48 protein-coding genes, 2 tRNA genes and 2 pseudogenes (2 of these 52 only partly in view) are annotated in these 57,671 nt (G+C 38.1%); 23 read left to right on the top strand and 29 right to left on the bottom strand.

Going from position 1 to position 57,671, the window contains the following annotated elements:
* From AC6H0A_RS01315 to nrdB, 7 genes are all read left to right on the top strand, one after another.
* A protein-coding gene (locus AC6H0A_RS01315) for a penicillin-binding protein activator (RefSeq protein WP_179230740.1) crosses the window boundary here: on the top strand, window positions 1-683 show its end. 1,045 nt of this gene lie to the left of the window's left edge; the window shows 683 of its 1,728 coding nt (coding positions 1,046-1,728); its start codon lies off the left edge, out of view; the stop codon is at window positions 681-683.
* Window positions 683-1,042, top strand: coding sequence for a YraN family protein (locus AC6H0A_RS01310; RefSeq protein WP_005640481.1), 360 nt, complete (start codon window positions 683-685; stop codon window positions 1,040-1,042). Before AC6H0A_RS01315 ends, AC6H0A_RS01310 begins: the two co-directional genes overlap by 1 nt.
* A 12-nt stretch (window positions 1,043-1,054) precedes the next feature.
* Window positions 1,055-1,639, top strand: coding sequence for a D-sedoheptulose-7-phosphate isomerase (locus AC6H0A_RS01305; protein ID WP_044232318.1), 585 nt, complete (start codon window positions 1,055-1,057; stop codon window positions 1,637-1,639).
* 56 nt (window positions 1,640-1,695) lie between these two features.
* Window positions 1,696-2,277, top strand: a complete 582-nt coding sequence (dolP, locus tag AC6H0A_RS01300) for a division/outer membrane stress-associated lipid-binding lipoprotein (RefSeq protein WP_005640477.1) — start codon at window positions 1,696-1,698, stop codon at window positions 2,275-2,277.
* A 245-nt stretch (window positions 2,278-2,522) separates the two neighbouring features.
* The gene (gene nrdA, locus AC6H0A_RS01295) at window positions 2,523-4,793 is read left to right on the top strand and encodes a class 1a ribonucleoside-diphosphate reductase subunit alpha (protein WP_005640475.1); all 2,271 of its coding nucleotides are present in this window, start codon (window positions 2,523-2,525) and stop codon (window positions 4,791-4,793) included.
* 25 nt (window positions 4,794-4,818) lie between these two features.
* Complete coding sequence (locus tag AC6H0A_RS01290; protein ID WP_179230741.1) at window positions 4,819-5,625, top strand: hypothetical protein; 807 nt, start codon at window positions 4,819-4,821, stop codon at window positions 5,623-5,625.
* Window positions 5,626-5,783: 158 nt separating this feature from the next.
* The gene (gene nrdB / locus AC6H0A_RS01285; protein ID WP_005640473.1) at window positions 5,784-6,914 is read left to right on the top strand and encodes a class Ia ribonucleoside-diphosphate reductase subunit beta; all 1,131 of its coding nucleotides are present in this window, start codon (window positions 5,784-5,786) and stop codon (window positions 6,912-6,914) included.
* Window positions 6,915-7,029: 115 nt separating this feature from the next.
* On the opposite strand, the gene odhB is transcribed toward nrdB, so the two are convergent.
* The 8 genes from odhB to proQ all read right to left on the bottom strand — a co-directional run bounded on the left by odhB (window position 7,030) and on the right by proQ (window position 17,715).
* A complete protein-coding gene (gene odhB / locus AC6H0A_RS01280; protein WP_179230742.1) occupies window positions 7,030-8,259 on the bottom strand; it encodes a 2-oxoglutarate dehydrogenase complex dihydrolipoyllysine-residue succinyltransferase in 1,230 nt (409 codons plus the stop codon).
* 121 nt (window positions 8,260-8,380) lie between these two features.
* A complete protein-coding gene (gene sucA, locus AC6H0A_RS01275; RefSeq protein WP_179230743.1) occupies window positions 8,381-11,188 on the bottom strand; it encodes a 2-oxoglutarate dehydrogenase E1 component in 2,808 nt (935 codons plus the stop codon).
* Window positions 11,189-11,398: 210 nt separating this feature from the next.
* A complete protein-coding gene (locus AC6H0A_RS01270; RefSeq protein WP_179230744.1) occupies window positions 11,399-12,031 on the bottom strand; it encodes an MBL fold metallo-hydrolase in 633 nt (210 codons plus the stop codon).
* 9 nt (window positions 12,032-12,040) lie between these two features.
* Window positions 12,041-12,796, bottom strand: a complete 756-nt coding sequence (locus AC6H0A_RS01265) for a TatD family hydrolase (protein WP_044232313.1) — start codon at window positions 12,794-12,796, stop codon at window positions 12,041-12,043.
* Window positions 12,797-12,848: 52 nt separating this feature from the next.
* Complete coding sequence (mepK, locus tag AC6H0A_RS01260) at window positions 12,849-13,409, bottom strand: peptidoglycan L,D-endopeptidase MepK (protein ID WP_005640462.1); 561 nt, start codon at window positions 13,407-13,409, stop codon at window positions 12,849-12,851.
* A gap of 30 nt (window positions 13,410-13,439) precedes the next feature.
* Window positions 13,440-14,900, bottom strand: coding sequence for a L,D-transpeptidase family protein (locus AC6H0A_RS01255; protein WP_497512267.1), 1,461 nt, complete (start codon window positions 14,898-14,900; stop codon window positions 13,440-13,442).
* Window positions 14,901-14,973: 73 nt separating this feature from the next.
* On the bottom strand, window positions 14,974-17,049 hold the full coding sequence (gene prc, locus AC6H0A_RS01250) for a carboxy terminal-processing peptidase (RefSeq protein ID WP_005640458.1): 2,076 nt from the start codon (window positions 17,047-17,049) through the stop codon (window positions 14,974-14,976).
* Between the two features lie 27 nt (window positions 17,050-17,076).
* Window positions 17,077-17,715 (bottom strand): RNA chaperone ProQ, encoded by a 639-nt coding sequence (gene proQ / locus AC6H0A_RS01245; protein WP_005640454.1) that lies wholly within the window; start codon window positions 17,713-17,715, stop codon window positions 17,077-17,079.
* 179 nt (window positions 17,716-17,894) lie between these two features.
* On the opposite strand from proQ, the gene AC6H0A_RS01240 reads away from it, so the two are divergent.
* Together AC6H0A_RS01240 and AC6H0A_RS01235 are read left to right on the top strand one after the other, a co-directional pair.
* Window positions 17,895-19,145: a PqiA/YebS family transporter subunit gene (locus AC6H0A_RS01240; protein WP_179230745.1), complete on the top strand. Its 1,251-nt coding sequence runs from the start codon at window positions 17,895-17,897 to the stop codon at window positions 19,143-19,145.
* Entirely contained in the window at window positions 19,129-21,771 is a 2,643-nt protein-coding gene (locus tag AC6H0A_RS01235) for a PqiB family protein (RefSeq protein ID WP_497512264.1), read from the top strand. The genes AC6H0A_RS01240 and AC6H0A_RS01235 overlap by 17 nt, the downstream gene beginning before the upstream one ends.
* A 45-nt stretch (window positions 21,772-21,816) precedes the next feature.
* On the opposite strand, the gene AC6H0A_RS01230 is transcribed toward AC6H0A_RS01235, so the two are convergent.
* The 3 genes from AC6H0A_RS01230 to lptF form a co-directional block, all read right to left on the bottom strand.
* Window positions 21,817-22,659: a patatin-like phospholipase family protein gene (locus AC6H0A_RS01230; RefSeq protein WP_044232341.1), complete on the bottom strand. Its 843-nt coding sequence runs from the start codon at window positions 22,657-22,659 to the stop codon at window positions 21,817-21,819.
* Window positions 22,660-22,745: 86 nt separating this feature from the next.
* Window positions 22,746-23,822 carry an LPS export ABC transporter permease LptG gene (gene lptG / locus AC6H0A_RS01225; protein WP_005640444.1) on the bottom strand — a complete coding sequence of 359 codons (1,077 nt, stop codon included), beginning with the start codon at window positions 23,820-23,822 and terminating at the stop codon, window positions 22,746-22,748.
* 5 nt (window positions 23,823-23,827) lie between these two features.
* A complete protein-coding gene (gene lptF / locus AC6H0A_RS01220; protein WP_005640442.1) occupies window positions 23,828-24,922 on the bottom strand; it encodes an LPS export ABC transporter permease LptF in 1,095 nt (364 codons plus the stop codon).
* A gap of 107 nt (window positions 24,923-25,029) precedes the next feature.
* Between lptF and AC6H0A_RS01215 the strand changes: the two genes are divergently transcribed.
* Window positions 25,030-26,505 (top strand): leucyl aminopeptidase, encoded by a 1,476-nt coding sequence (locus tag AC6H0A_RS01215; RefSeq protein WP_005640441.1) that lies wholly within the window; start codon window positions 25,030-25,032, stop codon window positions 26,503-26,505.
* Between the two features lie 35 nt (window positions 26,506-26,540).
* On the opposite strand, the gene AC6H0A_RS01210 is transcribed toward AC6H0A_RS01215, so the two are convergent.
* The 4 genes from AC6H0A_RS01210 to modA all read right to left on the bottom strand — a co-directional run bounded on the left by AC6H0A_RS01210 (window position 26,541) and on the right by modA (window position 31,586).
* Entirely contained in the window at window positions 26,541-28,568 is a 2,028-nt protein-coding gene (locus AC6H0A_RS01210; protein ID WP_179230746.1) for a BCCT family transporter, read from the bottom strand.
* Window positions 28,569-28,917: 349 nt separating this feature from the next.
* Window positions 28,918-29,973: a molybdenum ABC transporter ATP-binding protein ModC gene (gene modC / locus AC6H0A_RS01205; RefSeq protein WP_005640437.1), complete on the bottom strand. Its 1,056-nt coding sequence runs from the start codon at window positions 29,971-29,973 to the stop codon at window positions 28,918-28,920.
* The gene (gene modB, locus AC6H0A_RS01200; RefSeq protein ID WP_005640435.1) at window positions 29,960-30,688 is read right to left on the bottom strand and encodes a molybdate ABC transporter permease subunit; all 729 of its coding nucleotides are present in this window, start codon (window positions 30,686-30,688) and stop codon (window positions 29,960-29,962) included. Before modB ends, modC begins: the two co-directional genes overlap by 14 nt.
* A gap of 133 nt (window positions 30,689-30,821) precedes the next feature.
* Complete coding sequence (gene modA / locus AC6H0A_RS01195; protein WP_005640433.1) at window positions 30,822-31,586, bottom strand: molybdate ABC transporter substrate-binding protein; 765 nt, start codon at window positions 31,584-31,586, stop codon at window positions 30,822-30,824.
* A 123-nt stretch (window positions 31,587-31,709) separates the two neighbouring features.
* On the opposite strand from modA, the gene AC6H0A_RS01190 reads away from it, so the two are divergent.
* The gene (locus tag AC6H0A_RS01190) at window positions 31,710-32,477 is read left to right on the top strand and encodes a TOBE domain-containing protein (RefSeq protein WP_005640430.1); all 768 of its coding nucleotides are present in this window, start codon (window positions 31,710-31,712) and stop codon (window positions 32,475-32,477) included.
* A gap of 95 nt (window positions 32,478-32,572) precedes the next feature.
* Here AC6H0A_RS01190 and AC6H0A_RS01185 read toward each other — a convergent pair whose 3' ends face one another.
* The 7 genes from AC6H0A_RS01185 to rsgA all read right to left on the bottom strand — a co-directional run bounded on the left by AC6H0A_RS01185 (window position 32,573) and on the right by rsgA (window position 39,230).
* A complete protein-coding gene (locus AC6H0A_RS01185) occupies window positions 32,573-33,025 on the bottom strand; it encodes an NfeD family protein (RefSeq protein ID WP_005640428.1) in 453 nt (150 codons plus the stop codon).
* A gap of 83 nt (window positions 33,026-33,108) precedes the next feature.
* Entirely contained in the window at window positions 33,109-34,026 is a 918-nt protein-coding gene (locus AC6H0A_RS01180; RefSeq protein WP_005640426.1) for an SPFH domain-containing protein, read from the bottom strand.
* Between the two features lie 83 nt (window positions 34,027-34,109).
* Entirely contained in the window at window positions 34,110-35,309 is a 1,200-nt protein-coding gene (manA, locus tag AC6H0A_RS01175; RefSeq protein WP_044232340.1) for a mannose-6-phosphate isomerase, class I, read from the bottom strand.
* A 93-nt stretch (window positions 35,310-35,402) separates the two neighbouring features.
* Window positions 35,403-35,903: a PTS glucose transporter subunit IIA gene (crr, locus tag AC6H0A_RS01170; protein WP_005640422.1), complete on the bottom strand. Its 501-nt coding sequence runs from the start codon at window positions 35,901-35,903 to the stop codon at window positions 35,403-35,405.
* 60 nt (window positions 35,904-35,963) lie between these two features.
* Window positions 35,964-37,691 carry a phosphoenolpyruvate-protein phosphotransferase PtsI gene (ptsI, locus tag AC6H0A_RS01165; protein WP_497512259.1) on the bottom strand — a complete coding sequence of 576 codons (1,728 nt, stop codon included), beginning with the start codon at window positions 37,689-37,691 and terminating at the stop codon, window positions 35,964-35,966.
* A 79-nt stretch (window positions 37,692-37,770) separates the two neighbouring features.
* The gene (ptsH, locus tag AC6H0A_RS01160) at window positions 37,771-38,028 is read right to left on the bottom strand and encodes a phosphocarrier protein Hpr (RefSeq protein ID WP_005640418.1); all 258 of its coding nucleotides are present in this window, start codon (window positions 38,026-38,028) and stop codon (window positions 37,771-37,773) included.
* 161 nt (window positions 38,029-38,189) lie between these two features.
* On the bottom strand, window positions 38,190-39,230 hold the full coding sequence (rsgA, locus tag AC6H0A_RS01155) for a small ribosomal subunit biogenesis GTPase RsgA (protein ID WP_005640416.1): 1,041 nt from the start codon (window positions 39,228-39,230) through the stop codon (window positions 38,190-38,192).
* A 70-nt stretch (window positions 39,231-39,300) separates the two neighbouring features.
* Here rsgA and orn point away from each other — a divergent pair, with 70 nt between their 5' ends.
* From orn to AC6H0A_RS01140, 3 genes are all read left to right on the top strand, one after another.
* A complete protein-coding gene (gene orn / locus AC6H0A_RS01150) occupies window positions 39,301-39,849 on the top strand; it encodes an oligoribonuclease (RefSeq protein WP_005640414.1) in 549 nt (182 codons plus the stop codon).
* Between the two features lie 93 nt (window positions 39,850-39,942).
* Window positions 39,943-40,018, top strand: a tRNA-Gly gene (locus tag AC6H0A_RS01145).
* Between the two features lie 23 nt (window positions 40,019-40,041).
* Window positions 40,042-40,117 (top strand) — tRNA-Gly (locus AC6H0A_RS01140).
* Between the two features lie 119 nt (window positions 40,118-40,236).
* On the opposite strand, the gene wecA is transcribed toward AC6H0A_RS01140, so the two are convergent.
* Together wecA and glnD are read right to left on the bottom strand one after the other, a co-directional pair.
* Complete coding sequence (gene wecA, locus AC6H0A_RS01135) at window positions 40,237-41,304, bottom strand: UDP-N-acetylglucosamine--undecaprenyl-phosphate N-acetylglucosaminephosphotransferase (protein WP_005640412.1); 1,068 nt, start codon at window positions 41,302-41,304, stop codon at window positions 40,237-40,239.
* A gap of 75 nt (window positions 41,305-41,379) precedes the next feature.
* Complete coding sequence (gene glnD, locus AC6H0A_RS01130) at window positions 41,380-43,971, bottom strand: bifunctional uridylyltransferase/uridylyl-removing protein GlnD (protein WP_005640411.1); 2,592 nt, start codon at window positions 43,969-43,971, stop codon at window positions 41,380-41,382.
* 233 nt (window positions 43,972-44,204) lie between these two features.
* Here glnD and AC6H0A_RS01125 point away from each other — a divergent pair, with 233 nt between their 5' ends.
* The 4 genes from AC6H0A_RS01125 to torD are packed head-to-tail and all read left to right on the top strand — an operon-like array spanning window position 44,205 to window position 48,609.
* Window positions 44,205-44,366 carry a nitrate/trimethylamine N-oxide reductase NapE/TorE gene (locus AC6H0A_RS01125; protein ID WP_005640409.1) on the top strand — a complete coding sequence of 54 codons (162 nt, stop codon included), beginning with the start codon at window positions 44,205-44,207 and terminating at the stop codon, window positions 44,364-44,366.
* 27 nt (window positions 44,367-44,393) lie between these two features.
* The gene (gene torC / locus AC6H0A_RS01120; RefSeq protein ID WP_005640407.1) at window positions 44,394-45,569 is read left to right on the top strand and encodes a pentaheme c-type cytochrome TorC; all 1,176 of its coding nucleotides are present in this window, start codon (window positions 44,394-44,396) and stop codon (window positions 45,567-45,569) included.
* A gap of 12 nt (window positions 45,570-45,581) precedes the next feature.
* The gene (gene torA, locus AC6H0A_RS01115; protein ID WP_497512255.1) at window positions 45,582-48,041 is read left to right on the top strand and encodes a trimethylamine-N-oxide reductase TorA; all 2,460 of its coding nucleotides are present in this window, start codon (window positions 45,582-45,584) and stop codon (window positions 48,039-48,041) included.
* Complete coding sequence (gene torD, locus AC6H0A_RS01110) at window positions 48,034-48,609, top strand: molecular chaperone TorD (RefSeq protein ID WP_005640403.1); 576 nt, start codon at window positions 48,034-48,036, stop codon at window positions 48,607-48,609. Before torA ends, torD begins: the two co-directional genes overlap by 8 nt.
* A gap of 47 nt (window positions 48,610-48,656) precedes the next feature.
* Here the strand turns inward: torD and map are convergent, their stop codons facing one another.
* Window positions 48,657-49,463, bottom strand: coding sequence for a type I methionyl aminopeptidase (gene map, locus AC6H0A_RS01105; protein WP_497512254.1), 807 nt, complete (start codon window positions 49,461-49,463; stop codon window positions 48,657-48,659).
* A 137-nt stretch (window positions 49,464-49,600) separates the two neighbouring features.
* On the opposite strand from map, the gene erpA reads away from it, so the two are divergent.
* The 5 genes from erpA to argG all read left to right on the top strand — a co-directional run bounded on the left by erpA (window position 49,601) and on the right by argG (window position 55,214).
* Complete coding sequence (gene erpA, locus AC6H0A_RS01100) at window positions 49,601-49,945, top strand: iron-sulfur cluster insertion protein ErpA (protein ID WP_005640399.1); 345 nt, start codon at window positions 49,601-49,603, stop codon at window positions 49,943-49,945.
* A 1-nt stretch (window position 49,946) separates the two neighbouring features.
* Window positions 49,947-50,300, top strand: a complete 354-nt coding sequence (locus AC6H0A_RS01095) for a YacL family protein (protein ID WP_044232306.1) — start codon at window positions 49,947-49,949, stop codon at window positions 50,298-50,300.
* A 6-nt stretch (window positions 50,301-50,306) separates the two neighbouring features.
* On the top strand, window positions 50,307-52,664 hold the full coding sequence (gene mrcB, locus AC6H0A_RS01090; RefSeq protein WP_497512251.1) for a penicillin-binding protein 1B: 2,358 nt from the start codon (window positions 50,307-50,309) through the stop codon (window positions 52,662-52,664).
* A gap of 167 nt (window positions 52,665-52,831) precedes the next feature.
* Window positions 52,832-53,704, top strand: coding sequence for a phosphoribosylaminoimidazolesuccinocarboxamide synthase (locus AC6H0A_RS01085; RefSeq protein ID WP_497512249.1), 873 nt, complete (start codon window positions 52,832-52,834; stop codon window positions 53,702-53,704).
* A 175-nt stretch (window positions 53,705-53,879) separates the two neighbouring features.
* A complete protein-coding gene (gene argG, locus AC6H0A_RS01080) occupies window positions 53,880-55,214 on the top strand; it encodes an argininosuccinate synthase (protein WP_497512248.1) in 1,335 nt (444 codons plus the stop codon).
* Window positions 55,215-55,283: 69 nt separating this feature from the next.
* On the opposite strand, the pseudogene AC6H0A_RS01075 reads toward argG, so the two are convergent.
* The 4 genes and pseudogenes from AC6H0A_RS01075 to AC6H0A_RS01060 all read right to left on the bottom strand — a co-directional run.
* Window positions 55,284-55,678: pseudogene (locus AC6H0A_RS01075) on the bottom strand (hypothetical protein).
* A 48-nt stretch (window positions 55,679-55,726) separates the two neighbouring features.
* Entirely contained in the window at window positions 55,727-56,560 is an 834-nt protein-coding gene (gene manZ, locus AC6H0A_RS01070; RefSeq protein ID WP_497512246.1) for a PTS mannose transporter subunit IID, read from the bottom strand.
* A gap of 10 nt (window positions 56,561-56,570) precedes the next feature.
* Window positions 56,571-57,365 (bottom strand): annotated as a pseudogene (locus AC6H0A_RS01065) (PTS mannose/fructose/sorbose transporter subunit IIC).
* Between the two features lie 11 nt (window positions 57,366-57,376).
* Window positions 57,377-57,671, bottom strand: partial view of a mannose/fructose/sorbose PTS transporter subunit IIA gene (locus tag AC6H0A_RS01060; RefSeq protein WP_497512245.1) — the 3' portion only. 692 nt of this gene lie beyond the right edge of the window; 295 of the gene's 987 nt are visible here — the last part of the coding sequence; its start codon lies beyond the right edge, outside the window; the stop codon is at window positions 57,377-57,379.

Below are 57,671 nucleotides of genomic sequence, written 5' to 3'. Positions count from 1 at the left end.
CTCGTGCAATTGGTCAACTTTGCTATTATGGACTTTCACCAGAAGATGAAGTAGAGTCAGCAGCCAATAAAATTTGGAATGATGGAATTCGTAGTCCACTCGTCGCCATGCCGCAAAATGATTTAGGGCAACGCGTAGGTAATGCCTTTAATGTACGTTGGCAACAATTAGCGGGTACAGATGCGAATATTCGTTACTATAATTTACCAGCGGATGTCACTTATTTCCTACAAGAAAATGGTTCAAATTCAACCGCACTTTACGTAGTCGCCAATCCAGATGAATTGGTTGAAATGAAAGGCTATTTAACGAATAGCGCACCAAATTTACGTATTTATGCAAGCTCACGCTCAAGCTCCAATACAGCAAGCAGCAATCCTGAGTTTGTCGCTCAAATGAATGGTGTTCAATTTAGTGATATTCCATTTTTTAAAGAAACCAATTCACCACAATATCAAAAACTCGCCAAAACAACTGGCGGTGAATATCAATTAATGCGTTTATACGCAATGGGTGCGGATGCTTGGTTACTCATCAATCAATTTAATGAATTGCGCCAAGTACCAGGATATCGCTTAAGTGGTTTAACCGGTATTTTAAGTGCGGGTACAAATTGTAATGTTGAACGCGATATGACTTGGTATCAATATCAAAATGGTGCAGTTGTACCGGTCGCAAACTAATGTTTTCTTTAAAACGTCAACAAGGGGCGAGCTTTGAGCATCAAGCTCGCCTTTTTTTAGAATCAAAAGGCTTAAAATTTATTGCGGCTAATCAAAATTTCAAATGTGGTGAACTTGATCTTATTATGAATGACAAAGAAACCATCGTTTTTGTTGAAGTTCGCCAGCGTTCTAGTCATGCCTTTGGCTCAGCAATAGAAAGTGTAGATTGGCAAAAACAACAAAAATGGTTAGATGCTGCAAATTTATGGCTAATGAAACAAAACATGAGTTTAGAAGACGCCGATTGTCGTTTTGATTTAATCGCCTTTGGCAAAACGCCCCAAGATATTCAATGGATTCCTAATTTTCTCGATTAATGGCTTTTTATGATGTTACAAAAAGTAAAAGATATTTATAGCGAAAGTATTCAAATTCAAATTGCTGCGTCTAGCATGCTTTCGGAAAATATTTCTAACGCCACCCAAATGGTGATGCAATGTTTGCTAGGCGGCAATAAAGTGATCGCTTGCGGCGTCTCGCGTTCTTATGCTAATGCACAGTTTCTCGTATCTAACTTACTTAATCGATACGATTTAGCAAGACCGAGTTTTCCCTCTGTGCTCTTGAGTTTAGAAAGTGCGGTAGGTTCTTCTCTTGTTTTTGAACATTCGCCTGAAGAATTGTATTGTCACCAATTTAATGCCGTTGCCAAACCGGGCGACTTACTTATCGCTTTTGCACCTTTGGGAACAGAGAAAATCGTGCTAAATACTATTTCTCATGCAGTAAATAAAGAAGTTAATGTCATTGCACTCACTGGCTCTAATAACGATGCAATTCAAGGAATTTTAGCCGATAGTGATTTAGAAATATCAATTCCGGCAACCAAAGAAAGTCGGGTCTTAGAAAACCATCTTTTTGTTATCAATGCCCTTTGTGAATTAGTTGACCATACCTTGTTCCCAAGTGCTTGACAGCAAAATAAATCAATTTCAAACTAGCAGTAATTTAATCTCAAAAGGAGTTAATTATGACATTATCCCCGTTAAAAAAACTGGCTATCGTGCTTAGCACAACATTCTTTTTACAAGGCTGTATCGTTGCCGCTCTTGGTGGTGGCGCTGCAGCGGCTAAAGTCGGTACCGATCCTCGAACAGCAGGCACACAAGTTGATGACGAAACTCTCGAATTCAAAGTAGAAAATGCCGTTGAAAAAGATGCTCAAATCAAAACTGAAGGTCGTGTAAATGCAGTGTCTTACAATGGTCGAGTACTTTTAATCGGTCAAGTTCCCAATAGTGGTGTAAAAGAAACAGTCGCAGATCTTGCAAAAGGCGTTGAAGGTGTCAATGACATTTATAACGAGCTGACTGTTGGCCCAAAAATCTCTTTTGCACAAATCAGCAAAGACAGTTGGATTACTACGCAAGTCAAATCAAAAATGTTAGTCGATGGTCGAGTTAAAGCAACCGATGTTAAAGTTATTAGCGAAAATGGAGAAGTTTTCCTACTTGGTACACTAACCCACGCCCAAGCTGATGCGGCCGCAGATATTGCGAGCAAAATCAGTGGCGTGAAAAAAGTAATTAAAGTTTTCAAATATCTCAACTAATCTTCAAAGTGCGGTAAAAATTCAACGAATTTCAACCGCACTTTTCTCATTTTTACAAGTAAAAAATTTGATTTTTTTGCTCTTTCGAAAAAACCATTTATTTTTAAATAAGTTACCTATTGTCAATAATTCAAGCAAAAAATTTATTGCTTGATCTCAATCAAAAAACACATTACCTTGTGCGTGATTTTATTACAAACACTATATCTTGTGTTTAACATCGCCATAATAACAAGGGTCGTACAATGAATAAAAGCTTAATGGTAACCAAGCGTGATGGCACGCAGGAACAAATCAATCTTGATAAAATCCACCGTGTTATTACATGGGCAGCAGAAGGTCTAGACAATGTGTCTGTTTCCCAAGTTGAGCTTCGCTCACACATTCAATTTTACGAAGGCATTCGCACTTCAGACATTCACGAAACCATTATTAAAGCAGCCGCAGATTTAATCAGCAAAGATACGCCTGATTATCAATTTTTAGCTGCCCGCTTAGCGATTTTCCATTTACGTAAAAAAGCCTACGGTCATTTCGATCCTCCTCGTTTATACGATCACGTCAAAAAATTAGTACGCATGGGAAAATACGATCATGCGTTATTGGATGATTATACTCGTGAAGAGTGGGACACAATGGACGGATTCATCGATCATTGGCGTGATATGACGTTCTCTTATGCTGCCGTAAAACAATTAGAAGGTAAGTATTTAGTTCAAAACCGTGTGACAGGAGAAATCTACGAATCAGCACAATTCCTCTATTTATTGGTTGCCGCTAGTTTATTCTCTAAATATCCAAAAGAAACGCGTTTGGATTATGTAAAACGTTTCTACGATGCAACATCTACCTTCAAAATTTCCTTACCAACGCCAATTATGGCGGGTGTGCGCACACCTACTCGTCAGTTCAGCTCTTGCGTATTAATTGAATGTGATGACAGCTTAGATTCAATTAATGCAACGGCATCAGCTATTGTAAAATATGTTTCACAACGTGCGGGGATTGGTATCAATGCAGGTGCAATTCGTGCATTAGGCAGTGAGATTCGTGGCGGTGAAGCATTCCATACGGGGTGTATTCCATTCTATAAATATTTCCAAACTGCAGTGAAATCTTGCTCACAGGGTGGCGTTCGTGGCGGTGCTGCGACACTTTATTACCCAATTTGGCACTTAGAAGCAGAAAGCTTACTTGTGTTAAAAAATAACCGTGGAGTGGAAGACAACCGCGTGCGTCACATGGACTACGGCGTACAGCTCAATAAATTAATGTATCAACGCTTAATCAAAGGCGGCGACATTACCCTATTCAGCCCGTCCGACGTGCCGGGACTTTACGAAACGTTCTTTGCGGATCAAGACAAGTTTGAAGAACTTTACGTCCAATACGAACAGGATCTGTCCATTCGTAAACGTACCGTAAAAGCCGTTGAATTGTTCTCTTTATTAATGCAAGAACGTGCATCCACCGGTCGTATTTACATTCACAACGTGGATCACTGCAACACCCACTCACCATTCGATCCGAAAGTGGCGCCGGTGCGTCAATCCAACCTGTGTTTGGAAATCGCCTTACCCACCAAACCACTAAATAACATTAATGATGAAGAAGGTGAAATCGCCCTTTGTACCCTTTCCGCCTTTAACTTGGGCAAATTGGACAACTTAGACGAGCTCGACAATTTAGCGGATCTTGCCGTGCGTGCTTTAGATGCCTTATTGGATTACCAAGATTATCCGGTGATTGCGGCAAAACGCAGTTCCCTTGCCCGTCGTTCTTTGGGTATCGGCGTGATTAACTACGCGTACTACTTAGCGAAACACGGCGTGCGTTATTCTGACGGCAGTGCCAACGATTTAACTCACCGCACTTTCGAAGCCATTCAATATTACTTATTGAAAGCCTCCATGAACTTGGCGAAAGAACAAGGTGCGTGTGAATACTTCCACGAAACCACTTACGCACAAGGTATCTTGCCGATTGATACATACAAAAAAGATATCGACAGCCTAACTTCCGAACCGTTGCATTACGACTGGGAAAGCCTACGCCGTGACATTAAAGAATTCGGTTTGCGCAACTCTACCCTCACAGCCCTCATGCCGTCGGAAACCTCTTCTCAGATTTCCAACGCCACCAACGGTATCGAACCGCCACGCGGCCATGTGAGCGTCAAGGCTTCGAAAGACGGTATTTTGAAACAAGTAGTACCAGATTATGAAAACTTAGGTGAAAACTACGAATTACTTTGGGACATCCCGGGCAACGACGGCTACTTGCACTTGGTTGGCATCATGCAAAAATTCGTGGACCAAGCCATCTCCGCCAACACTAACTATGATCCAAAACGTTTTGAAGACGGCAAAGTACCGATGAAAGTGTTGTTAAAAGATCTGTTAACCGCTTACAAATACGGCTTAAAAACCCTCTACTACCAAAACACCCGTGACGGTGCCGAAGACAGCCAAGAAGATTTGGATGATGGCTGTGCCGGTGGGGCGTGTAAGATTTAGTTTTTATAGTTGAGGGATAAAATATATGTCATCAGCTATGGAACGCCTAAAAAACCGTAAAAAGAACAGAAAATACATTGAGGATATTTATCTTGATAAATCAAACACATATGTAATTCATTATTCTTGTCAGTCATTTTACGACAATACAAAGTCAGTAAGAGTAACATCAATTGGCGTAAGGAACTTAGAAAGTGCTCAAACTCATTACTGGTCAATTTGGCATGCCTCCGAAAAATTAAAGATTGAGCCAAATAATGAAGAAAATTTAGATGTGTTAGAAAAATCAGTTTTAGATTCATACTTTGATTTTATAAAAAATCTACAGGCTAAATTTCTTCACTGGAATATGAGAAATGCTAACTACGGATTTCAAGCTCTTGAACATCGTTATCAAGTACTAGGAGAAACTCCCATTAAAATTCCAGATAGCTGTAAGTTTGATATGCCTCGTATCTTAAGTGCTCTATATGGAGGAAATTATATAGAGCATTCTTATGAATTTGAAAATAAAACTTATTCTGGAAGAATGATGGTATTAGCTGCATTGAACAATATTGCTATTAAAGATGCTATGAATGGGAAAGAAAAAGCTGAAGCCTTTGAACAAGGAAATTATCAGGCTCTACATTTATCTACTTCCCGAAAATTAGATATGATAGCTAATTTTTTCGATCTAACTCATGCTAATAAATTGAAACACAATGGAAAATTTACGGAAATCTATGGATTACATCTAACAACCATACCTGAAATTATTAAAGGACACCCAGCTTATAGTGCTTTAGTTGTAGTAGGAACTATAGTTGGCATGTTTTGGAAATTTAGGTAGAAGGAAGGACTATAAACTATGGCATACTCCGATAACGCAAGCGTCCACGCTTGTGCTAAGTAAATAAACTAAAGGCACAAGCGAAGACGCTTGCGCCAGCATGAAAAAACATTTTAAAAACTGACCGCACTTTACTCATAAGATTAAAGGACAAAAAAATGGCATACACCACTTTCTCACAAAACAAAAACGACCAGTTAAAAGAACCGATGTTCTTTGGTCAAAACGTTAACGTTGCCCGTTACGATCAACAAAAATATGAGACTTTTGAAAAGCTCATTGAAAAACAACTTTCCTTCTTCTGGCGTCCAGAAGAAGTGGATGTGTCGCAGGACCGTATCGACTACGCGGCGTTGCCTGAACATGAAAAACATATTTTCATCAGTAACTTAAAATATCAAACCTTGTTGGATTCTATTCAGGGTCGTAGCCCGAACGTGGCGTTGTTGCCGTTGGTGTCGATTCCTGAATTAGAAACCTGGATCGAAACGTGGACGTTCTCTGAAACCATCCACTCTCGTTCTTACACACACATTATTCGTAATATTGTGAACGATCCATCTGTCGTGTTTGATGACATCGTAACTAACGAAGAAATCATCAAACGTGCACGTGATATCTCTTCTTATTACGACGATTTAATCCGTGACAGCCAACTTTACAGCCTATACGGCGAAGGCACTTACACTGTAGATGGTAAAGAATGTGTGGTGACATTACGTAATCTGAAAAAACAACTTTATCTTTGTTTGATGAGTGTGAACGCACTTGAAGCGATTCGTTTTTACGTATCTTTCGCTTGTTCCTTTGCCTTTGCTGAGCGTCAATTAATGGAAGGTAATGCGAAAATCATTAAATTTATCGCACGTGATGAAGCCTTACACTTAACTGGTACGCAGCATATTTTAAACATTATGGCTGCAGGTCAAGACGATCCTGAAATGGCAGAAATTGCAGAAGAATGTAAACAAGAAGCCTATGATTTATTCTTAGCGGCCGCAGAACAAGAAAAAGACTGGGCGGATTACTTGTTCAAAGACGGTTCTATGATTGGTTTGAACAAAGACATTTTGGTGCAATACGTGGAATATATCACCAATATCCGTATGCAAGCCGTTGGTCTTCCATTACCATTTGGTGCACGTTCTAATCCAATTCCATGGATTAACGCATGGCTTGTTTCTGATAATGTACAAGTAGCACCACAAGAAGTCGAAGTGAGTTCTTACCTTGTTGGTCAAATTGACTCAAAAGTTGATACGAATGATTTTGGGGATTTCGATCTATAATTAAAAACACATAAGAAAATAACCGCACTTTGGAATATTCTTTTTAAATATTTAAAGTACGGTTAATTTTTTGTTCATTTTAAAAGGCTTTCTAACAAAGAAAGCCTTTTATTTATTAGATTTCTAATAACAATCTTGTTGGGTCTTCCAATAATTCTTTAATCGTTACCAAGAAACCAACAGATTCACGGCCGTCAATTAAACGATGATCGTAAGATAAGGCAAGATACATCATTGGACGAATCACCACTTGACCATTAAGCGCAATCGGGCGTTCTTTAATTGCATGCATTCCTAAAATCGCACTTTGTGGTGGATTAATAATTGGGGTGGACATAAGAGAACCAAACACACCGCCATTTGTAATAGTAAAATTGCCACCAGTAAGATCTTCTACTGTTAATTTGCCATCACGACCTTTTTCAGCTAATGCTTTAATTTGTTTTTCGCTCTCTGCCATACTGAGCTTATCGCAATCGCGAAGCACCGGTGTGACTAATCCACGAGGAGTCGAAACCGCAATACTAATATCAAAATAGTTATGGTAAACAACATCATCCCCATCGATAGAAGCATTCACTTCAGGATAACGTTTTAATGCTTCCACAACCGCTTTGATATAAAAAGACATAAATCCTAAACGGACACCATGCTGTTTTTCAAATTTTTCACCGTAGGTTTTACGCAAAGTCATTATTGGCTGCATATCCACTTCATTGAAAGTAGTAAGCATTGCTGTACTATTTTTTGCTTCAAGTAAACGTTCAGCAATACGTTTACGCAAACGGGTCATTGACACACGTTTTTCAGAACGTGCACTATAAGCTACCGTACTAATTGTATTTTGCTCAGTGGCCGCTTCTTGTTTCGCTTGCAACGCTTGTCGTTTTGCGATTTCACGTTCAATATCTTCACGTGTTAAACGACCACCCACGCCAGAACCTTGAATTTGATCTGCTTGTAAATCATGTTCTGCTAATAAACGTCGGATCGCAGGACCCTGATCCACATTGTGATTATGGCTATTTTCAATCGCAGCATGTTGACGATCTGATGGTGTGGGTTCATTCGTTGCTTTTAATGTCGCTGAACTCACATCCCCTTCTTGAGCCGTAGAAATTTTTCCTAGCAACTGTTTACTCACCACAGTTTCGCCCTCAGCTTGAATAACTTCTGCCAGCACGCCATCAGAAAGTGCAGGGACTTCTAGCACGACTTTATCCGTTTCAATTTCTACAATAACTTCATCACGTTTAACGGTATCACCTACTTTTTTATGCCAAGTAGCAACGGTTGCATCCGCAACTGATTCAGGTAGGTCTGGAACAAGAATTTCAATGGTCATTTTATTTTTCCTTATCTCTTAAAGTGCAACTTATTGCACTGAATTACTCTTTTATTTTTTATCCACGATGCAACAAGTACACCTGTAAATTTATAAAAATATCTTAATTTCTAACCGCACTTTATAGGGTTAACGCATCTTCCACTAACTGTTTTTGCTGTTTAGTGTGAAGCGACATATAACCCACAGCAGGTGAAGCCGAAGCTGGACGCCCTGCATATTTGAGTTTAACGGATTCTGGAATTGCTGATTCAAAATTATGTTTGCTGCAATACCAAGCCCCTTGGTTAAGTGGTTCTTCTTGACACCATACATAATCCGTGACATGCCCATAAGGCGCAAGCGCTTTCTTCACATCCTCATGTGGGAATGGATAAAGCTGCTCAATACGAATAATCGCCACATCTTTCTGATTATTGGCGCGACGTTGTTCAAGTAAATCGTAATAGACTTTACCTGAACACATTACCACACGTTTTACATCTTTAGGATCAAGCTGGTCAATTTCTCCAATTACAGTTTGGAAAGCTCCATTAATCAACTCATCTAAACTGGATACAGCCAATGGATGGCGTAGCAAAGATTTTGGAGAAATCGCAATCAATGGACGGCGCATTTTACGTAAAGATTGACGGCGCAACATGTGATACACCTGTGCTGGAGTTGACGGCACGCAGACTTGCATATTTTGTTCAGCACAAAGTTGCAAATAACGTTCAAGACGAGCAGAAGAATGTTCTGGACCTTGTCCCTCATAGCCATGAGGCAATAACATAACTAAACCACACATTCTGCCCCATTTTTGTTCACCAGAGCTAATAAATTGGTCGATAACAATTTGTGCACCATTAGCAAAATCGCCAAATTGCGCTTCCCAAATGGTTAAAGTTTTTGGATCCGTTGTTGCATAGCCATATTCAAAAGCAAGAACAGATTCTTCAGATAGTACCGAATCCCATACTTCAAAACGACCTTGGTTAGCATGCAAATGTGTTAATGGTACATACCCCGTACCATCATTTTGATTATGCACAACGGCATGACGATGGAAAAAGGTTCCACGCCCCGCATCTTCACCTGATAAACGAACATTAACACCTTCATCAAGCAAGGTTGCATAAGCCATGGTTTCAGCCATACCCCAGTCGAGCAATTTCTCGCCTTGATACATTGCTTTACGATCATTATAGATTTTTTCTACACGAGGATGCGCACGTAAACTTTCTGGATATTCACATACACGTTTAGCAAGTGTTAAAAAACGTTCCTGTAAAAATTTGCTTTCATACGGCGCAGTCCAATCATAGTTGAGATATTGCAACCAATCCATTTTTGCCGTATCCATTTCTCGCCATTCTGATACGACTCGATCACCATTATCTAGCGCATCGCGATAATCATTCGCCATCTCGGTAACTTGTTCTTCAGTCATCACGCCTTCTGAAACTAAGCGATCTGCATAAACTTTACGAGGTGTAGGATGTTTTTTGATGATGCTATACATCATTGGCTGAGTAGCTAATGGCTCATCAGCTTCGTTATGACCATGACGTCGATAAGAAATCAAATCAATAAAAATATCTCGTTTGAATAAATTACGATATTCCACCGCCATACGCGCAGCAAAAGCAACCGCTTCAGGATCATCACCATTAACGTGAATAATCGGCGCTTGAATCATTTTCGCGATATCGGTGCAATACTCTGTGGAACGCGTGTCATTCGGGTTAGATGTCGTAAAGCCAATTTGGTTATTAATCACAATACGAATAGTACCGCCCACACTGTAACCACGAGCATTTGACATATTCAATGTTTCTTGAACAACGCCCTGCCCTGCTACAGCGGAATCACCATGTACTGTAATCGCTAAAACTTGGCTACGCGTTGTATCATTAATACGAGTCTGTCTTGAACGCACAGAGCCCACCACTACTGGGCTTACAATTTCCAAATGAGATGGATTAAATGCCAAAGTTAAGTGAACTCGCTTATCATCCACTGCGAAATCAGAGGAAAAACCTTGATGATATTTCACATCCCCTGTACGTTCACTCGAATGTTTACCCGCAAATTCATCAAATAAATCCTCAGGCTTTTTACCTAATACATTCACGAGCATATTCAGACGCCCACGGTGTGCCATTCCCATTACCACATCATTTACTCCTTGGCGACTAGCATGACGGATAATTTCTTTCATCAATGGAATAAACGCATCACTTCCTTCTAAAGAAAAGCGTTTCGCCCCTGGGAATTTTGCCCCTAGATAGCGCTCTAAACCATCTGCTGCGGTAAGTTCACGAAGAAAATTAACACGTTCTTCAGATGTAAAAAGCGGTTTATCTAACACACTTTCCATTTTGCTCTGAAGCCAAGTTTTCTGTGCCATATCTTGCACATGCATAAACTCCAAACCAATTGAGCCACAATATGTCTCTTTCAACATTTGAGCTAACTCACCAAGCTTAATGGTATCGCGTTTATAAACGTAATGATTAATATTGAAGGTTTCGTTGAGATCTTGTTCAGTAAAACCGTGATGACGATAATCCAATTCAGGGACGGAAGAGACTTTCCAACGATAATAATTGAGGGGATCTAAATTAGCCTCTAAATGGCCTCGAAAACGATAGGCATTGATAAATTGTAGGACTTTCACCAATTTTGCGCCAGCAGCAGGATCTATCACTGTCACCGCTTCATTATGATTTTCTCGTGCTAAGCGACGAAAATAATCTCGCACTGGTGTATGGGGCTGTTCAAGTGCGGTCATTTTGGGTAAAGAATCAAAAGTGGCTCGCCAGCTTTCCTCCACCGACTGCGGATCACTCAAATAGCTTTCATAAAGTTCTTCTATATAAGATTGATTTGCACCGCCTAATGCTGTGCTAGCTAACCAATCATCAAATGCCTTGTTTTGCTGCATAATTACCTCTTTATTATGATTATTTGGAACGATATTTTTCGCTCCATTTTTTATCCATTATACATAGGATTGAAAAGGAAATAAGCTTCTTATCAGAAATTGTTACAGATTTGTGATCTGACTCAAACTCTTTCCTTTTTCAGATAAAAAGAGCCAATAAAAAATCAGCTCTTTTAGAAAATAAGAATAAAATTCACCGCACTTTTAACTTTAACGATTTAAAAATGGGTTTGTCTGTTTTTCTCGGTCAATGGTTGTATAAGGCCCATGCCCAGCAATAATAATAAGATCGTCATTCAACGGTAATAGTTTTGTTTTAATTGAAGAAATCAATGTTTCATAATTACCACGAGGGAAATCAGTACGACCAATCCCGCCTTGAAATAATACATCGCCTGTAAATGCCACTTTTTTCTCATGTTCAATAAAACCAATATGCCCTGGTGTATGCCCTGGTAAATGTAAAATCTCGAAATTAAAGCCATCTAATTTTAAGATTTCACCTTCTTGATTAAACCAACGATCAGGTAAAAAAGCTTCAATATTTGGCAAACCAAAGCGTTGGGCTTGTTCTGGCAAACTCTCAAATAAAAATTTATCTTCTTCATGAGAGCCCCAAATTTCAACGTTAAAATGTTGTTTTAATTGCATCGCTGCGCCAACATGATCTAAATGACCATGGGTAAGCAAAATCACTTTAAGATTTAAATCCAGTTCTTCAATACGTTGAATTAGGCGTTCGGCTTCGCCACCTGGATCAATGATTGCTGCATTTTTGTCGTCATCCCAAATCAAAGAACAGTTTTGTTGAAATGCGGTGACTGGGATAATTTCGATATTCATGTTTGCTCCTTATAATCGATAAAATTGTTGAGTATTCAAAAGCATTTGCTCTTGAACATAATGTAATGGCAAAGATTTTAATTCAGCTACTTTCTTCGCTACTGCGAATAATTGCTCAGAAATTACCACACTTTCAAATCCTTCGTGTGGCCATGGACTATCCGTTTCAATCATCAAACGGTTCAACGACAAATGTTGAGCAACATATTGCGTTTTAGGATTCCATAAAATATCAGGCGTGAGGCTAGCAAAATATGGTGTAGATAAAAATTTCTGAAAAGATTTTTCATCTGTCTTAAACCAATGAAAATGGGCTCGTTGGATATTATGTTTCTGCAATAATTCAAGCGCAATATCCACATCATTATGCACAATATGTAAATTTAACGGCAAATCCCATTTTTTCGCTATCAGAATAAATCGTTCTAGTAATACAATATAAGGTGCGTAATCCAAATTTGAATTTTCACGTTTAGAATAATGTGGCAAGCCCACTTCGCCAATCGCAGAAATTAAGGAATGATGTTCATCAATCCATTGAAATAATTCTTCTTGCTCTTCTAAATTCAGCAAGGCCTGTTCGGGGTGAAAACCAGCTGCAATATAAAGTTTCTCGGAATAAGCCTGCTTTAAATTCAATAGCCTTTTAGCACTTTTTAGATTCGTACTTACTGCAAGCATACCTGTAATCTTTGAATCACCAAGTGTTTTCTGAATATTCTCATCAGAGAGTTGATCTAAATGAAGATGACAATCAAATAGCATAGTATTTTCCAATGAAAAACCGCACAAAAGTGCGGTCAATTTTAAATTTATTTTATACCCCTTTCCAGGTTCTAACAGGGCCTGTATCCACATGAATAAAATTACTTGTTGGATAATAACCTACACCACCATTTCGAAGACTTTCTGCGAAAGATTTCACTTTAATCAAAGGTACACCCGCAATACGAAAATCAATGGCTTTTCCTTTAATATGATAACTATTACTTGCTACTCCGCTACTTTGACGATGGCGCATTGCATTAGTTGCTGCAGAACGATAACCACAAATAACTTCAATTTCAGCATTGCGTAGTCCCAAATTACTTTGAATGTTATAAAACTTGTGGAATAAATTTGGATCCATTCTATGAACTTGGTTTGTTCGTTTATCGCGCATAAAATGGTCTAATTTTTTTAATGTGGTACTTGCGAAACCTTTTTGAGCAGAAAACTCACCGCTTAATCGCTCTCCCGTATTAATGTTACGGAACGTCAAAATACGAGGCTTAGGTATTGAAACCACTGCTAATACAGAATTTGGTAAAACTGATGCACCTAAAACAATTCCACCGAGCGACAGCCATTTACGTTTCTGTTTATCAACCTTGTTCATCATCTCTCCTTTCTATTTTTTGATGGATTATTAGAGATATTTTTTGACGACATTCCAATTAATGTCACTGAAATTCATCAATCCATCGTATTTGTAAATATCTGGCAATACTTGAATTTTTCCATCATCAACCCAGGATGTTACATAGTATATAAACACTGGGTTTTCTGAACGAATTAGGGCAGAAACAGTTTTTTTACTCTCTAAAACATTCTTTTTACGTTCATCAGACCACCCCGCTTCTTTTAATAAAATACTAGCAAGTTGATCGGATTTTTCCACACGCACGCAACCAGAACTTAATGCACGATCTTTACGACTAAATAATCCATGATTTGGCGTATCATGCAAATAAATCGCATCTGAGCTTGGCATATTAAATTTATAATTACCCAATGCGCTATCACCCGCGGCTTGTCGAACTCGATAAGGGAATTTATTACCAATAGATGCCCAATCAATAGAAGCAGGATCAACGACATTTCCCTGACTATCTAAAATTGAATAATTATGCTCTGCAATATAATTTGGATCCGCTTTCATTTTTGGCAATAAATCTTCATTAATCAAACGAGTCGGCGCATTCCAAGGTGGATTAACAACAACATTACTCAATTTGCTATACATCACTGGCGTACGTCGTTGAGCCTTACCAACAATAACACGAGACTCCAACGTTAAATTACCATCACGATAATACTGCAATTTATAACTTGGAATATTTACAAAGATGCCATTATGAAAATCAGGAATTACTCGCAAACGCTGTGCATTAATTGCAAGTTTCTGTCCAACCTCTGATAAGCCTGATGCAGATACCATTGATGATAACGCTTTAACAGTTTGATGATATAAGTGATTATCACCCGATAAACTTTGTACAAAACCTAAAAGTTGACCATTTTCTACCGCACTTAACCAACGTTGAATATGTTCATCTGCAGGTTGTTGGACTTGATAAGCACTAGGCGAATACAGCCAGCGTTGAGCTTGAACTCCAACATTTTGAGTATAATACAAATAATCTAGCAATATATCGCTCAATAAAACATCATAAGCTAATCCGCCTTCTTGCTCGATCAATTCAAAGGATTCTAAGGATTTTGCTGAACGTTTAGAAATACCGCTAGCCACCATAGCTGCATAATCCTGTAATAATTGGCGAGCCGCAGCACTATCTTTCCATAATGATGTATATTTACGTTCTGCATATAAACGAGCTAACAAAGGCTTAAACTGTAAAGCATGCTCACCTATTTCATGGGTTAGCGACATTTCTAAAATTGCTTGCTTTTCCTGTAATAAGCGAGCTTGATCTAATTTAATTTCTTCTTCAAGCTTTTGTTTTTCTTCTGGAGACAAATGCGAAACATCAATGCCATGAAGTTGCGCAGATTGCCCATTGTTTGCAAAATCTGCTAAAGCGCATCCTGATATCATCATTGATAATGACAACGCAAATACTGAGAGCTTTGCAGTGCTTTTAAACATAGCCATTCCTTAAACATTCCCTAAAACAACCGCACTTTATTTAGTTCTAAAATAAAGTGTGGTTAAAATAATTTTATTTTTTCTCTTCTACTGTTTCTGTTAGTTTCTGAGTTTCTTTGCCAATATCTTGCTCAGTTGAATTCAACATAACAAAATCTGCAGCCATTTTTTCTGCTTCTTTTAAGAAGAAATCTGGCGCTTCATAATCTTTAGGTAAATCATCAATATCATTTAATGCTTTTTTACCTTCTCGTTTAAAACGCTCATTAATATCTTTTAAACGTCTTGCATCATCCTTGTCATTTTCAGCTTTACGCGTTTGATAATTCAATGATAAGAATTTGCGATCACGGCGCTCATTACGAATTTTTAAATCTTCATTCAATGCAATAAATTCAGGATCTTTAGCAATACGCTCAAGATGTTTTTTATTTAATGCATCAACATCTTTGTGCGCATTGCCAACTTCTTTATAAGTTACGGATGGAATTTTATCCCACGGCAATGCATTATCTTCTTTATCTTCACCGTATTCTTTCGCATCGATAATTTCAGGGAAATTAATATCTGCTGCGACACCTTTTAATTGTGTTGAACCGCCATTAATTCGATAGAATTTTTGGATAGTATATTGCAATAAACCTAACGGCGTCTGATCCAAATCATACACAAAATTTAAAGGACGACTTTGCTGAACGGTACCTTTACCGTAAGTATTTTGTCCAATAACAATACCGCGATTGTAATCCTGCATTGCCGCTGCAAAAATCTCTGATGCCGAAGCGCTGTAACGGTTAATCATCACAAACAAAGGACCTTTATATTGTTGCTCGGCATCATCGTCTTCATGTACACGAATTCGTTGGTAAGCATCACGTACTTGTACAACGGGACCATTAGTAATAAACAAACCACTTAAAGCAACCGCTTCTGTTAATGCGCCCCCACCGTTCTCACGCAAATCAATAATTAACGCATCGGCTTTTTGTTTCTCTGCTTTAACCAATAATTTTTTAACATCATCAGTTAAACCAATATAGAAACTTGGCACTTTGATTACCGCAATATTTTTACCATCTGCTTTATCCATGGTTAATTTTGCGGCTTGATCTTCAATACGCACTTTATCACGTACTAAAGTAATAATGCGGGATTTTCCACCTTTAGACGGTTCGATTTCCAACCGCACTTTTGTGCCTTTTTTACCCTTGATTTTCTCAACGATATCTTCTAAACGCCAGCCAACGATATCTTCAATCTCGCCTGTTGCTTGGCCCACACCAATAATTTTATCTCCAGGATGTAATTTTTTACTTTTCTCCGCTGGTGCGCCAGGAACAAGTGACTTAATGCTGGTTTCATCATCTTCTGATTGTAACGTTGCGCCAATCCCCTCAAGAGAAAGATTCATGCTTTCATTAAAACTTTTCGCGGTTCTTGGTGCAAGATAGCTGGTATGAGGGTCAATTTCTCGAGCAAATGCATTTAAATAAGTTTGAAGGATATCATCTGCCTTCGTTTGAGTTAAACGGCGAATTGCCAAATTATAACGTTTGGTGAGTTTTGTTTTAATTTCTGACCATTTTTTATCTTTTAATTTAAGATTGATAATGTCATTTTTTACTCGTTCTTCCCAAAGTTTATTAGCTTCCTCTTCATTTTTCGGAAATACCGCTTTTTCACGATCAATTTCAATTTGATCCTGGCCATTCAAATTAGGCTCTTTATCTAATAAAGACAACGCATAAGTATAACGTTCATAACGACGCTTCATCATTACATCATAAATATCAAAAGCAGCAGAAAGATCACCTTGATTTAACTGGTCATCCAACTTAGCGCCATATTTTTGACGAAGTTCATCTACATCAGATTGCAAAAAGGTATTATGGCTAAAATCAATATTTTTGATATAACGATCAAAAATCTTCTCAGAAAAAGCATCATCCAATGAGATCTTTCGATAATGCGATTGGGTTAATCGAGTCGTTGCACGCTTAGTCGCCAACTGATTCGCTTCGCTTGCTGTTGGAATAGTAATATCGCTCAGTTTTAATTTAGGCTGCACAGCAAAAGCAGGCACAGAGCCGATTAACAATGCCGATAACAATGCGCTAGTAATCACATTTTTTGAAATATTAGATCTCATAACCTTTCCCGAGTAAAAAATAAATCATTATGCAAATAAACGATCTGCAGCTACACTCATAACCAAACCGTTTTCAAGTTGAACACGTGCTGAATCTTTTAGAACTTCCACCACAGTTGCTTTTTTCGCATGATCACCAGCTTTCACTTTCACCACAGAACCAACAGAAATTTGTGAAAAATCAACCGCACTTAATGACGGCTTATTGAAGTGTTTAGCATTTTTATTTGCAGGTTTACGTGGGCGTTGTTTTTGTTGAGCTTTTTTCGCTGCAGCTTCGGCTTTACGCTTTTCAGCAACACGCGCTTTAGCATCTGCAAGCTGTTGAGCTGCATGGGCTACATGTTCAGCTTCTAACACGCCAGCTGGATTACCTTGTAAATCTACGCGCACTGCGCCTTCGCGACAGCCATGTAAATAACGCCAATTTGATGTGTATTGACGAAGAGCCTGACGCAACTGAGTTTTGCTTACACGCTCATCATCTTGTAATACATCCGCTAAATCTTGGAACAGACCAATTTTTAATGGTTTTACTTCGCCTTCTAAAATAAAGCAAAGTGGGAATTTTTCAGCCAAATACGCAATAATATCTTTTGTATTGGTTAATTTTTGTGAATTTACTTGCACATCAGTGGTCTGAACGCCAGATTGAGAATCAGTCATGTTAGTTATCCTAGGGTAAATATAAACCGACTTAGTTTATCGCACTTTTTACAAAATTTACAATGAATCAAAACATTGTGAATAAATTTCGCACAAAAATAGTCAAGATCACTTCCCATATATACTTAAACAAGGCTAAAATGCGCCGTTTTTAACAATCGAATAAAAGATAATCTTTCGTGCAAGAATCAAACCTCACACAAAAATCATTTCAAATTATAAAATGCGAAGAATGTGATGCTAGTGTAACGACACCTTTAATATTAAACAAAGATGAACAAGCTGAATGTCCACGTTGCCATCACCATTTAGCGACAGGTGGGCGTTGGTCTGTTCATCGTTGCGCAATGGTTGCTTTATCGATCCTTATTTTGATGCCATTTGCCTTGGGGTATCCCCTATTAAGTCTTCATTTATTAGATGTAAAAATTGATGCTTCTATTTGGGAAGGTATTTGGAAAATGTCAGTGGCAGGCTATGAATACACTGCTTTTATGGTGTTTATCTGTGCCGTTGTCATGCCAATTACCTTTGCAATTTTAGTCATCATGCTCTGGATTGCAAAAATTTTGCATATTAAACCTCGCAGTGTTTTGCTTTTTTTAGGTTATATAAAACCTTGGGTTATGTTTGATGTATATTTAGTCGCGCTAGGTGTAACGATGTTCAAAGTACGTGAATATGCAACACTGGAAATTAATGTTTATTTAATTCCTTTCATTTTCACCGCACTTTTGACAACCTTACTTTTTATAAAATTAAACCTTAAAGCATTGTGGAAAGAGTTTTATCCAGAAAATGAACCAGCTTATGATGCAAAAAACATTGAATTATGTGATGCTTGTAACTATACATTTTCAAAAAATGGTATTCATCACGATAAAAAGAACAACCCACGATGTCCGCGCTGCTTATCGCCTGTTCATATTTCAGATAATATTAAGTTACAACGCACTTGGGCAAGTTTAATTGCTGGGATTGTTATGCTTTTCCCAGCAAATTTATTACCCATATCAGGCATTTATTTAACAGGTTCGCTCTCTGAAGATACATTAATATCTGGTGTCATTTCTTTTGTTAACATGGGCAGTTATTTTGTTGCTTTCGTGGTATTCTTTGCGAGTATTTTTGTCCCAATCAGTAAAGCAGCAATCTTACTTTACTTACTAAGTTGTGTTCATTTCAAATGGAGACATTCTATAAAATGGCAAATACGTTTATTACATATTGTGCATTTCGTTGGACGCTGGTCGATGCTCGATTTATTTGTATTAGCCTTAATGATGTCACTAGTAACACGCGGTGAAATTATTAATTTTACCGTTGGTCCCGGCGCATTTTACTTCGGAGCTGCCGTATTTTGCAGCATGATTTCAACCTCACAATTTGATAGTCGATTAATTTGGAAAATTTATGACAGAGAAAAATAGTTCTTCAATGAAAGATCAACATACAGAAATGACAGCGGCAGTTCGAAAAACTCGTCGTATTTCTCCATTTTGGTTACTTCCCTTTATTGCATTATGTATTGGGGCAATTTTATTCTTCCAAATTGTTAAGGAACGTGGCACAAGCATCACGATTACCTTTACCAATGGTTCTGGTATCGTTGCGGATAAAACACAAGTTCGCTACCAAGGTTTACAAATTGGTGTGGTGAAAAAAGTAAATTTCACAGATAACATGCAAAAAGTGGAAGTTATTGCCAATATCAATCCTGAAGCATCAAGTATTTTGCGTGAAAATACAAAATTCTGGCTTGTTCAACCAAATGTTTCACTTGCAGGAATTTCAGGTTTAGATTCTCTCGTATCAGGCAATTACATCACTCTTCAACCAGGTGATGGCGATCGCGAAGATGAATTTATTGCGGAAGAACAAGGCCCCATTGCCCAAGTTTCGCCTGGAGATTTATTGATTCACTTAATTTCTGATGACTTAGGCTCAATTTCCATCGGTGCATCCGTCTATTTTAAAAAACTACCTGTAGGAAAAATTTACGATTACCGCATTAATAAAGACAATAAAGTGCAAATAGATGTTGTGATTGATAAAGCCTATGCACAGTTTGTGAAAAAAGATTCACGTTTTTGGAACATTAGTGGCATTAACGCTAACATTAGCCCGTCAGGTTTAAATCTAAATGTAGAAAGTTTAAATGCAGTTGTACAAGGTGCTGTTTCTTTTGACTCTCCAGCTGACAGCCCAAAGGCAGATGAAAATAGTCATTTCACGCTCTATACCAATTTAAAAGCCGCAAAACGTGGGATTGAAGTCAACGTAAATATTCCAGCATCCGCTGGTCTCGTTGCAGGACAGACTGAAGTTTATTCTCAAGACAATCCTATCGGGATTCTTTCTAAAATAAGTGCGGTTGAAAATAACGATGAAATTTTAGAAGGCAGTTTATTGATAGCTCCAAACCAAGCCTCCTTATTTAAAGCGAATAGCAAAATCGTACTTCGTAATAAAAAAACGGATCTTGGTAATTTAGCAGATCCAAAAAAATTCTTTCGTGGCGAATATTTTGATGTCATTGCTGGAGATGGTGAAACTAAGCATCAATTTGATGTCATTAAAGAAAATGAGTTATTACTCAATGCACCTAATACATTAGTTTTAACACTCACTGCACCAGAAAATTATGGTGTAAGTGAAGGGCAAAATGTGTTTTATAACAACATGCCAATCGGACAAATTATTTCACAAAAAGTGGATGTAAATGGTGTGCAATTTAAGGCAGCAATTGCATCCGAATATCGTAATTTAATTCACGAAAACACACAATTTGTCGCAGCTACCAACTTTGATATCAGCGTTGGACTAGACGGATTGCGTTTTGAGTCCGCGATACCAGAAAAATGGTTACAAGGTGGCGTACGAGTATTAACGAAACAAGGTCAGGGAAAAGCTAAAGATAGCTATCCGCTTTATCAAAATATTAGTAATGCTGAACATGGCATCATTGGAAATATTCTTACACCAACGATAACCTTACACACCCAAACGTTACCAAGCATTGATAAAGGATCTCTCGTACTATATCGTCAATTTGAGGTGGGAAAAATTTTAAATATTAAACCTAAAACTAATAGCTTTGATGTGGAGGTTTATATTTATCCCGCCTATCAACATTTGTTGACCGATAAAAGCCGTTTTTGGGTAGAAAGTGCGGCGAAAATTGATATCACACCTAAAGGAATTAGCATTCAAGCGACGCCACTTGCGCGTTCATTAAAAGGTGCGATTAGCTTTGATAATAGTGGTTCAGGCAATAATCGAACACTTTACGCAAATGAAAGTTATGCAAAATCCATCGGGCTTGCAATCACCTTAACGGCAGATGATGCAACCAATCTGAGCAAAGGAATGAGTCTGCGCTATTTGGGTTTAGACGTGGGGCAAATTGACAGTATTCAGCTTGATACAAAATCTAAACGCATCACTGCAAAAGCGTTAATCAACCCTAATTATATGAATATGATTGCAAAAGAAGGTTCTAACTTTACAATTATCTCACCACAAATTTCAGCAGGTGAAATAGATAACCTTGATAGCCTATTACAGCCTTATATCGATATTGAAATTGGGAATGGTAAAGCAAAAACACAATTCAATTTAGCTCAAACAGCGCCACAACGTAATAAATTTAGTAATGGTACGCCATTTATTTTAGAAACACGTGATGCCATGAATTTAAGTGAAGGTTCACCAATTCTTTATCGAGGCGTAGAAGTGGGTACCGTGAAAAAATTTGAGCTTAACAGTCTTGGTGATCGCGTCTTAGTGCATATCGCAATCATGCCGAAATATAGTCATCTTGTTCGACAAAATACAGAGTTTTGGATTGCATCAGGCTATGACTTTAGCTTAGGCTGGAAAGGTGCGGCATTTAATACAGGAAGTGTTCAACAACTACTAAAAGGTGGCATTTCTTTCTCCACACCAGCAGAAAAAGAAATTCAACCACAGGCGCAGCCAAACAAACGTTTCTTACTTCAAATAAAACGCCCTGAAGAAGTGCAAACTTGGGGAAGCGGCGCGTTACCACAATAAATAAAAAATGGATTAAACGGTAAAAGGTTTAATCCATTTTTTTTATTATCGATTTAAATAGTCCAATAAATTTTCCCACTGTAATTGCATATCTTTTATACCCAACTCATACATTGCCTGCAATTTATTGGGATCTTTTTCAATGCGCTTAATCTTCAAATCAACAGAAGGTCGAATAACAAAAATATCGCCTTTTTCTGCTAGCTTAATCACATTTTCAACTTGTCGATTATACATGGCATAACGCTGATTTACGGCATCTGCAAAATGTGGATAACGTCGATAAAACCATTTGGCAATCCAAGCCATTGGCTTAGATTTTCTATAATCTAAAGTTCGGGTAAGAATAACAATGATTTTATCGTATCCTAGCTTCTGCATTTGTTCGACAGGAATAGAATCCGCAATGGCACCATCCAAATAAGGAATCCCGTCTATCTCAACAGGACGAGAAACATAAGGCATAGCAGAAGTAGCACGCAATACCTCCATTTGCGCCAAAGGATCTATTAATTTGACATATTCCGCTTGCGCAGTTTGTAAATTAGTCACAGCTACATAAAAATCTATATTTGATTCTTTAAAGGTTTTATTATCAAACACATCATATTTGAAAGGTACTTCGTAAAAAGCAAAATCTTTATTCACGATATTGCCTGTGCTCGCCAAACTTTTAAAACTGATATAACGCTTATCTGATATAAATTTCTTGTTGTAACGAATTGCCCGCCCTTTTTGCCGAGAAGGATAATTAACACCAAACAATGCACCTGCAGAAACAGAAATGATACCATCAACCCAAAAATCTTTATCTAAGAAGATATCTAGTACACCCGCGGTGTACATGCCTCGCATCGCCCCACCTTCTAATACCAAGCCAATTTTCATTGATTTTTTAACTTCTTCCATTTGAAAACAACACATAAAAATATTGCGTGCCATTTCTGAATACGCAATTATTTGAACAATCTGGATTAATCCCGTTTTCGACTCAGCAACCACCAAATCATCACAATAAATAGCAAACTTGGCATTAGCGCACCGAAAACAGCAGGCATGTTATAAACAACGCTCATTTGCCCGAAAATTTCATTTACGACATAGAACAAAAAGCCAAAACAGATGCCAGTTACAATTCTAGCTCCTGCTGTCACACTGCGTAGCGATCCAAAAATAAAAGATAATGCCAATAACATCATCACACCAACAGACACAGGTTGGAAAATTTTTCTCCAAAATGTGAGTTCAAAGCGACTCACATCCTGACCTGTTTCACGTAAAAATGAAATGTAATTATACAAACCTGAAATAGACAGTGATGTAGGACGTAAAGAAACAGCGCCTAATTTATCTGGCGTTAAATTTGTTTCCCATTTTTCCGATAAGCGATTACTTGTCGTGATTTCATCTTTGCTAATCATAGAATGGTTCACTTGACGTAAAGTCCATTTACTTTCATCTTCCGAATAACTTGCTTGGTTAGCATGTTTCAACTCCGTCAAATTACGATGCTGATCAAAAGTATAAATATAAATATCGTTTAATTTTGCGTCATCAGTAACACGTCGAACAAACACAAAATTATTACCATCTTTTGCCCAAACCCCATTTTTCATGGAAAGCATTGAACCACCCGAAAGTGCTCGAGCACGCATATCACGTGCGAACTGTTCTGTTTGTGGAATCCCCCACTCACCAATCACCATGGTTAACAACACTAATGGTAATGAGGTTTTCATCACTGCCATACCAATTTTAAAACGAGAAAATCCAGCAGCTTGCATAACAACGAGTTCGCTTCGACTTGCAAGGTTGCCTAAAGCCATTAGAGCACCAAGCAATGCTGCCATAGGAAAGAAAGTTTCAATATCTTTTGGAATGGTTAACCCAGTAAAAGCCACCGCTTGCCAAATATCATAAGTACCTTTACCTACGCTACGAAATTGTTCCACAAATTTAATAATGGCAGAAAGCCCAACCAATGTAAGCAAAGTGGCAAAAATTGAGCCAAGAATACTTTTTCCAATATAACGATCGAGGGTATTCATCATTTTGCTTATCCTTTTCTACTAAATAAATGGCGGAATTTATACATCACAGCGCTATCCCAACCGTTTAACACGATACCAAGCAACAAAAAGCCAATATTAACAAGAGGCATAAAAATAACAGCCTCTAATTTTCCTGCTGCCCCCGCAGATTTAAAGGAACTTTGTAATAAAAAATAAATTAAATAGAGTAAAAGTGCGGGTAAAATTTTGGCAAATCTACCTTGTCGCGGATTTACACGACTTAACGGAACAGCAATTAACGCCATTAGTGGAACAGCTAGGATTAATGTAATACGCCAATGCAATTCAGATTTCGCAGAAGGAGAGTCTAAAGCGATAAGTTGAAACAACGTTAATTCCGCTACTTCATCATTCATATTTTCTGTTTCCTGATGACCTAAATAGGCTTGATATTCATCAAAATGCGTAATGCGGAAATCAGGCAAAACAGACGTGCCTTCAACTCGTTGCGTATTTTGTAAATTCAGAATTTGATCGCCATTTGGAAGTGATTTTAGTTCGCCTTTTTCAGCAGTCACAACTGACGGTTTCGTTTGTCTTTTTGGTGCCGTTTGGAACAAATACACATCATTAATTTGGTTTCCCTTGATACTATCAATAAATAAAACAAAATTGTTGTTATTCGTTGCTATAAACTGACCAGAAGCAAGCGCCCCCATTGTTGGATTCGCTTTGGCATCTTCCACAATTGCAGCTTGTTTTTGAATTGACCAAGGCGAAAGCCACAAGACGTTATAAGCAGCAAGTCCCGCAGTAATCAATGAAAGCATTAACGCCACACGCACTAAAACACGCTGTCCGACACCACAAGCACGCATCACCGTTATTTCACTTTCAGCGTAAAGACGACCAAAAGTGAGTAAAATCGCAATAAACAAACATAATGGCAACATTAATTGCGCCATAGCAGGCATGCCTAGCCCAAGCAAGGAAAATACCAAATCAGCTGGCACTTTACCATTAGCCGCAGATCCCAGTACGCGCACTAACTGCTGAGAGAAAAATATCAGCAATAAAATGAACAAAATGGCGACTTGGCTCTTAAATACTTCTTTCGTTAAATATCGAATTAAAATCATCTTATTTCGTTTGTTTTTCTAAATCTAAAACGGAGGAAAACTGGATAAAATCGGTCGCGTATGATACCTTATTTTCGCTGAATTAAACAGAAATTTAAGGACATCAAATGAAATATCAAGCAAAAAACACCGCACTTTCTCAAGCTGGTGATTGCATTGTTTTAGGCGTATATGAGAACAATGAATTTTCAAAAAGTTTCCATGAAATCGATCAATTAACCCAAGGCTATTTAAACGGTTTAGTAAAATCAGGTGAGCTAACTGGCAAATTAGCCCAAACCGTTTTACTTCGAGATCTTCAAGGTCTGGCTGCTAAACGCGTGTTAATCGTTGGCTGTGGCAAAAAAGGAGAACTCACGGAGCGTCAATATAAACAAATCATCCAAGCTGTATTAAAAACGCTAAAAGAAACCAACACGCGTGAAGTTGTTTCTTATTTAACTGAAATTGAATTAAAAGATCGCGATATTTATTGGAATATCCGCTTTGCGATTGAAACGATTGAACACACCAATTATCAATTTGATCATTTCAAATCTCAAAAAGCAGAAACCTCTGTTTTAGAATCGTTCATCTTTAATACGGATTGTGAGCAAGCACAACAGGCTATTGCTCATGCCAATGCGATTAACTCAGGTATAAAAGCAGCACGCGACATCGCAAATATGCCACCAAATATCTGCAACCCTGCTTATCTTGCTGAGCAAGCAAAAAATTTAGCAGAAAATTCTACCGCACTTTCTTTGAAAGTTGTGGATGAAGAAGAAATGGCAAAACTTGGAATGAATGCTTATCTTGCTGTCTCAAAAGGCTCTGAAAACCGTGCTTATATGTCTATTTTGACATTCAACAATGCGCCAGATAAAAACACCAAACCCATTGTACTTGTAGGCAAAGGATTAACCTTTGATGCGGGCGGTATTTCACTTAAACCTGCCGCTGACATGGATGAAATGAAATATGACATGTGTGGTGCAGCTTCTGTCTTCGGCACAATGAAAGCCATTGCAGAGTTGAATTTGCCATTAAACGTTATTGGTGTTTTAGCTGGTTGTGAAAATCTGCCTGATGGCAATGCTTATCGCCCTGGCGATATTCTCACCGCCATGAACGGTTTAACCGTAGAAGTGCTGAATACCGATGCGGAAGGTCGCTTAGTCCTTTGTGATGCCCTTACTTATGTTGAGCGTTTTGAACCAGAGCTTGTTATTGATGTTGCAACCTTAACGGGGGCTTGTGTCGTTGCGCTTGGGCAACACAATAGCGGATTAGTTTCTACAGATAACGCTCTTGCCAATGCACTACTCCAAGCCTCAACAGAAACTACTGACAAAGCGTGGCGTTTACCATTAAGCGAAGAATATCAAGAGCAACTGAAATCGCCTTTCGCCGACCTTGCCAATATTGGGGGTCGCTGGGGTGGCGCAATTACAGCAGGTGCATTTTTGTCTAATTTCACGAAAAAATATCGCTGGGCACATTTAGACATTGCCGGTACGGCTTGGCTACAAGGCGCAAATAAAGGCGCAACTGGCCGCCCTGTTTCGCTATTAACCCAATTTTTGATTAATCAGGTTAAATAACCACAAAACTGGCACACGTTGCACCTTTAAATCGATTACTCTGCTAGTTCGGTTTGCTCATGTGCCATTAACTCTTGCCCCACATCATCAAGCAAACTTAGATAACGTTCATATTGTTTCAACATATCTGCAATCAATTCATCTTGATCCATATATTGAACATCGTAACCTACTCGTCCATCAAAAAAATAAGTGTAAGGTTCATAAGTAGTGCTATGCTGAATGTGTGGTAAATTTTCATCGTTAATTAATTGCTCTGACACCTCTCGCCCAACAGATTTAATACCATACATAAAATCTCGCATTGATTCTTTATGAATTACCAATTCCAAAGCTGGCTCTTCTTGTTCAAATAATGTGTTGATTTCTACACTTAAATTATATTTTCCTGTTAATTCTTGACGTAATTCTCGCATAGCGGGTAACGCCGTATTTTTAAGAAAACGTAAAATATCTTTCTCTTGCGTTTGGTTCATCATTTGCTCTAAATGTGATTTCCATTTATCGCCGCTCCAGAAAATGCTAGTTGGATTGACTTTAGTAGAAAAATATTTTTTATCCGCAATTAAGCCTTTCCATAAACTAAAACACATTACCAACATCAATAAAGCAAAAGGCAAGGCAACAATTAATGTCATTGTTTGTAAATTAGCTAGTCCACCAGATTGCATAAGAACAATCGCGACAACTGACATCAAAGTTCCCCACATTATCGCTTGCCATGCAGGCGAAGCTAAACTTTTATCACGAGATGCAATGTTATTTAACACATAAATGCCTGAATCTGCTGAAGTAATAAAAAACAATGAAATCACTAATAAACTCACAAAGCCCGTTACTGTTGGCAAAGGCAGATAATTTAAAAATTTAAATAATAAAATTTCTGGAGAAGAAATAAATTCGCCAAGCTCGCCCGCAGCAATGCCATCATTTAGCCATACTGCTGTATTACCAAAAACAGTAAACCATAAAATACCAAATAAACTTGGGATAACTAATACGCCAAAAATAAATTCACGGATAGTTCGTCCTTTAGAAATACGGGCAATAAATAGCCCCACAAACGGAGCCCAAGAACACCACCAAGCCCAATAAAGCACAGTCCATCCACTAAACCAGCTAGTATGTTCTTGTTCATAAGCATAAGTTTTAAAGCTAAGCTGTACTAAATTGCTGAAATAATTACCAATATTGTCGCTAAATGCAGATAAAAGGTATAACGTCGGCCCGGCAATTAAAACAAAGAGAAGCAAACCAAATGCTAAAGTTAAGTTAATTTCACTTAATATTTTCACGCCTTTTCCAACACCAGAAATGGCAGAAAACATCGCTAAACACATCACCACAACAATAACGCCAACTTGTAAAGCAAAGCTGTTCTGACTTATCCAATCTATTTGTTCAAGCCCTGCACCAAGCTGTGATGAACCGAAACCTAATGTGGTAATAATCCCAAATAATGTGGCAAGTAACGCCATAACATCAATTGCATCACCGATTTTGCCATTAATACGATCTTTTAATAAAGGATAAAAACAAGAGCGCAACGCTAAAGGTAATTTATAACGAAACCCAAAATAAGCTAATGCTAAAGCAATGGTGCCATATACTGCCCAAGCGTGAATGCCCCAGTGGAACAGGGTGTGAAGTAAAGCTTCTTGTTGTTTATGTTCGGCTGAACCCGTTGTAATGTCAGAAAGATAATAGGTTAATGGTTCTGCTACGCCAAAAAACATCAGTCCAACCCCCATTCCAGCGGCAAATAACATCGCAAGCCAAGATAAGAAACTAAATTCAGGTTCTTCTTCATCCTGCCCTAGTTTTATATTGCCAAGACTACTTACTGATAAAATTAATAAAAATCCTAAAAACACTGAAAAAGTGAGAACATAAAACCAACTAAAATTGGCAAAAATGCTAGTTTTAGCTTGATTCAATAATGCTTGCGTTTGTGCTGGGACAATTAAAATCATCGCCATAAGTAACAACACAAAAAATAATGTAACGCCAATTACCAAAGGATTAAATGACGTTCGCTTTGTCATAAATTGAAATAAAAACAAACTGTTCCCCTTAACGATTAAATGAATAAATTAAAAAATAGATTTAATAAACATTGCCTAGAGGCAAAAGTGTGTAATGGAACCACTACAAATGACAGCACATAGAAGTGCGATTTTGAAGGAAACGTTCAGTAGGAATTGAAGGCTTGTTTCCTAAAAGTTAATACATGATAACAAAATGTAGTTATTATTTCAAATTAGTGAAGATTTGTTTAAAAGTGCGGTGAACAATCAAATATTTTTCTTTATATAATTTTCTAAAATAAATCTTGATAAAGAGAAGGTAGGGATGAACTTTATTATTAATAAAAAACCGCACTTGGAGAAAAACAAAGTGCGGTCATTTTTACTACATCACCGACACCGCTTTAATTTGAATATAGACATCTTGCCCAATAGAAAAACGCAGTTCATTTTGCGCCCATTTACTGATACTTGCCCAAATCTTATGCCCTTCCACTAATACGGAAAGATCCACTCTGGAATCTTGTATCTCAATTTGTGCGACTTGACCACGTAAAATATTACGAATACTTGTTTGTTCTGGCTTTTGCAGTGTAATAGAAACATCTGAACTATAAATACAAACTCGCACTCGCTCGCCTACATTTGCGGGCACTTGATGAATCCAAAGTGCTTGTTCGCCTAAGGAAAGTGCGGTCATTTTATAAGGTGGATTATGCAAATAAACAGGCAAGGCAAGTACACTACTCTGTTCTCTTTCCCCTTTCCAAGGGGCAAAAATAGCACTATTCCAAATTTTTTCTACGCTGTCATAGGCTTTCACGATGCCGTTTTCCATCAGTACGACCCGATCAGCTAAACGTAACAGTTCGTCCAAGCTATGTGTAACATATAAAATCGGGATATTAATTTCTTTAGAAAGACGTTCCAAATATTGCATTAGCTCGCGTTTGCGGGGAACATCAAGGGCTGAAAGTGGTTCGTCCATCAGTAAAATGTCGGGCTCAGCCAACAATGCTCGACCGATTGCTACACGCTGCTTCTCACCACCAGAAAGCGTGAGCGGATAACGCTTTAATAAGTGAGTAATCCCGAGAAGATCGACAATATAATTAAAATCATCTTGCGAGACATTTTTCATGCCATAGCGCAAATTTCCTTTTACGGTATAGTGAGGAAATAAGCGCGCATCTTGGAATACATAGCCAATTTTACGCAAGTGGGTCGGCAATGATTCTTGGCTTTCCATATCCACTAAAGTGCGGTCATTTAAACGGATGAATCCTTCGTCTGGTTGTATCAAACCACTGACGAGATTAATTAGCGATGTTTTGCCTGAGCCAGACAAACCGAAAATTGCGGTTACGCCTTGATCTGGAACTTGTATATTCGCTTGCAAGGCAAGTTGCCCGAGCTGTTTTTTCACATTAATCTGCAACATTTCCTTGCCCTAATTTTTTCTGCATTCGCTTGCTCAACCACTCTGACAATAGCAAAGAAATCAATGAAAGAATGATAGCAAATAAACATAAGCGAGCAGTTTGTTCTTCTGCACCGGGTGTTTGAATAAAAGAATACATCGCAAGTGGAATCGTTTGAGTTTCGCCTGCAATGTTCGATACAAAGGTAATGGTCGCGCCAAATTCCCCTAATGATCGTGCGAAACCAAGCACGAGCCCAGCTAAAACCCCTGCTAAAGAAAGCGGCAAGGTTATTGTAAAAAATACACGCCAAGCGGAAGCGCCCAATGTTTGCGCTGCTTGCTCCAATTTAATATCAATATTTTCTAAAGAAAGTCGAATCGCGCGAACAACCAATGGAAAGGCAACCACCGCAGAGGAAAGCACCGCACCTTTCCAACTAAAACCAAAAGATAAGCCAAACCACTGATATAAATACTTACCAATGAAACCATTGCGCCCCATTGCCACAAGCAATAGATAACCGATAACCACAGGTGGCAACACTAAAGGCAAATGAATTACGCCAGTAATCAGGGATTTTCCATAGAAATTTTTACGCGCTAAGAGCCACGCGACAAAAATGGCTAACGGCAGACTCCAAAGCATGGAACTAACAGCGACACTCAGGCTTAAATTAATCGCTGAGATTTCCATTGGAGTCAGATTGAAAAATGAAAAAAATTGAGTAAGCAAAATGAATCCTTATACAAATAGCCTCTCTTTAAATCCCTTTTTATGAGAATATCCCACATTAATGAGAGGTAAGATACTCTATAATAACAAAAGGGCAGAAATATCCGCCCTTCATGACTATTGAGATTCTATCTTATTTTGCAGAGAAACCATACCCTACAAGTACTTTCTTCACAGCATCTGATTCTAAATATTTCAAGAAGTCACGAGAATCCGTATTATCATGATCTTTCAAAATAGAAACGGGGTAAACAACGGGTTTATGGCTATCCGCAGGGAAAACCGCAACAGTTTTAACTTGTTGGCTAATTTTTGTATCAGTGCTGTACACAATACCGTAAGGTGCTTCTGCACGTTCAACTAAAGCTAATGCGCCACGCACATCTTTTGCACGCGCTAAACGATCTTGTACTTTATCCCATAAATTTAATTTAGTTAATGCTTCTTCTGCGTATTGACCAGCAGGCACGTGCGCAGGATCGCCAACAGATAAATAGCTATCTTTTAATGCATTAATCCATTCGCCTTTTGCAATATCCACAGAATTTACCGCACTTTTTGCTGGTGCGATTAAGACTAAATCATTACCCACTAAAACTTTTTCAGTTTCTTTCACGGTTAAGTCTTTTTCAGAAAGATATTTCATCCATTTATTGCTTGCAGAAACAAAAATATCCGCTGGTGCGCCTTCTTCAATTTGTTTTGCTAAAGTTGAAGAAGAAGCAAAAGAAAACACCACTTCATTTTTTGGATTTTGTTTTGCGTAATCTTTTGCTACTTGTTGTAAAGCATCTGTCATTGAAGCCGCTGCAAATACAGTCACTTTAGCGGATGCCGCAAAAGAAAATCCTAATCCTGCGATTAAAAGTGCGGTTGAAATTTTAGTTAATTTTTTCATGAATCATCTCCTATGATTAAACGTTATTTACTTGATTATATATTGAAATAAATAATAATCATATAGCAAAAGAAAAATTATTTAGTAAAATATATAACGCTTATGCTTACTTAGGACAGCAAAATGAAAAACACCGAAATTTTACTCACCGTTAAACTTCAACAAGAACTTTTTATCGATCCAAAACGAGTGCGTTTACTCAAAGAAATTCAACAATGCGGTTCGATTAATCAAGCAGCTAAAAATGCAAAAGTGAGCTATAAAAGTGCGTGGGATCATTTAGAAGCCATGAATAAAATCAGCCCTCGCCCATTGCTTGAACGAAATACAGGTGGAAAAAATGGTGGAGGCACTGCGCTTACCACTTATGCCGAGCGTTTGCTACAACTTTATGATTTATTAGAACGTACGCAAGAACACGCTTTTCATATCCTACAAGATGAATCTGTGCCGTTAGATAGTCTACTCACGGCAACCGCACGTTTTTCTTTACAAAGTAGCGCACGCAATCAATTTTTTGGGCGAGTGGCACAACAGAGAATCATTGACTCTCGTTGTGTTGTTGATGTGAATGTACAAGGATTACCAACGCCGTTGCAAGTTTCTATTACCACAAAAAGCTCTGCTCGTTTGAAACTCATTACGGAAAAAGAAGTGATGTTGATGTTCAAAGCACCTTGGGTGAAAATTAGTGAAAAACCACTGGATAATCAATCTAATCAGTTCCCTGTAAATATCAAATCACTAAATAAAGAAGAAGCCATCCTTCAATTTACTGACAGCGACATTGAATTTTGTGCCACGGTCCACCAACCAAATCAATGGCAAATCGGGCAGCAAGTTTGGATTCACATTGATCAAGAGCAAATTATTTTAGCAACGCTAGGTTAATCTAAAAGTGCGGTAAATATTGGAAGAACATTTTAATCTCATAAAAAAACAGGCTTGATGCCTGTTTTTTCTTATTGAATAAAACCCAAAACTAATTAGAAAGATTTTTTAACAATCAGCGTAATGCCATCCACGCGTTCAACTTCAATCAATGCACCGACTGTAAGATTATCACCTTGAATGCGCCAAGTTGTGTCGCCAAAAGCGCCCCGACCAATTCCATTCGCGCCAAGTTCTTGAACAATGCCTTGTTTACCAAGTAAGGCATGATCGCGTTGGTTTAATGTTGAATAAGATTGATCATGACGATCTTTACCATGTTGATATTTCCACCAAATCACAGAAAGTATACAAGCTAATAGCGCATAAAAAATAGCAAGTGAGGCAAGAGAAAGGCTTGGAAAAAGAAATTGTACAAATGCCGTCACTAAAGCCGCTAAGCCCCACCATAGCAAAAATATCCCTGGTGTAAGCACTTCACCAATAAGCAAAATAAAGCCTAAAATCAGCCAGTGCCAAAGTGTCCAATTTATTAACCAATCCGCCATAGATTCTCCTATTTGTTGTAAGGGTTTTTTATTACAAAAGTCCAGTGATAAACGATTAAAAAAATTACCGCACTTTATCTAAATTAAGATTTTTTATCGCCCTTTAATAACTCCGCAATACCAGCAACAGAACCAATTAAATTGCCAGCTTCTAATGGCATAAGCACGACTTTACTGTTTCCTGAACTACCGATTTCTTTCAATGCTTCCGTGTATTTTTGAGCGATAAAGTAGTTAATCGCTTTGGTATCACCACTGGTAATTGCTTCTGATACCATTTGCGTTGCTTTTGCTTCAGCTTCTGCGGCTCGTTCTCGAGCTTCAGCTTGTAAAAAGGCTTCTTGTCGCTCCCCTTCCGCTTTTAGAATTCTAGCTTGTTTTTCACCTTCAGCACGGAGAATCTGAGCCTGACGAATCCCTTCAGCCTCTAATACTTCAGCACGTTTATTTCGTTCCGCTTTCATTTGAGCATTCATAGAATCAATCAATTCACGAGGCGGACGAACATCACGAATTTCAATACGAGTTACTTTTATCCCCCATGGATTTGTCGCTTCATCCACAATAGCCAATAATCGACTATTAATAGAATCACGTTGGGAAAGCATTTCATCAAGCTCCATCGAGCCAAGCACGGTTCGAATATTTGTCATGGTTAAATTGATGATAGCTTGTTCCAAATTATTCACTTCATAAGCCGCACTTCGGGCATCAATCACTTGCACAAAACAAACCGCATCAATAGAAACATTGGCGTTATCTTTAGAAATCACTTCTTGGGAAGGAATGTCTAAAACTTGTTCCATCATATTAATTTTACGACCAATACGATCAACAAAAGGCACTACTAAATTTAACCCAGGCATTAATGTTCTTGTGTAACGACCAAAACGTTCGATTGTCCAGTTATAGCCTTGTGGTACGGTTTTCACTGTAGAAAACAAAATTAATGCGACTAATATCACAAAAATTAATGTGGAAATAGCGAATCCATCAAGCATATTTTTTCTCCTTTATTAGGGTAGATTTAATGAAAAAAGTCTATCAAATCCACCCGCACTTTTATAGCCTATTTTGTATAAAATTAAGGCAATTTTGCCACCACTGCATAGCCTTCAATTAAGCCTTCCACCTCATAAGAAGCATTCGCGGTAATGAAAGCTGTCTCACCTTGTTTCAAAGAAAGTGCGGTCATTTCTGAGCGTAAATTTAACTGCCCCTTCATCACCAATAAAATACTCGCACTTTGTGCTTTTAAATGATGCGTTTCACCACATTCATATTGAATATTTAGCAAAGCGAAATCTTGCGCAGGAGTAGCATAAGTAAATATACGCGTGTCTTGAGGTGCCGACGGGATAATTTTAGGCTCCACTTCACGACAATCAACAATTTTAAGCAATTCTGGAATATCCACATATTTAGGCGTTAAACCACCTCGAATCACATTATCCGAACAAGCCATCAGTTCAATATTTTGCCCACGCAAATAAGCGTGTGGAATGCCAGCATCTTGGTAAATTCCCTCGCCTTTTTTGAGGTGCACAATATTAAACAAATAGAAGCAGATTAAACCAGCATCTAATTTATCTAAAGAAATATTCATTGCATCAATGGTGTAAAGCACCCAATAATCTGGATTAGTTAAATCCAGATTATTAGCCTCATAAGCAGTTTGATTCTCCAACAGAATAGGGTAAAGCCATTGGTGTAGCTGAGCTTGTTCTGCTTGCATTATATCGGCATAGAAAGCATGTAAATCTTGTTCATTCAATTTTTTTGCAAGCGGGGCTAAAGATAATCTCGATTCTAAAGTCTCAATAATGTCCGATTTATTTTTAAAACCATGCAACAACCAGAAATCAGATAAAGCAATCATCATTTCAGGTTTATGATTGTTATCTTTATAAGTCCGTGTTGATGCTTTTAAATCAATGCCTTTCGCATTTTCTTCCGCAAAACCTATTTCAGCTTGCGTTTTTGTTGGATGAAGTTGAATGGAAAGAGGTTGAGCGACATCAAGAATTTTTAATAAATACGGTAATTCATCACCAAAACTGGCTCGGCTTTGTGCGCCAAGTGCGGTAGGATTTTTCTGTAAAAATTCAGTAAGTAATACATTTTTACCATCGACTTCAATGGTTGAAGGCGCAGAATGATGAGCGCCTAACCACCATTCAGCATAATATTGATTTTCTTCTGCAGGAATATTCAGTAATTGAGGAATATATTGATGCCCTCCCCATACGTAATTTTGGAGTGAGCCAGTAAGTTTATAGATCATTTTTAATTTTTCCATTGAATCCTATCTACACCACAGTTTTATTTACATAAATAAAAAATCCGCACAAAGGCGGACTTTTTTATCGTAAAGAAATTATTTATTTAAGCTTAATACCACTGATTCTCCAGCGACCACTTCACCTGATTTTTTCACAATGCAAGAAATTTCATCCATATTGGAAATAACAACGGGTGTTAATACAGATTTTGCTTTTGATTCTAATAAAGGAAGATCAAATTCAATCACGGTATCACCGCGCTTAACAGATTGACCTTCTTGCGCAATACGAGTAAAGCCTTCACCTTTCAGCTCAACGGTATCAATACCAAAGTGTACAAATAATTCTACACCTTCTTTTGATTCCATTGAGAAAGCATGGTTGGTTTCAAAAATTTTACCAATCACACCATCCACTGGCGCAATGATTTTGTTACCGGTAGGACGAATAGCAACACCATCACCCACGATTTTTTCAGAGAAAACCACATCGGGAACATCTTCAATATTTACAATCTCACCAGAGATAGGTGCATAAATTTCAACTTCCACAGATTTGTTTTCTTTTGAACCGAATAACTTGTCAAATAAGCCCATTTTAATCTCCTATCAATTCATAGATGGTCATTATTTTAACGTAAAATCAAACAATTTTGTTTAATTTAATGCATTTTCCGCCAAAAATTCTTCGATTAACTGCTCAATTTCCGAAGCGGTCGGTTTTTGTAATGCGGCATTAGCAAGGGCTTTTGCATCTTGGAAATTCATATTACGGATTAATTTTTTAATTCGAGGTACAGAAATAGCACTCATACTAAATTCATCTAATCCCATACCAAGTAGTAATAAGGTTGCACGTTCATCACCAGCTAATTCACCGCACATTCCCGTCCATTTACCCTCTGCATGAGAAGCATCAATCACTTGTTTAATTAAACCAAGCACAGATGGCTGCATTGGATTGTAAAGATGCGAAATTAACTCATTACCTCGATCCACCGCCAAAGTATATTGAGTTAAATCGTTAGTACCGATACTGAAGAAATCCACTTCTTTAGCTAAGAATTTTGCATTTACGGCAGCGGATGGCGTTTCAACCATGACACCTACTTGGATATGCTCATCAAACGTTTTACCTTCCGCACGTAATTCAGCTTTTAATGTTTCAATAACCGCTTTTAATTCTTGAATTTCTTCTACAGAAATAATCATCGGGAACATCACTGCCAATTTACCAAACGCTGAAGCACGCAACACCGCGCGTAATTGTGCATTTAAAATTTCACGACGATCTAACGCAATACGAATCGCACGCCATCCTAAGAATGGATTCATTTCTTTTGGTAAATCTAAATATGGAAGCTCTTTATCGCCACCAATATCCATAGTACGAAGCACGGTTAAACGCCCGTTCATTGCTTCTACGACTTCTTTGTAGGCAATGAATTGTTCTTCTTCCGTCGGAAGCTGTTCACGATCCATAAATAAGAATTCTGTTCGGTATAAACCAATACCTTCCGCACCATTGCGATCTGCCCCTTCACAATCACGGATTGTCCCGATATTCGCGACGACATCAACCTTGTGTCCATCCAAGGTGATTGCGGGGAGATCTTTTAATTTAGCTAACTCTGCTTTTTCCTCAGAAATTTTAGCTTCAAGGTTTTTTAATTCATCAATCTGAGATTGTGTTGGATTGATATAAACTTGATTATTTATCGCATCTAAAATTAAGTAATCACCTGTATTGACTAATTCGGTCACATTATTTGTGCCTACAATCGCCGGTAATTCTAAAGAACGCGCCATAATAGAAGTATGAGATGTTCTACCACCAATATCAGTGACAACCCCTAATACTTTTTCAAGATTAAGTTGAGCGGTTTCTGACGGAGTAAGATCATAAGCAACAAGAATTGATTCTTCTTGAATATCTCCAAGATCAACTATGTACATGCCCAAAATATTTTTAATTAAACGGTTACCAATATCACGAATATCGCCAGCACGCTCTTTCAAATATTCATCATCGATCTCCGATAACATTGTGACTTGTTGATCAATAATTTTGCTCGCTGCAACTGCGGCATTGACTTTATTTGAACGAAGGTAATCAAGAATTTCTTCTTCTAATTCCTCATCCTCAAGAATCATCAAATGACCTTCAAAGATCGCAGCTTTTTCTTCACCTAAAGAAATTAATGCACGCTCTCTGATTGAATGAAGTTGTTCCACCGCCAATGCACGACCTTCATAAAATCGAGCGACTTCTGCGTCAATTTGATCATCAGTAATTTTTTGCGTATCAAGAATAATCTTTTCTTCTTTAAGAACAAGTGCCTTACCAAAGGCAATACCTGGGGATGCGAGAATGCCAGAAATCATAGATACCTTCCGAAATAATTAAAAAAGGGATAGATAAACAATAGCCATAAAATTTCTCAATTTTATGGCTACGTCAGTATTATTCTAAAGTTGGAATTAAAGCAACTAAATGGTCTACAGCCTGTTGCTCATCTTCGCCTTCTGCAGAAATGGTAATCACTGTTCCCTGCATTAACCCTAATGTTTGTAGCTTAAACAAACTTTTTGCACTTGCGCTCTTACCAGCAGACGTGACTGTGATATCAGAAGAAAATGCTTTAGCTTCTTTCACAAATTGTGCTGCTGGACGAGTGTGTAAACCGTTTAGCGCGGTGATTTCAACATCTTTTGAGTACATAATGCTACCTCTACTAATTAATGGTTAAAAAATAAAAAACTAGGAAGTTGCCCTAGTATCCTTTTTCAAAGCAAAATAATCAAGAATAAACACTAAAAAGCTTGAATTAAATCATAAAAAAAAAGATAAATAGTTTATTTATTACACATAGTGCGCAATCGTTAAACTGCTGAAAAATGACGCTGTGATTTTGTTTCACGCAAACTTTCAATTAATCGATGATAATTATCATAACGAACAGGCGAAATTTTCCCTTGCTCCACTGCTTCACGTAATGCACATCCTGGATCGCTCAAATGTTTACAATCACGGAATTTACAGGTTCCCAAAACATATTGAAACTCTCGATACCCTTTTGTGATTTGCTCTGCATCTAAATGCCAAAGCCCAAATTCTCTAATTCCTGGCGAATCAATTAAATTACCACCTTGTGGCAAATGGTAAAGACGTGATGATGTCGTGGTATGCTGCCCTAGCCCTGATGTTTCACTCACATCCCCTACTTGAGCGTTTACGCTAGGCAAAATATGATTAATTAAACTCGATTTACCGACACCAGATTGCCCAACAAAAATCGCTGTGCCTTGTGCCAAAAGTGCGGTTAAATTTTCCATATTTTCACCGCTCTTTGCTGAAAGCATTAAAATCTCATAGCCAATATCTTGGTAAATTTTAAGTTGGTCTTCAATTTCTTGACGCTGTTCTTGTGCCAATAAATCCGCTTTATTCAAAACAATGAGAGGCGTAATTCCCGCAATTTCACACACCACAAGATAACGATCGATAATATTTAAGGAAAGCGTTGGCAACACCGCTGATACAATAATAATACGATCAATATTCGCCGCAATGGGTTTCAAACCATCATAATAATCAGGGCGGGAAATTTCATTTTCTCGAGGGTGAATCGCCTCAATCACGCCACTCACACCTTGTAATTGTTCATTGCCTTTACGCCAAACAACTTTATCTCCCACCACCAAACTCGACAAAGTTCGACGCAAATTACAACGATAAATTTCGCCTTGTTCATTTTCGACATCTGCATGAATCGAATAACGCGTTACCACAACACCTTCTTGTGATTCACCAAGCATTTCATCTGACCATTCAATCTCTTTTTTCTTATGGCGATGTAATGTTTTCGCATTATTCGATTGAATTCTTCTAGTTTGGTTCTGAGTTAATTTACGTTTATCCATAAAAGTGCGGTCGTTTTTTCCCTTGTTTTTGGTAAAATGAAAAAAATTTTTGCATAGGATACCTGATATTATGTCATTCGATAAACAAAATCTTATTTGGATTGATTTAGAAATGACCGGTTTAGATCCGGAAAAAGAACGTATTATTGAAATTGCGACTATTGTGACAGATAAAAATTTGAATATTTTGGCAGAGGGCCCAGTATTAGCGGTTCATCAGTCTGATGAATTACTCAATAAAATGAATGATTGGTGCCAAAAAACACATAGTGAAAATGGCTTAATTGAACGCGTAAAAGCCAGCAAACTTACCGAACGTGCAGCAGAATTACAAACCTTAGACTTTTTAAAAAAATGGATTCCCAAAGGTTCATCGCCAATTTGCGGTAACAGCATTGCCCAAGATAAACGCTTCTTAGTGAAATATATGCCTGATTTAGCCGATTATTTTCATTATCGTCATTTAGACGTGAGCACATTAAAAGAACTTGCTGCACGTTGGAAACCTGAAATTTTAGAAGGCTTCAAAAAAGAGAATACGCATTTGGCGCTAGATGACATTCGAGAATCGATTAAAGAGCTAGCTTATTATCGCGAACATTTCATAAAATTAGATTGACGAAAACTTCAACAAAAAATTTCTTTTTATGAAATTGCCCTTGCAAGCCCTAAAAATATTTGTATAATGCGACCTCATTCACTGATGTGAACTGCGGGAATAGCTCAGTTGGTAGAGCACAACCTTGCCAAGGTTGGGGTCGCGAGTTCGAGCCTCGTTTCCCGCTCCAATTTCACATTATAAAGCATTATTGCGGGAATAGCTCAGTTGGTAGAGCACGACCTTGCCAAGGTCGGGGTCGCGAGTTCGAGCCTCGTTTCCCGCTCCAAATATCAATCCCTAGCCAAAAGGCTGGGGATTTTTTCTATCTACAAAAATAGATCACCAAAATGTTAAAAAGTGCGGAAAAATAAAGGCTTGTGATTTAATAACACAAGCCTTTATTTTTTATGCTTTCTTCAACCGTTTTGCGCGACGTTTCATTCTTCTTACCCAACGGGTAATTCGCCATGCACGTGTAATTGAATAGACATAAAGGAAAAATAAAATGAAAAAGCCGACAAACATCGCCCATTCATTCACATAATAAACTTCCCCTAAAATACCGATAGTTGCACAAACTGCAGAAACAAACGTAATCAATAAAAAGGCTTGTCTTGATGTTAAACCCGCTCTCACCATTAAATGATGAACATGTAAACGATCTGGTCGGAATGGGCTTTTACCTTTACGTACTCGGCGATAAATAATCGCAACCATATCAATCAAAGGAATCGCAATAATCCAAAGTGCGGTTACTGGATTCATAGGATGCCCTTTTCCTTGCGTACTCAATAACAAAATCCAAATAATGGTAAAGCCAATTAATGTACTCCCCGCATCGCCCATAAACACCTTATATTTCGGTCCAAATGGAATCCCTAGATTTAGCATCAAATAAGGTAAAATCGATACGATTAAAGCAAAACTCCAGTGCGCCATATCCATTTGCCCATCTCGATACATTAAAATACCAATCGCGGCAAAAGAAACGCAAGAGAGCCCACCGAGCAATCCATCAATACCATCAATCATGTTAAAGGCATTAATAATCGCAATAGTGGCAAAGACGGTAATAATCAAACCAATTGAACCAAGTGTTAACTGGAAAGGCCCTAAAATTTGACCTAGATGATCAAGACAAACATTCCCAAGATCGATCATTAAAATCGCCAGTATTGCTTGAATCCCTGCTCTTAAGAAAGGACTGATATCAAATCGATCATCTAAAATCCCAATCGCTAATAAAACAAAAATACTGAACAAATAGAGATACGGTAATCGAAGCTGATCCCATTCCATCAAGTAATAGCAAAGATTTCCAACAAAAAGCGACACACCACCGATTAGCGGAATTGCGCCTTGATGACGTTTACGATAGTTTGGCTTATCAACTAATCCAATCCAATTGGCAACTGGTCGCATCACAATCAATGTTAAAAATGCGCCAAGAAAAGTAATAAAAATACTCAGCATAGTGTGACCCTAAAATTTTTTTGTAAAGGATAACATAAGGCAAATTTACCTAGAAATATATTTTTATAAAAAGGACTATCCAATATTTCGATACAGCACGTTACGTAATATTTCTCTTTGCTGAGAATCCAAAGCTTGCCCAAATTGGTTCGTCAAAATAAAAAAGTCCTCAGCTTTCTCGCCCACAGTGGTAATTTTCGCATTCAATAAATTGAGATTTAGCTCACTGAAAATCTGGCTCACTTGCGCTAATAACCCAGGTTTATCCAACGCAACCAGTTCCATTTCAGTATGTTCTTTTTTGTTTTCATGTAAAAAACGCACGTCGGTTTGTACAATAAAATGTTGAAGCTGACGATTAGGCATAATAGAAAGTGCGGGTAATTTTTCACTTTGAAGAGCTAATGTTAGGGCTTGCTCTAATTCTCGGCGACGATCAAATTCCACTAATTCTCCGTTAAGTTCTGTGATGATAAAGCTATCAAAAACATAACCATCTTGTGTCGTAATAATCTGTGCATCGTGGATACTGAATTTTTTTGTGCCAATGGTACTCACGACTTTATTAAATAAATGCGGTTGATCTTGGCAATAAATAAACACTTCCGTGCCGCCAAGTGAAAAGCGATTACTAATTTTCACTAATAATGCCTCAGCGAAATCCACTAGCAAACTTGTATGCCACACGATTTGTTTTGGCGTATTACGCACAAAATAATCTTCAGGACAACGAGCCCATAATTGCTCAATCAAGATTGGTGCAATATCAGAATAATCCTGCGTTAAAATTTGTTGTGCAAGTTTTCGGTTTTCTTCCGATTTTTCTGAGTAATCAAGTAATTCTTTCATGCCTTGTGCAAATTGCTGTTCTGTAAATTCATATAAAGAGGCAAAAAGAGAACGTTTCCAGCTATTCCACAAATTACCATTGGTTGCACAAATATCCGCCACCGTTAAACAGGTGAGATAATCTAATCGAACTTGATTTTGCACGGCTTCCGCAAAATTCATAACTACTTCAGGATCATGAATATCACGACGTTGCGCAGTAATTGACATCAGCAAATGGGATTTTACGAGCCAAGCAAGGGTATCAATTTCTCGACGATCTAAACCATGTAATTGCGCAAAGTCTGCCACATCTTCTGCGCCAAGCTCTGCGTGCTCACCGCCTCGCCCTTTTGCAATATCATGGAACAACGCAGCAATATAAAGTAAAGTGCGGTCAGAAAGTTGACTAAAAATTCGATAAGCAATGGGATGTTCTGGAGCACTTTCCTGTGACAGAAAACTTTCCAATTTCAACATCACGCGTAATGTATGCTCATCCACCGTATAAATATGGAATAAATCAAATTGCATTAATCCCTCAATGGCTTGCCATTGCGGAAGATACGCTGTTAATACGCCATATTGGTGCATCGGCATAAACACACGCTTAATCGCATTAGGTTGATTAAACAAACGTAGAAATTTTTCCCGAGCTGCAGGAATTTCACATAATTTTTGTGGTAATTGATCTAAGGAAATTTGTAATTGACGCAAGGTATCAGAATGAATATTGGCCTGTTCGTACTGCGTTAAATAAAAGAATAGATCTAAAATTCGCTCTGGTTTTTCTTGAAAAACAAGGCTATTACGCAAACATAAGCATTGCTTAATCAGTTGAAAATCATTGTCTAACTGATGAATCACGCAGTCCTGATTTGATGAAAGCACATTTTCTCGATAATGCTGAATCAACAAATTACTAATCAGAGAAATTCGGTGCAGAGCTTGAAAAAAACATTTCATCATTTTTTCCACAGCTTGATTGCCTTCTCCGCGAAAACCCAACAATTCACTGACTTTAATTTGACGATCAAACAACAGACGATTATCGTAACGTTTCAAAATCAAATGCAAAGCGAACCGCACTTTAAATAAAAATGCACGACTTTCTTGTAGTTGCTGATATTCTTGAGGATAAATAAAACCACTTTGTAAAATGGCCTCAAGGGTCAAAGCGCCCGAATGACGCAACGCCACCCAATACAACAAATGCAAATCACGCAAACCACCCGGGCTATACTTAATATCTGGCTCAAGGTTATAAGCCGTATTGTGATAACGCTGATAACGTTCTATTTGCTCTTGCACTTTGGCATTAAAAAAATCTTCTTTCGACCAAAAATCAGCACGTTTTACCAATTTATTTAGCTCATCAAAGTGCGGTCGATTTCCAGTAAGAAATCTTGCTTCTAATAAATTGGTGGCAATCGTAATATCTTGTTTCCCTTCCGATTCGCATTGCTCTAAGGTTCGAACGCTATTTCCCACCTCAAAGCCACAATCCCATAAAAATTGGATAAATTGGGTGATTTTTTCTTCAATTTCTGGGCTAGGTATTTGCTCGACCAAAATTAAAAAATCTAAATCCGACAAAGGAAACATCTCACTCCGTCCATAACCGCCCACCGCAATTAAAGAAATCCCCAGTTGTTCACTTAATCCCATTTCCTGCCAAAGTTGAATCAATAAGGCATCATAAAAATCACTGCGATTTTCAATAAGCTCAAAAATGGAATAACGAGAAAAATTCTCTAGCTCAAATTGCTTGAGATTTTCTCGCTCAATTTTGACCGCACTTGGCGTTAAAGGAAAAGATAATGACAAAGGAAACAGCATTTTGATTGTCTTTTAGTGGTTTTAAGTGGCTTTATTATAAATAAAAACGAAGCCAATAGGATTTTTTCTTAAGATACTATCGAAGATAAATTTTGCTTAATTTTCAGTCCGTTAAACCAAGCACACCTATTTATAGGTATTCATATCTTTTAAATTTGAGATAGATCAAAGAAATCATATCTAAGATCAACTAGAATACAAATTTTTTATTTATCTATAAGTGGGGGAACATAATGGATAGCTTAAACCATTCTTCAGAATCGACGTCTGAAATAGGGAAATTGCTCTTATTACTTTTTGTCATTTTACCGCTTGGTATGGCCGTGAGCGTTGGTATTTATGGCTTTATCGTTTGGTTTTTACAAATGTTTGTTATCGGCTTGCCGAGCGCATAAATTTCATTTTTATTTCAGGAGAAGCTAATGAAAAATAAAATTAAGGCTTTTTTCTTAAAGCCTTCTAACCGTATTGGTTTTGGCTTGTTAGTCACACTCGGCTTTATTGCTGGGGCGATTAGCTGGCAACAATTCAATAATGTGATGGATATTACAAGCAAAGAAGAATTTTGTGTAAGCTGCCACACGATGCAACAACCTTTTGAAGAACTTAAACAAACCGTTCACTGGAAAAATAACAGTGGAGTTCGAGCAACTTGTTCTGATTGCCATGTTCCACATGAAAAAACCGATAAGTTTGCTCGCAAAATGCAAGCAAGCAGAGAAGTTTTTGCGGAATTTACTGGCAAATTTAAGGATGAAGGTAGCTTTGAACAACATCGTGCAGAAATGGCTAAACGTGAATGGGATCGTTTTGCTGCAAATGGTTCAAAAGAGTGTAAAGCATGCCATAATTATGAACGAATGGATTTCGACAAAATGTCAAAAGCTGCTCAAAAAGCGATGAAACCAGCAGCAGAGCGCAACCAAAGTTGTATGGATTGCCATAAAGGCATTGCCCACCATCTTCCAGCTAAAACACAAAGCGATGCGAATGCTTCTAAATTTGAAGACTTAGTCACTACAAATTTAACACCATCACAAACCTATTATGCGAAAGGCAGTGTGGCAGTGTTTAGTGATGAAGCCTTAACTCAACAAATTGGTACACTTGAAACAGCGACACCGATTAATATGGCAAAATCAACAGGAAAAGCAGATCAAGTTGAACTAAATATGTGGCGTAAAAACAAAGGTTTTGGTCGTATTTGGTATAACCAATTTGCGAAAAATATTACTGATGCCGTGCTCACAAAAGAATTTATGCAATCTGAACCGCACTTTGATGTACTAGAAACGAAAGAAGATCCACTTACTGGCCTTGAATGGCAAAAAGTGAAACTTTCAGCTTGGATTGCACCAAATCAATTAATCAATAATATTGATGCCGTATGGCAAAGTGCAGAAAACACCTATAAAACGCAATGTAGTACTTGTCACCGCCAACCACAAGTTAATCATTTTGATTCCAATACTTGGATTGGTTTATTTAAAGGAATGGTTGGATTTACCAACATTGATGAACAAACAGGCAAAGAAGTATTACGTTATTTACAACTTCATTCATCAGATTTTGATGCGCAACATAATGAAGCGAAATAGGAGATTTTTAGTATGCAACAAACTCGTCGTGAATTTTTAAAAAATATGTCGCTTATGGGCGCAGCTTGTGCAATGCCAAATTGGCTTGTCGCAAAAACACTCGAAAATGAAGATATTACACAATGGAAAATAACTGGCTCACATTGGGGCGCCATTCGTGCCAAAGTGGAAAATGGCCGTGTCATTGATGTAAAACCTTTCGAGTTAGATAAATATCCAACGGAAATGATCAAGGGTATAAAAGGATTAATTTATAGTGAATCTCGTATTCGCTATCCAATGGTACGCTTAGATTGGTTAAAAAACAGGGAAAAAAGCGACCGCACTTCTCGTGGTGATAATCGTTTTGTACGTGTTACTTGGGATGAGGCGTTGGATTTATTCTATGAAGAACTAGAACGTATTCAGAAAAATTACGGCCCTTGGGCATTACATACAGGTAATGTAGGCTGGCGTTCAACGGGTCAATTCCATAGCTGTGGTAATCACATGATTCGCGCAATTAGTATGCATGGTCATAGCGTAAGCACCGCTGGTGACTACTCGACTGGCGCGGGGCAAACTATTTTGCCTTATGTGTTAGGCTCAACAGAAGTTTATTCACAAGGCACTTCATGGGAAGTGATTTTAAAAGAAAGTGAAAATATCATTTTCTGGGCAAGTGATCCTGTGAAAAATTTACAAGTAGGTTGGAACTGTGAAACCCACGAAGCCTATGCTTATTTGGAACAACTCAAAGCAAAAGTAGCGAATAAACAAGTAAATGTGATAAGTATTGACCCAGTAAAAAGCAAAACTCAAAATTATTTGAACTGTGAAAGCCAATACATTAATCCACAAACTGATGTGCCGTTTATGTTGGCGCTTGCCTATGAGCTTTATACAAAAAATCTGTACGATAAAAAATTTATTGATACTTATACCATTGGTTTCGAAAAATTTGTCCCTTACCTATTAGGTGAAACAGAAGATAAAGTTGCTAAAACCCCAGAATGGGCAGAAAAAATTTGTGGAATTTCCGCAGATCGTATTCGTGAATTTGCAAAAATGTTGGCTGAAAAACGTACTCAACTTATTTTCGGTTGGGCGATTCAACGCCAACAACATGGTGAACAACCTTATTGGATGGGAGCCGTTCTTGCTTCAATGCTTGGTCAAATTGGTTTACCAGGTGGCGGCATTAGCTATGCTCACCACTATAGTTCAATTGGTATTCCTGAATCTGGTGCAGCAATGCCTGGTGCATTCCCGCTTAACTTAGATGAAGGTCAAAAACCAAAATACGATAACACAGATTATAAAGATTATAGTGCTGTATTGCCTTGCGCACGTATTACGGATTCCTTATTACAACCAGGGAAAACCATTAACTATAATGGCGGAAAAGTTGTTTATGCACCTTATAAAATGGCTATTTTTACTGGCTGTAACCATTGGCATCGTCATTCTGAACGCAACAAAATGAAAAAAGCGTTTCGAGAATTAGAAACCATTGTCTCCATCAATTATAGCTGGACTGCAACTTGTCGTTTCTCTGATATTGTCTTACCAGCTTGTACGCCATTCGAACGTAACGATATTGATGCTTATGGTTCTTACAGCAATCGCGGTGTCATTGCGATGCAAAAACTCGTTGATCCACTTTATCAATCTCGTCCAGACTTTGAGATCTTCAAAGAACTTTGCCGTCGTTTTGGTAAAGAAAAAGAATATTGTCGCAATATGGACGAAATGGAATGGGTTCGCAGCCTTTATGAAGATTGTCGTAAAGAAAATCAAGGGAAATTTGAAATGCCAGCCTTTGATGAATTCTGGAAAAAAGGTTATGTGATGTTCCCAGAAGGTAAACCTTGGGTTCGTCATGCTGATTTCCGTGATGATCCAGAACTTCATGCGCTAGGTACACCATCAGGTTTCATTGAAATTTACAGCAATAAAATTGCGTCTTTTGGTTATGAAGATTGTAAAGGCCATCCAATGTGGTTTGAAAAAGCAGAACGTTCGCACGGAGGACCTAAATCCAACGAGTTTTCTTTCTGGCTACAATCAGCTCACCCAGATAAGCGCTTACACTCTCAATTGTGTGAATCAAAAGATCTGCGCGAAACTTATAGTATTCAAGGACGTGAGCCTTTATTTATGAATCCGCAAGATGCACATAAATTAGGTATTCAACACGGAGATCTTGTTCGTGTATTTAATGACCGTGGTCAAGCGATTGTGGGTGCACATTTATCAGATAACTTCCCAAGTGGCGTTGTGCGCTTGCAAGAAGGGGCTTGGTATTCACCTGAAAGCGCAGAAATTAGCGCGATTGATACCTATGGCGATCCAAATACAATGACATTGGATATTGGAAGTTCTATGCTTGCCCAAGCAGTTTCAGCCAATACATGTTTAGTCAATATTGAGAAATTCCACGGTGTTGCACCAAAACCAAACGGTTTTACTGGAGCAATTGAGAATGCTTGATTTAACTAACCAAGAACGGCAATTTATTTACCAATGGATAGGCTCTCTGTTAAGCAGAGAGCTGACTGAGGAACAAATTGTCAATTATCAATCGGGTGGTTTTGATAGCCTTTTTGAATTTCTAGATGAACTAGGATTTCAAGAAAAAACAACGAAAATTAGCACCGCACTTCAACCACAAGATTCTTTGCGTTTAGAGTTGGCAGCGGATTTTACTCATTGTTTTTTACTTGAAGGCAAATTAAGTGCAATTCCTTATTTATCAGCTTATCTAGAAGGGCAAGCATTAGATCAAGCATTGGCACTAGTCGATAATTGGATGGCTCATTACCAAGTATCAATTAATCGAGATCATAATGAACCAAGCGATCACATTAGTATTTTAATCAGCATTTTAATAAAGCTGATTGAAACAGGCTCTCATGCAGAACAGCAACAATTTATTAACGTTGTACTGCTCAGTTGGATACCTCAACTACTTGAGAAAGCAGAAAAAGTGCCATTGAAAACAGAATTCTACCCTGCATTAATTTCATTATTAGTGGAGTTTTTTGAGAAAGAATTTTAAGAAAAAAGGGCGTATATCTACGCCCTTATCTTATAATTTTATGCCAATTACACATTCACCATAATCCGTGAGATTCGACCTTCTGCAATTTCTTCATCACGAATAGTCATTACTTCACAACCAGTTTCTGTCACAACAAGTTGATGTTCATATTGTGCTGAATGACTGCGATCTTTGGTTTTTACTGTCCAACCATCTCCCATAACACGCACTTCTTTTTTACCCGCGTTAATCATTGGCTCAATGGTAAACACCATGCCAGGTTTTAAAATCACACCACCATCATCTGCATAATAATGCAATACTTGAGGTTCGCAGTGAAATTCCGTACCGACACCATGTCCGCAATATTCACGCACAACGCTGAAAGTTTGACTTTCAGTATATTTTTGCACGGCTTTACCTATTTCATTTAAACGAATACCTGGTTTTACTGTGCGCAATCCCACGTATAGTGCTTCCTGTGCAGCTTCCACTAATTTTTTACTACGAATATTCGTTTCGCCGCCCACGATATACATTTTTGAGTTATCACCAAAATAACCGTCTTTAATCACCGTGACATCAATATTCACAATATCGCCATTTTTAAGCACTTTCTCGTCACTTGGAATACCGTGACAGACGACTTCGTTAATGGAAATACAGGTAGCCTTTGGGAAACCATGATAATTCAAACAAGCGGGAATAACCTTTTGTTCATTCACCATATATTCATGGCAAATTCGATCAAGTTCACCAGTAGTTACACCTGCTTTTACGTAGGGTTCAATCATCACCAGCACATCCGAAGCCAATTTGCAGGCCTCACGTAGTTTTACAATTTCTTTTTCTGTTCTAATTGGAATAGCCATTTTATTTCACCTTTTTTGAAAAAAAATTTTGCTAGATTATAGCACGATTTCTAGGAAAAAACTGGATTACACTTGAATGGAGTAAATGGTTATTAGATAATAACGGAATTCAAATTTTCGGGAAGCGGGAAATAATTATGACAGATAACATTGCAGTACCATTGACATTTACTGATGCAGCAGCAAATAAAGTAAAAAGTTTAATCAGCGAAGAAGAAAATATTAATTTGAAATTACGCGTGTATATCACGGGGGGGGGCTGTAGCGGTTTCCAATATGGTTTTACTTTTGATGAAAAAGTGAATGAGGGCGATTTAACCATTGAAAAATCAGGGGTTCAACTTGTGATTGACCCAATGAGTTTACAGTATTTAATCGGTGGTACCGTCGATTACACAGAAGGTTTAGAAGGTTCACGCTTTACTGTAAATAATCCAAATGCTACCAGCACTTGTGGCTGTGGTTCATCCTTTAGTATCTAAAATGGATTTTCAATTTACACATTATCAAGGCAATATATCCGTAAAATGTTCGATGGAACACATTGCCCTTGCTAACTGGTTCAATACTGAAGTGCGGTCAAATCCAAAGGCGATTTTGACCGCACTTTCTACTGCGCAATCACTCTCTGAAAATCAAGAAAATATCTTAATTGGCGCAGAATATACATTGTTTTTAGATGCTGATGAAGTAATGGTTCGAGCGAATAATCTCGCCATTGAAACAGATGAAATTTTGGAAGATGATTTTCATTATTATGATGAAGAAAGCATTGCTTTTTGTGGCACGCAAGATTTTATCCATTTCCTCAAAGCTTATGTTGATTTTATCTCTTAACCGACTATGACCACCGAAAACGTTCAAAAAAATCCCGAAGAAAAAACACCTAAAAAACGCCGTTCTTTCAAACGCTTTCTATTAAAAGTCGCGTTTACTGGTGCGATATTAACCGTGTTTTATGGCGGATATTTAGATTGGCAAATCCGTTCAAAAATGGATGGGCAAATTTGGCGTTTGCCCGCTGAAGTGTATAGCCGTATTGAAAGTGTGAAAATTTCAGATAATCTCGTTTTCGATGAAGTGATTCAAATTTTATTAGATAACGAATATCGCCAGACAACCATGGTAGCCGCACCAGGCGATTTCAAATTGGAAGATGATACCATTGTGGTTCTTCGTCGAGCTTTCCCTTTCCCTGATAAACCAGAACCACAACGAGTTTTACGTTTACGCTTTGTCGATAACAAACTTAATCGAATTGAAGATCTCGTTGCAGTAAAAGCTATCGATGAGTTTCGCCTTGCGCCAAAATTGATTGCGATGTTGGAATCTGATAATGAAGATCGCCTTGCAATTCCTTTACAAAATTACCCGCGCTTATTAATTGATGCCTTAATTTTAACGGAAGATCGCCGTTTTTATGATCATCATGGTATAAACCCAGTGGGGATTATACGAGCATTAATTACCAATATCCGTGCGGGACAAACGGTACAAGGTGGTAGTACACTCACGCAACAACTCGTGAAAAATTTATTTTTATCAAGCGAACGTACGATTACCCGTAAAGCGAACGAAGCCTTGATGTCACTGGTGTTAGATTGGCGTTATGATAAAAACCGTATTCTCGAAACCTATCTTAATGAAATTTATCTCGGACAAAATAGCGATACGCAAATTCACGGTTTTGAGTTAGCTAGCCAATTCTATTTTGGCCGTTCAATTCGTGAAATTAGCTTAGATCAAATTGCACTTTTAGTTGGGATAGTCAAAGGCCCTTCACTTTATAATCCTTGGCGTAATCCTCAGAATGCCTTAGAGCGTCGTAATGTTGTTTTAAAGCTCATGCTTGAACATAAAATGATCGGTGATGAACTTTACCAATTATTAAGCCAACGACCTTTAGGTGTTCAACAAAAAGGACAAATCTCCCGTAAATATCCGTCATTTATTCAAACTTTACAGGCGGATTTACGTCGTGAACTAGGCGAACATAAAATATCCAGTTTACTTGGCGCGCGTATTTTCACTACGATGGATTTAAAACAGCAAGCCCAAGCAGAAAATGCAGTGGTGAATACAGTTTCACAACTACAACTGAAAACGAAAAATCCATATTTAGAAGGTGCCATGATTGTTGCGGATTACCGTGTGGGTGAAATTCGTGCGGTAGTGGGGGGGTTGCAAACGCAATATGCAGGTTTTAATCGCGCATTAATGGCAAAACGTCAGATTGGTTCTTTAGTTAAACCATCAATTTATTTGACCGCACTTTCGAATCCAGAACAGTTCCGTTTAAATACCCCAATTAATAACCAGCCAATTACGATTAATGTTAAAGGTAGCCCGCCGTGGCAGCCGCGCAACTATGATAAAAAATATAGCGGTTCGGTGATGTTAATGGATGCCTTAGCGCGTTCTTTAAATATTCCAACTGTAAATATTGGGATGAAAGTCGGCTTGAGCAAAGTCATTGATACACAAAAAGCGATGGGATGGGATAATGTGGAAATTCCAAAAGTGCCCGCTATGTTACTCGGGGCTTATACCATCTCACCTTATGATGTAACTAAACTTTATCAAACCATTGCGAATCAGGGTGGCCGAATTGACCTCACGACCGTCGATACCATTACGGATCGTCAAGGAAATATCATTTATCAACATGATAAAACCGCAAAACAAGTGGTACCACAAGAAGCCGCATTCCAAACGTTATTTGCGATGCAACAAACTGTTGAACGTGGTACAGCTCGTAGCTTGCAAAATGATTATGCGGATTTACGTTTAGCTGGTAAAACAGGGACAACAAATGATGCGCGTGATACTTGGTTTGTGGGTATCGATGGAAAAAATATCAGCACGGTTTGGCTTGGTCGCGATGATAATGGTGAAACAAAACTTACTGGTGCATCAGGCGCATTACAGATTTATAAAGATTATTTAAGCCATACTTATATTGAAAAATTGAAGCTAAATAAACCCGCGAATATGAAATGGGTTGGTATTACCCAACATGGCAGCTGGGATTGTGACAGCAATCGAGTGATCCCAGTTTGGGTGAATAATGGGCAAAATTTCTGCGGAGGCACATCAACAACTTCTCCATCACCAACTACTCCACCAGCTGAAACAGAAATCGCACCTCGACAAGAAAGCGTCTGGGATGTATTGGATAACCCAAATCCACCCGCTCAATAATTAATCGCGGTATATTTCTAATAATAAGCAAATATTTTGAAGAGAAAAAACTACACATCCCCTGAAATCTCAGGGGATTTTTTTATTTCTTTAAAAAATAGCAAACGTTTGCTTTAAAAGTGCGGTACAATATGCGCCAGTTTTTACTTTCATACAGGTGCAAAACGATGACACAACAACTCCCTACTCTAAGTCTAAAAAAAATCTATTCAGGTAAAGTACGTGATCTCTATGAAATCGATGATAAACGCATGCTAATGGTTGCTTCTGACCGCTTATCCGCGTTTGATGTTATTTTAGATGATTCCATTCCACGAAAAGGCGAAATCCTAACTCAAATTTCCAATTTTTGGTTTAACAAACTTGCTCACATTATGCCGAATCATTTCACTGGCGAGAGTGTTTATGATGTATTTCCAAAAGAAGAAGCTGATTTAATCAAAGAGCGCGCTGTAGTGTGTAAACGTTTGAATCCCATTAAAATTGAATCTATCGTACGTGGCTATTTAACTGGCAGTGGTTTAAAAGATTATAAACAAACTGGTACTATCTGCGGATTAAAATTACCTGAAGGCTTAGTTGAAGCCAGTAAATTACCAGAACCTATTTTCACTCCATCAAGTAAAGAAGCCGTTGGCAATCACGATATAAATATCAGCTATGCAGAATGTGAAAAACTCATCGGGGCTGATTTAGCTGCACAAGTAAAAGAAAAAGCTATCGCACTTTATACTTCGGCTGCAAAATATGCACTGACTAAAGGCATTATTATTTGCGACACAAAATTTGAATTTGGTTTAGATGAAAATGGCACGCTCACCTTAATGGATGAAGTATTAACACCAGACTCTAGCCGTTTTTGGTCTATCGATACTTATCAAGAAGGGATTAATCCTCCATCATTCGATAAACAATTTGTACGCGATTGGTTAGAAAATAGCGGCTGGAATAAACAAGCGCCCGCCCCAAAAGTGCCAGAAAATATTATTCAGAAAACGGTTGATAAATATCAGGAAGCACTGGATTTATTAACAAAATAGAGATCAAAATCCCTGCTATTTAAAGCGGGGATTTTTATGCATGATGACAGTTAAAGATTTTTAGTCTAAATACATAAAAGGCTAGACAAACATAAAAAGTACGGTTATATTTAAATGACTTTTTATTCAAAAAAATGATTAATTATTCAATCTAAATTATAAACAAGGAAAAGATATGTCAAATACAATTCTACAACACTTACCTGAAGGACAAAAAGTCGGTATTGCTTTCTCTGGCGGATTGGACACCAGCGCAGCATTACTTTGGATGCGTCAAAAAGGTGCGGTGCCTTATGCATACACCGCTAATTTAGGTCAACCTGATGAAGATGATTACAGCGCAATCCCTAAAAAAGCAATGGCGTATGGTGCTGAAAATGCGCGATTAATTGATTGTCGTGCTCAGCTTGCTCATGAGGGCATTGCGGCAATTCAATGCGGTGCATTCCATATTTCTACAGGCGGAATTCCTTACTTCAATACGACTCCACTTGGTCGCGCTGTAACCGGAACGATGCTCGTTGCAGCAATGAAAGAAGACGATGTAAATATTTGGGGGGATGGCTCAACATTCAAAGGGAATGACATCGAACGTTTCTATCGTTATGGTTTATTAACAAACCCAAATTTAAAAATCTATAAACCTTGGTTAGATGCGCAATTTATTGAAGAACTCGGCGGCCGTTTCGAAATGTCTCAATTCCTTATCGAACATGGTTTTGACTACAAAATGTCCGTTGAAAAAGCCTACTCGACTGATTCCAATATGCTGGGTGCAACCCATGAAGCAAAAGACTTAGAACAATTAAGCACAGGCATGAAAATTGTTAAACCAATTATGGGTGTCGCATTTTGGGACGAGAAGGTAGAAATTAAACCCGAAACAGTAACCGTCACGTTTGAAGAAGGCGTCCTTGTCGCATTAAATGGTAAACGTTTTGATAATGCAGTTGATATTATTCTAGAAGCAAATCGTATCGGTGGTCGTCATGGTTTAGGGATGTCTGACCAAATCGAAAATCGTATTATTGAAGCAAAATCTCGTGGTATTTATGAAGCGCCGGGGATGGCATTATTGCATATTGCTTACGAACGTCTAGTAACCGGTATTCACAATGAAGATACCATCGAACAATATCGTATTAATGGTATCCGTTTAGGCCGTTTGTTATACCAAGGTCGTTGGTTTGATCCGCAAGCATTAATGCTGCGTGAAACAGCACAACGTTGGGTGGCAAAAGCAATTACGGGTACGGTAACACTTGAACTTCGTCGTGGTAACGACTTCACTATCTTAAATACCGAATCACCGAACTTAACCTACGAAGCAGAGCGTTTAAGTATGGAAAAAGTGGAAGATGCGCCATTTGATCCAATTGATCGTATCGGTCAATTAACAATGCGTAATTTAGATGTATCGGACACCCGAGGCAAACTTGGCATCTATGCACAAACTGGTTTATTAAGCGCAATTAAAGATTCAATATTGCCACAATTAGGTAAGAAATAAGATAAAAGTGCGGTGAAAATTGACCGCACTTTTCCGCTTATAAAAATGGCTACTTCATGTAGTCATTTTTTATTCACTCATCTTTTCTAATTCATCTTGAGAAAATGCTTGTAGCTTATGGATTTCATTTTTTGCTTTGTCAGAAAGCACTTTATTATCCTTTAGCATCTGTTCTGAACGCGCCATAATAAAACGTAAATAATCATAGTTTTGTGTTTTTTCAAATAAAGACTGTGCTTGATACATATCAGCAAAATCCTTATTTGCTTGGGTAAGCAACATTTTTGCCCAATTAAAACAATTAGTGCTAATGCCAATGCAATTACAGTGCCATAGCCATTTGTTGGGTAATAAAGTAATCCGCCTATAATAAATAATCCTGAAACCAGTCGAGAACTGTTTTTAATATAAGTTTCACTGGGTGGTGCTTGGATAAGTTCGATAATTTCATTCAAATTCACCATAAAAAATAAGGGCGTTATCATCGCCCTTATTATTAGCTTTCTCAAGGATTATGCAAGAATACCAGCCCAGTAACCTAAAATCCCCACGCCAAATAAACCGAAGATAATCACCATTGCATTCACTTTTTTACGTAATAAATACATACATAAGAAAGTCAGTAATAAGGCTAATAAACCCGGAAGTAGATCATTTAATACGCCTTGCAAGGTGACAACAACTTCTTCACCTAATTGGTTTTTATAACGAGTAAGTTCTAATGGGACATTAATACTTGTCCATTTAGAAACCAACGAACCCATGACAAAGAGACCAAGAATAGAAGCCCCTTGAGTGATTTTTTGCAAACGTCCACCGCACATATCGGAAACGATTTCAGTGCCTTTTTCATAACCATATTTGAAACCATACCAACGAGTGACAGCACGGATCACATTGATTAAGATAAAAAACAATAATGGACCTAAAATGCTACCTGTTAAGGCAATTCCAGCACCAAGTGCGGCTAAAACTGGGCGTAAAGTTCCCCAGAAAATAGGATCGCCTACACCAGCTAGTGGCTCCATAAGTCCGACTTTTACACCACTAATTGCCGCATCATCCACATCTTTTGCACCATTCGCACGCTCTTGTTCCATTGCGGCAGTTACGCCCATAATTGCAGACCCAACCCACGGTTGAGTATTAAAAAATTCAAGATGGCGTTTGAGTGCCGCAGCTTGATCTTCTTTTTTGCTATATAGGCGTTTGATTGTTGGAATCATCGAAACACAGAATCCCATTGATTGCATACGTTCAAAGTTAAACGAACCTAAAAGGAACGTTGAACGGAAATAAGTACTTAAAATATCACCCTTTGTAAGAGTTACTTTTTGTTCTGACATAATGCGCTCCTTATAGACCTTCTAATTCGTTATCAGCAAGTTTTCTTTTGCTTGCCACTGGCATTGCGACTTGGTTAAAACGCGGATTTAATTGGATATAAAGCATGGCTAAGCAAGTACCAAGAATACCCAATCCAACTAAGTTGTAACTAGTAAAGGAAGCAATAACAAAACCAAGGAAGAAGAATGGCATTAATGCACCCGCACGCATCATATTAATCACCATTGCATAACCTACTACGACGATAAATCCACCCGCAATTTGTAAGCCACGAGTAATCACTTCAGGAATTGCATCTAATGCGCTAGTTACGGCATCCGTACCTGCAACTAAACCAACCGCTAATGCAGGAATTGCAACACGCAATGCTTGTAAAGAAAGCCCTGCAAAATGGCAAAGTTCAATCCCACGGAAATTAGCTTATTCGGCAAATTTATCCGCTTTATGTTGTAAGAAGATGGTTAGTGTACGTACGAAAATAGTAAGCACCTGACCTGCAGCAGCAACCGGCACCGCGATAGCAATCGCCGTACCCACAGATTGACCACCCTTAATAACAAGAATCGCAGAGATCACACTAGCAAGCGCGGCATCTGGTGCCATAGTAGCCCCAACGTTCATCCAACCTAGTGCGATCATTTCTAATGTACCGCCAAGGATAATACCAGTTTCAAGATCGCCTAATACCAAGCCAATCATAGTACAAGCAAAAAGTGGACGGTGGGTTTGACGCTCATCTAATACGCTCCCCATACCGCAAATTGCCGCGACAAGCACGACTAAAATGAGTTCCATTGTTGACATAAAATGCGCTCCTAGAATTTAATTGAATCAAGTTTTTCGCGAGTAAGTTCAACAGGCTTATTTGCTGCCACTTTTTGAAGGGAAAGCTTCACGCCCATATCAAGTAATTTTTTGAATGCAGCGACATTAGATGGATTCACTGTGACTGCATCAGAAAGCTGTTTATTGCCTTCTTTATGCGTCATTCCGCCCACGTTAATGGTATCAATACGCAAACCACCTTCGATTAAACGCACGGCATCTTCTGGCTTGGTTACAAGCATTAAAATATTACGGCTCGCATATTTTGGATTGTTGTAAACCTTA

Source organism: Haemophilus sp. THUN1692, assembly GCF_059704395.1.
Note: the sequence above shows the minus strand (reverse complement) of the source record. Positions and strands in the feature narration are given on the sequence as shown.

Coding starts and splice junctions, on each gene's coding strand:
- AC6H0A_RS01310 (WP_005640481.1), top strand. CDS start 683: ATGTTTTCTTTAAAACGTCAACAAGGGGCGAGCTTTGAGCATCAAGCT.
- AC6H0A_RS01305 (WP_044232318.1), top strand. CDS start 1,055: ATGTTACAAAAAGTAAAAGATATTTATAGCGAAAGTATTCAAATTCAA.
- dolP (WP_005640477.1), top strand. CDS start 1,696: ATGACATTATCCCCGTTAAAAAAACTGGCTATCGTGCTTAGCACAACA.
- nrdA (WP_005640475.1), top strand. CDS start 2,523: ATGAATAAAAGCTTAATGGTAACCAAGCGTGATGGCACGCAGGAACAA.
- AC6H0A_RS01290 (WP_179230741.1), top strand. CDS start 4,819: ATGTCATCAGCTATGGAACGCCTAAAAAACCGTAAAAAGAACAGAAAA.
- nrdB (WP_005640473.1), top strand. CDS start 5,784: ATGGCATACACCACTTTCTCACAAAACAAAAACGACCAGTTAAAAGAA.
- odhB (WP_179230742.1), bottom strand. CDS start 8,259: ATGACCATTGAAATTCTTGTTCCAGACCTACCTGAATCAGTTGCGGAT.
- sucA (WP_179230743.1), bottom strand. CDS start 11,188: ATGCAGCAAAACAAGGCATTTGATGATTGGTTAGCTAGCACAGCATTA.
- AC6H0A_RS01270 (WP_179230744.1), bottom strand. CDS start 12,031: ATGAATATCGAAATTATCCCAGTCACCGCATTTCAACAAAACTGTTCT.
- AC6H0A_RS01265 (WP_044232313.1), bottom strand. CDS start 12,796: ATGCTATTTGATTGTCATCTTCATTTAGATCAACTCTCTGATGAGAAT.
- mepK (WP_005640462.1), bottom strand. CDS start 13,409: ATGAACAAGGTTGATAAACAGAAACGTAAATGGCTGTCGCTCGGTGGA.
- AC6H0A_RS01255 (WP_497512267.1), bottom strand. CDS start 14,900: ATGTTTAAAAGCACTGCAAAGCTCTCAGTATTTGCGTTGTCATTATCA.
- prc (WP_005640458.1), bottom strand. CDS start 17,049: ATGAGATCTAATATTTCAAAAAATGTGATTACTAGCGCATTGTTATCG.
- proQ (WP_005640454.1), bottom strand. CDS start 17,715: ATGACTGATTCTCAATCTGGCGTTCAGACCACTGATGTGCAAGTAAAT.
- AC6H0A_RS01235 (WP_497512264.1), top strand. CDS start 19,129: ATGACAGAGAAAAATAGTTCTTCAATGAAAGATCAACATACAGAAATG.
- AC6H0A_RS01230 (WP_044232341.1), bottom strand. CDS start 22,659: ATGAAAATTGGCTTGGTATTAGAAGGTGGGGCGATGCGAGGCATGTAC.
- lptG (WP_005640444.1), bottom strand. CDS start 23,822: ATGATGAATACCCTCGATCGTTATATTGGAAAAAGTATTCTTGGCTCA.
- lptF (WP_005640442.1), bottom strand. CDS start 24,922: ATGATTTTAATTCGATATTTAACGAAAGAAGTATTTAAGAGCCAAGTC.
- AC6H0A_RS01215 (WP_005640441.1), top strand. CDS start 25,030: ATGAAATATCAAGCAAAAAACACCGCACTTTCTCAAGCTGGTGATTGC.
- modC (WP_005640437.1), bottom strand. CDS start 29,973: ATGTTGCAGATTAATGTGAAAAAACAGCTCGGGCAACTTGCCTTGCAA.
- modA (WP_005640433.1), bottom strand. CDS start 31,586: ATGAAAAAATTAACTAAAATTTCAACCGCACTTTTAATCGCAGGATTA.
- AC6H0A_RS01190 (WP_005640430.1), top strand. CDS start 31,710: ATGAAAAACACCGAAATTTTACTCACCGTTAAACTTCAACAAGAACTT.
- AC6H0A_RS01185 (WP_005640428.1), bottom strand. CDS start 33,025: ATGGCGGATTGGTTAATAAATTGGACACTTTGGCACTGGCTGATTTTA.
- AC6H0A_RS01180 (WP_005640426.1), bottom strand. CDS start 34,026: ATGCTTGATGGATTCGCTATTTCCACATTAATTTTTGTGATATTAGTC.
- manA (WP_044232340.1), bottom strand. CDS start 35,309: ATGATCTATAAACTTACTGGCTCACTCCAAAATTACGTATGGGGAGGG.
- crr (WP_005640422.1), bottom strand. CDS start 35,903: ATGGGCTTATTTGACAAGTTATTCGGTTCAAAAGAAAACAAATCTGTG.
- ptsI (WP_497512259.1), bottom strand. CDS start 37,691: ATGATTTCTGGCATTCTCGCATCCCCAGGTATTGCCTTTGGTAAGGCA.
- ptsH (WP_005640418.1), bottom strand. CDS start 38,028: ATGTACTCAAAAGATGTTGAAATCACCGCGCTAAACGGTTTACACACT.
- rsgA (WP_005640416.1), bottom strand. CDS start 39,230: ATGGATAAACGTAAATTAACTCAGAACCAAACTAGAAGAATTCAATCG.
- orn (WP_005640414.1), top strand. CDS start 39,301: ATGTCATTCGATAAACAAAATCTTATTTGGATTGATTTAGAAATGACC.
- wecA (WP_005640412.1), bottom strand. CDS start 41,304: ATGCTGAGTATTTTTATTACTTTTCTTGGCGCATTTTTAACATTGATT.
- glnD (WP_005640411.1), bottom strand. CDS start 43,971: ATGCTGTTTCCTTTGTCATTATCTTTTCCTTTAACGCCAAGTGCGGTC.
- AC6H0A_RS01125 (WP_005640409.1), top strand. CDS start 44,205: ATGGATAGCTTAAACCATTCTTCAGAATCGACGTCTGAAATAGGGAAA.
- torC (WP_005640407.1), top strand. CDS start 44,394: ATGAAAAATAAAATTAAGGCTTTTTTCTTAAAGCCTTCTAACCGTATT.
- torA (WP_497512255.1), top strand. CDS start 45,582: ATGCAACAAACTCGTCGTGAATTTTTAAAAAATATGTCGCTTATGGGC.
- torD (WP_005640403.1), top strand. CDS start 48,034: ATGCTTGATTTAACTAACCAAGAACGGCAATTTATTTACCAATGGATA.
- map (WP_497512254.1), bottom strand. CDS start 49,463: ATGGCTATTCCAATTAGAACAGAAAAAGAAATTGTAAAACTACGTGAG.
- erpA (WP_005640399.1), top strand. CDS start 49,601: ATGACAGATAACATTGCAGTACCATTGACATTTACTGATGCAGCAGCA.
- AC6H0A_RS01095 (WP_044232306.1), top strand. CDS start 49,947: ATGGATTTTCAATTTACACATTATCAAGGCAATATATCCGTAAAATGT.
- mrcB (WP_497512251.1), top strand. CDS start 50,307: ATGACCACCGAAAACGTTCAAAAAAATCCCGAAGAAAAAACACCTAAA.
- AC6H0A_RS01085 (WP_497512249.1), top strand. CDS start 52,832: ATGACACAACAACTCCCTACTCTAAGTCTAAAAAAAATCTATTCAGGT.
- argG (WP_497512248.1), top strand. CDS start 53,880: ATGTCAAATACAATTCTACAACACTTACCTGAAGGACAAAAAGTCGGT.
- manZ (WP_497512246.1), bottom strand. CDS start 56,560: ATGTCAGAACAAAAAGTAACTCTTACAAAGGGTGATATTTTAAGTACT.